General features: G+C 45.1%; 51 protein-coding genes, 1 tRNA gene and 3 rRNA genes (1 of these 55 running past the window's edge). 21 read left to right on the top strand and 34 right to left on the bottom strand.

Annotated features, from left to right (window positions below; genetic code table 11):
- The 3 genes in view from L1D15_RS13705 to L1D15_RS13695 are tightly spaced (each overlapping or abutting the next) and all read left to right on the top strand, a layout consistent with a single transcriptional unit that may run on beyond the window.
- Nucleotides 1-2,230: the 3' portion of an ATP-binding protein gene (locus L1D15_RS13705; RefSeq protein ID WP_239876133.1), read on the top strand. The gene continues 197 nt to the left of window position 1, outside the view; the window shows 2,230 of its 2,427 coding nt (coding positions 198-2,427); its start codon lies off the left edge, out of view; its stop codon occupies nucleotides 2,228-2,230.
- A complete protein-coding gene (locus tag L1D15_RS13700; RefSeq protein WP_239876132.1) occupies nucleotides 2,227-2,910 on the top strand; it encodes a hypothetical protein in 684 nt (227 codons plus the stop codon). Before L1D15_RS13705 ends, L1D15_RS13700 begins: the two co-directional genes overlap by 4 nt.
- Entirely contained in the window at nucleotides 2,907-3,554 is a 648-nt protein-coding gene (locus L1D15_RS13695) for a hypothetical protein (RefSeq protein WP_239876131.1), read from the top strand. Before L1D15_RS13700 ends, L1D15_RS13695 begins: the two co-directional genes overlap by 4 nt.
- Nucleotides 3,555-3,590: 36 nt before the next feature.
- On the opposite strand, the gene mobF is transcribed toward L1D15_RS13695, so the two are convergent.
- The 5 genes from mobF to L1D15_RS22060 all read right to left on the bottom strand — a co-directional run bounded on the left by mobF (nucleotide 3,591) and on the right by L1D15_RS22060 (nucleotide 8,875).
- Complete coding sequence (gene mobF, locus L1D15_RS13690) at nucleotides 3,591-6,179, bottom strand: MobF family relaxase (protein WP_239876130.1); 2,589 nt, start codon at nucleotides 6,177-6,179, stop codon at nucleotides 3,591-3,593.
- On the bottom strand, nucleotides 6,166-7,902 hold the full coding sequence (locus L1D15_RS13685; RefSeq protein WP_239876129.1) for a type IV secretion system DNA-binding domain-containing protein: 1,737 nt from the start codon (nucleotides 7,900-7,902) through the stop codon (nucleotides 6,166-6,168). Before L1D15_RS13685 ends, mobF begins: the two co-directional genes overlap by 14 nt.
- Nucleotides 7,902-8,204 carry a hypothetical protein gene (locus L1D15_RS13680; protein WP_193846792.1) on the bottom strand — a complete coding sequence of 101 codons (303 nt, stop codon included), beginning with the start codon at nucleotides 8,202-8,204 and terminating at the stop codon, nucleotides 7,902-7,904. The genes L1D15_RS13685 and L1D15_RS13680 overlap by 1 nt, the downstream gene beginning before the upstream one ends.
- Before the next feature lie 176 nt (nucleotides 8,205-8,380).
- A complete protein-coding gene (locus tag L1D15_RS13675; RefSeq protein ID WP_239876128.1) occupies nucleotides 8,381-8,674 on the bottom strand; it encodes a hypothetical protein in 294 nt (97 codons plus the stop codon).
- Nucleotides 8,675-8,683: 9 nt separating this feature from the next.
- Nucleotides 8,684-8,875, bottom strand: a complete 192-nt coding sequence (locus L1D15_RS22060; RefSeq protein ID WP_216601023.1) for an AlpA family phage regulatory protein — start codon at nucleotides 8,873-8,875, stop codon at nucleotides 8,684-8,686.
- Nucleotides 8,876-9,439: 564 nt separating this feature from the next.
- Between L1D15_RS22060 and L1D15_RS13665 the strand changes: the two genes are divergently transcribed.
- A complete protein-coding gene (locus tag L1D15_RS13665; protein WP_239876127.1) occupies nucleotides 9,440-10,180 on the top strand; it encodes a sigma-70 family RNA polymerase sigma factor in 741 nt (246 codons plus the stop codon).
- A gap of 32 nt (nucleotides 10,181-10,212) precedes the next feature.
- Here L1D15_RS13665 and L1D15_RS13660 read toward each other — a convergent pair whose 3' ends face one another.
- Both L1D15_RS13660 and L1D15_RS13655 read right to left on the bottom strand, forming a co-directional pair.
- Nucleotides 10,213-11,472, bottom strand: a complete 1,260-nt coding sequence (locus tag L1D15_RS13660; protein ID WP_239876126.1) for a site-specific integrase — start codon at nucleotides 11,470-11,472, stop codon at nucleotides 10,213-10,215.
- Between the two features lie 179 nt (nucleotides 11,473-11,651).
- On the bottom strand, nucleotides 11,652-12,518 hold the full coding sequence (locus tag L1D15_RS13655) for a YicC/YloC family endoribonuclease (protein WP_239876125.1): 867 nt from the start codon (nucleotides 12,516-12,518) through the stop codon (nucleotides 11,652-11,654).
- Between the two features lie 170 nt (nucleotides 12,519-12,688).
- On the opposite strand from L1D15_RS13655, the gene rph reads away from it, so the two are divergent.
- The gene (gene rph, locus L1D15_RS13650; RefSeq protein ID WP_239837900.1) at nucleotides 12,689-13,405 is read left to right on the top strand and encodes a ribonuclease PH; all 717 of its coding nucleotides are present in this window, start codon (nucleotides 12,689-12,691) and stop codon (nucleotides 13,403-13,405) included.
- A gap of 118 nt (nucleotides 13,406-13,523) precedes the next feature.
- On the top strand, nucleotides 13,524-14,165 hold the full coding sequence (gene pyrE / locus L1D15_RS13645; protein ID WP_239837899.1) for an orotate phosphoribosyltransferase: 642 nt from the start codon (nucleotides 13,524-13,526) through the stop codon (nucleotides 14,163-14,165).
- Nucleotides 14,166-14,313: 148 nt separating this feature from the next.
- On the opposite strand, the gene cysQ is transcribed toward pyrE, so the two are convergent.
- The 4 genes from cysQ to L1D15_RS13625 all read right to left on the bottom strand — a co-directional run bounded on the left by cysQ (nucleotide 14,314) and on the right by L1D15_RS13625 (nucleotide 17,234).
- Nucleotides 14,314-15,141 (bottom strand): 3'(2'),5'-bisphosphate nucleotidase CysQ, encoded by an 828-nt coding sequence (gene cysQ, locus L1D15_RS13640; RefSeq protein ID WP_239867152.1) that lies wholly within the window; start codon nucleotides 15,139-15,141, stop codon nucleotides 14,314-14,316.
- Between the two features lie 26 nt (nucleotides 15,142-15,167).
- Nucleotides 15,168-15,716 carry an ADP compounds hydrolase NudE gene (gene nudE / locus L1D15_RS13635; RefSeq protein ID WP_239837897.1) on the bottom strand — a complete coding sequence of 183 codons (549 nt, stop codon included), beginning with the start codon at nucleotides 15,714-15,716 and terminating at the stop codon, nucleotides 15,168-15,170.
- 132 nt (nucleotides 15,717-15,848) lie between these two features.
- Nucleotides 15,849-16,436 carry a Fe-S biogenesis protein NfuA gene (gene nfuA, locus L1D15_RS13630; RefSeq protein WP_239837896.1) on the bottom strand — a complete coding sequence of 196 codons (588 nt, stop codon included), beginning with the start codon at nucleotides 16,434-16,436 and terminating at the stop codon, nucleotides 15,849-15,851.
- A 93-nt stretch (nucleotides 16,437-16,529) separates the two neighbouring features.
- The gene (locus L1D15_RS13625) at nucleotides 16,530-17,234 is read right to left on the bottom strand and encodes a phosphoribosyltransferase family protein (protein ID WP_239876124.1); all 705 of its coding nucleotides are present in this window, start codon (nucleotides 17,232-17,234) and stop codon (nucleotides 16,530-16,532) included.
- A gap of 59 nt (nucleotides 17,235-17,293) precedes the next feature.
- Here L1D15_RS13625 and bioH point away from each other — a divergent pair, with 59 nt between their 5' ends.
- Together bioH and L1D15_RS13615 are read left to right on the top strand one after the other, a co-directional pair.
- Nucleotides 17,294-18,091, top strand: a complete 798-nt coding sequence (gene bioH / locus L1D15_RS13620; protein WP_239876123.1) for a pimeloyl-ACP methyl ester esterase BioH — start codon at nucleotides 17,294-17,296, stop codon at nucleotides 18,089-18,091.
- Between the two features lie 109 nt (nucleotides 18,092-18,200).
- Nucleotides 18,201-18,671, top strand: a complete 471-nt coding sequence (locus L1D15_RS13615; protein ID WP_239867158.1) for an ATP-dependent Lon protease — start codon at nucleotides 18,201-18,203, stop codon at nucleotides 18,669-18,671.
- A 70-nt stretch (nucleotides 18,672-18,741) separates the two neighbouring features.
- Here the strand turns inward: L1D15_RS13615 and L1D15_RS13610 are convergent, their stop codons facing one another.
- Nucleotides 18,742-21,069: a Tex family protein gene (locus tag L1D15_RS13610; RefSeq protein ID WP_239876122.1), complete on the bottom strand. Its 2,328-nt coding sequence runs from the start codon at nucleotides 21,067-21,069 to the stop codon at nucleotides 18,742-18,744.
- Nucleotides 21,070-21,312: 243 nt separating this feature from the next.
- On the opposite strand from L1D15_RS13610, the gene L1D15_RS13605 reads away from it, so the two are divergent.
- Nucleotides 21,313-23,193: a RimK/LysX family protein gene (locus L1D15_RS13605; protein ID WP_239876121.1), complete on the top strand. Its 1,881-nt coding sequence runs from the start codon at nucleotides 21,313-21,315 to the stop codon at nucleotides 23,191-23,193.
- Between the two features lie 36 nt (nucleotides 23,194-23,229).
- Here the strand turns inward: L1D15_RS13605 and greB are convergent, their stop codons facing one another.
- The gene (gene greB / locus L1D15_RS13600) at nucleotides 23,230-23,706 is read right to left on the bottom strand and encodes a transcription elongation factor GreB (RefSeq protein ID WP_239876120.1); all 477 of its coding nucleotides are present in this window, start codon (nucleotides 23,704-23,706) and stop codon (nucleotides 23,230-23,232) included.
- A 185-nt stretch (nucleotides 23,707-23,891) separates the two neighbouring features.
- Here greB and ompR point away from each other — a divergent pair, with 185 nt between their 5' ends.
- Together ompR and envZ are read left to right on the top strand one after the other, a co-directional pair.
- On the top strand, nucleotides 23,892-24,611 hold the full coding sequence (gene ompR / locus L1D15_RS13595; RefSeq protein WP_239837889.1) for a two-component system response regulator OmpR: 720 nt from the start codon (nucleotides 23,892-23,894) through the stop codon (nucleotides 24,609-24,611).
- A gap of 70 nt (nucleotides 24,612-24,681) precedes the next feature.
- Nucleotides 24,682-25,992 (top strand): two-component system sensor histidine kinase EnvZ, encoded by a 1,311-nt coding sequence (gene envZ / locus L1D15_RS13590; protein WP_239837888.1) that lies wholly within the window; start codon nucleotides 24,682-24,684, stop codon nucleotides 25,990-25,992.
- 50 nt (nucleotides 25,993-26,042) lie between these two features.
- On the opposite strand, the gene L1D15_RS13585 is transcribed toward envZ, so the two are convergent.
- The 12 genes from L1D15_RS13585 to gspC are packed head-to-tail and all read right to left on the bottom strand — an operon-like array spanning nucleotide 26,043 to nucleotide 37,267.
- Complete coding sequence (locus L1D15_RS13585) at nucleotides 26,043-26,804, bottom strand: type II secretion system protein N (RefSeq protein ID WP_239876119.1); 762 nt, start codon at nucleotides 26,802-26,804, stop codon at nucleotides 26,043-26,045.
- 6 nt (nucleotides 26,805-26,810) lie between these two features.
- The gene (locus tag L1D15_RS13580; protein WP_239871765.1) at nucleotides 26,811-27,302 is read right to left on the bottom strand and encodes a type II secretion system protein M; all 492 of its coding nucleotides are present in this window, start codon (nucleotides 27,300-27,302) and stop codon (nucleotides 26,811-26,813) included.
- 10 nt (nucleotides 27,303-27,312) lie between these two features.
- The gene (gene gspL / locus L1D15_RS13575; RefSeq protein ID WP_239876118.1) at nucleotides 27,313-28,527 is read right to left on the bottom strand and encodes a type II secretion system protein GspL; all 1,215 of its coding nucleotides are present in this window, start codon (nucleotides 28,525-28,527) and stop codon (nucleotides 27,313-27,315) included.
- Nucleotides 28,490-29,515 (bottom strand): type II secretion system minor pseudopilin GspK, encoded by a 1,026-nt coding sequence (gspK, locus tag L1D15_RS13570; protein WP_239876117.1) that lies wholly within the window; start codon nucleotides 29,513-29,515, stop codon nucleotides 28,490-28,492. The genes gspL and gspK overlap by 38 nt, the downstream gene beginning before the upstream one ends.
- Nucleotides 29,505-30,158, bottom strand: coding sequence for a type II secretion system minor pseudopilin GspJ (gene gspJ / locus L1D15_RS13565; protein ID WP_239876116.1), 654 nt, complete (start codon nucleotides 30,156-30,158; stop codon nucleotides 29,505-29,507). Before gspJ ends, gspK begins: the two co-directional genes overlap by 11 nt.
- Nucleotides 30,145-30,498, bottom strand: a complete 354-nt coding sequence (gene gspI / locus L1D15_RS13560) for a type II secretion system minor pseudopilin GspI (RefSeq protein WP_239837882.1) — start codon at nucleotides 30,496-30,498, stop codon at nucleotides 30,145-30,147. The genes gspJ and gspI overlap by 14 nt, the downstream gene beginning before the upstream one ends.
- A complete protein-coding gene (gene gspH, locus L1D15_RS13555; RefSeq protein ID WP_239876115.1) occupies nucleotides 30,488-31,090 on the bottom strand; it encodes a type II secretion system minor pseudopilin GspH in 603 nt (200 codons plus the stop codon). The genes gspI and gspH overlap by 11 nt, the downstream gene beginning before the upstream one ends.
- A gap of 33 nt (nucleotides 31,091-31,123) precedes the next feature.
- Complete coding sequence (gene gspG, locus L1D15_RS13550) at nucleotides 31,124-31,567, bottom strand: type II secretion system major pseudopilin GspG (RefSeq protein ID WP_239837880.1); 444 nt, start codon at nucleotides 31,565-31,567, stop codon at nucleotides 31,124-31,126.
- Between the two features lie 53 nt (nucleotides 31,568-31,620).
- Nucleotides 31,621-32,844 carry a type II secretion system inner membrane protein GspF gene (gene gspF / locus L1D15_RS13545; protein ID WP_239871754.1) on the bottom strand — a complete coding sequence of 408 codons (1,224 nt, stop codon included), beginning with the start codon at nucleotides 32,842-32,844 and terminating at the stop codon, nucleotides 31,621-31,623.
- Entirely contained in the window at nucleotides 32,844-34,328 is a 1,485-nt protein-coding gene (gspE, locus tag L1D15_RS13540) for a type II secretion system ATPase GspE (protein ID WP_239876114.1), read from the bottom strand. Before gspE ends, gspF begins: the two co-directional genes overlap by 1 nt.
- Nucleotides 34,328-36,358 carry a type II secretion system secretin GspD gene (gene gspD, locus L1D15_RS13535; protein WP_239871745.1) on the bottom strand — a complete coding sequence of 677 codons (2,031 nt, stop codon included), beginning with the start codon at nucleotides 36,356-36,358 and terminating at the stop codon, nucleotides 34,328-34,330. Before gspD ends, gspE begins: the two co-directional genes overlap by 1 nt.
- Before the next feature lie 39 nt (nucleotides 36,359-36,397).
- The gene (gspC, locus tag L1D15_RS13530) at nucleotides 36,398-37,267 is read right to left on the bottom strand and encodes a type II secretion system protein GspC (protein ID WP_239871742.1); all 870 of its coding nucleotides are present in this window, start codon (nucleotides 37,265-37,267) and stop codon (nucleotides 36,398-36,400) included.
- A gap of 254 nt (nucleotides 37,268-37,521) precedes the next feature.
- Here gspC and hslR point away from each other — a divergent pair, with 254 nt between their 5' ends.
- From hslR to L1D15_RS13510, 4 genes are all read left to right on the top strand, one after another.
- The gene (gene hslR / locus L1D15_RS13525) at nucleotides 37,522-37,908 is read left to right on the top strand and encodes a ribosome-associated heat shock protein Hsp15 (protein WP_239871739.1); all 387 of its coding nucleotides are present in this window, start codon (nucleotides 37,522-37,524) and stop codon (nucleotides 37,906-37,908) included.
- Between the two features lie 54 nt (nucleotides 37,909-37,962).
- Nucleotides 37,963-38,838, top strand: coding sequence for an Hsp33 family molecular chaperone HslO (hslO, locus tag L1D15_RS13520; RefSeq protein WP_239871737.1), 876 nt, complete (start codon nucleotides 37,963-37,965; stop codon nucleotides 38,836-38,838).
- A gap of 339 nt (nucleotides 38,839-39,177) precedes the next feature.
- Complete coding sequence (gene pckA / locus L1D15_RS13515) at nucleotides 39,178-40,809, top strand: phosphoenolpyruvate carboxykinase (ATP) (protein ID WP_239837873.1); 1,632 nt, start codon at nucleotides 39,178-39,180, stop codon at nucleotides 40,807-40,809.
- A 111-nt stretch (nucleotides 40,810-40,920) separates the two neighbouring features.
- A complete protein-coding gene (locus L1D15_RS13510; RefSeq protein ID WP_239876113.1) occupies nucleotides 40,921-42,879 on the top strand; it encodes an AsmA family protein in 1,959 nt (652 codons plus the stop codon).
- On the opposite strand, the gene L1D15_RS13505 is transcribed toward L1D15_RS13510, so the two are convergent.
- The 3 genes from L1D15_RS13505 to L1D15_RS13495 are packed head-to-tail and all read right to left on the bottom strand — an operon-like array spanning nucleotide 42,831 to nucleotide 45,150.
- The gene (locus tag L1D15_RS13505) at nucleotides 42,831-43,772 is read right to left on the bottom strand and encodes a bifunctional GNAT family N-acetyltransferase/hotdog fold thioesterase (protein ID WP_239876112.1); all 942 of its coding nucleotides are present in this window, start codon (nucleotides 43,770-43,772) and stop codon (nucleotides 42,831-42,833) included. The two genes, L1D15_RS13510 and L1D15_RS13505, sit on opposite strands and share 49 nt — an antisense overlap.
- Nucleotides 43,773-43,829: 57 nt before the next feature.
- On the bottom strand, nucleotides 43,830-44,264 hold the full coding sequence (gene dtd, locus L1D15_RS13500; RefSeq protein WP_239876111.1) for a D-aminoacyl-tRNA deacylase: 435 nt from the start codon (nucleotides 44,262-44,264) through the stop codon (nucleotides 43,830-43,832).
- Nucleotides 44,236-45,150 (bottom strand): virulence factor BrkB family protein, encoded by a 915-nt coding sequence (locus tag L1D15_RS13495; protein WP_239876110.1) that lies wholly within the window; start codon nucleotides 45,148-45,150, stop codon nucleotides 44,236-44,238. The genes dtd and L1D15_RS13495 overlap by 29 nt, the downstream gene beginning before the upstream one ends.
- Nucleotides 45,151-45,212: 62 nt before the next feature.
- Here L1D15_RS13495 and L1D15_RS13490 point away from each other — a divergent pair, with 62 nt between their 5' ends.
- A complete protein-coding gene (locus L1D15_RS13490) occupies nucleotides 45,213-45,854 on the top strand; it encodes a DUF2959 domain-containing protein (protein WP_239837869.1) in 642 nt (213 codons plus the stop codon).
- Nucleotides 45,855-45,885: 31 nt separating this feature from the next.
- Here the strand turns inward: L1D15_RS13490 and L1D15_RS13485 are convergent, their stop codons facing one another.
- Both L1D15_RS13485 and typA read right to left on the bottom strand, forming a co-directional pair.
- A complete protein-coding gene (locus L1D15_RS13485) occupies nucleotides 45,886-46,428 on the bottom strand; it encodes an AAA family ATPase (RefSeq protein ID WP_239876109.1) in 543 nt (180 codons plus the stop codon).
- A gap of 79 nt (nucleotides 46,429-46,507) precedes the next feature.
- Nucleotides 46,508-48,337, bottom strand: a complete 1,830-nt coding sequence (gene typA / locus L1D15_RS13480) for a translational GTPase TypA (protein WP_006957230.1) — start codon at nucleotides 48,335-48,337, stop codon at nucleotides 46,508-46,510.
- 489 nt (nucleotides 48,338-48,826) lie between these two features.
- Here typA and glnA point away from each other — a divergent pair, with 489 nt between their 5' ends.
- The 5 genes from glnA (at nucleotide 48,827) to add (ending at nucleotide 56,803) form a co-directional block, all read left to right on the top strand.
- Complete coding sequence (gene glnA / locus L1D15_RS13475; RefSeq protein WP_206375592.1) at nucleotides 48,827-50,236, top strand: glutamate--ammonia ligase; 1,410 nt, start codon at nucleotides 48,827-48,829, stop codon at nucleotides 50,234-50,236.
- 279 nt (nucleotides 50,237-50,515) lie between these two features.
- Nucleotides 50,516-51,562, top strand: coding sequence for a nitrogen regulation protein NR(II) (glnL, locus tag L1D15_RS13470; RefSeq protein ID WP_239876108.1), 1,047 nt, complete (start codon nucleotides 50,516-50,518; stop codon nucleotides 51,560-51,562).
- Between the two features lie 38 nt (nucleotides 51,563-51,600).
- Nucleotides 51,601-53,004: a nitrogen regulation protein NR(I) gene (gene glnG / locus L1D15_RS13465; protein WP_239871717.1), complete on the top strand. Its 1,404-nt coding sequence runs from the start codon at nucleotides 51,601-51,603 to the stop codon at nucleotides 53,002-53,004.
- 155 nt (nucleotides 53,005-53,159) lie between these two features.
- Nucleotides 53,160-55,700 (top strand): EAL domain-containing protein, encoded by a 2,541-nt coding sequence (locus L1D15_RS13460; RefSeq protein WP_239876107.1) that lies wholly within the window; start codon nucleotides 53,160-53,162, stop codon nucleotides 55,698-55,700.
- A gap of 98 nt (nucleotides 55,701-55,798) precedes the next feature.
- The gene (gene add / locus L1D15_RS13455) at nucleotides 55,799-56,803 is read left to right on the top strand and encodes an adenosine deaminase (protein WP_239876106.1); all 1,005 of its coding nucleotides are present in this window, start codon (nucleotides 55,799-55,801) and stop codon (nucleotides 56,801-56,803) included.
- A 200-nt stretch (nucleotides 56,804-57,003) separates the two neighbouring features.
- Here the strand turns inward: add and L1D15_RS13450 are convergent.
- From L1D15_RS13450 to L1D15_RS13435, 4 genes are all read right to left on the bottom strand, one after another.
- Nucleotides 57,004-57,094, bottom strand: a tRNA-Ser gene (locus tag L1D15_RS13450).
- A 69-nt stretch (nucleotides 57,095-57,163) separates the two neighbouring features.
- A 5S ribosomal RNA gene (rrf, locus tag L1D15_RS13445) occupies nucleotides 57,164-57,279 on the bottom strand.
- An 18-nt stretch (nucleotides 57,280-57,297) separates the two neighbouring features.
- Nucleotides 57,298-57,392 (bottom strand): 5S ribosomal RNA (gene rrf, locus L1D15_RS13440).
- A 159-nt stretch (nucleotides 57,393-57,551) separates the two neighbouring features.
- Nucleotides 57,552-57,671, bottom strand: a 23S ribosomal RNA gene (locus L1D15_RS13435); the annotation flags it as partial.

Below are 57,671 nucleotides of genomic sequence, written 5' to 3'. Positions count from 1 at the left end.
AAGAGATATCATAAAACCTAGAGATATGCTCGATGAAATAACGCCTGAACCAACCATAGTCATAAAAGACTACGGAATTGGTATGTCTAAAAAAGGCATAAAGGAAAAGTGGCTTAACATAGCTTACTCTGAAAAAAAGGAAAATAAAAATAAGCAGTATGCTGGTAATAAAGGGGTAGGTAGGTTTAGTTGTGATAGGCTTGGTAAAGTATTAGAGTTATTTACAAAATCTAAAGATGATGACTATTTAAAACTAACTATTGATTGGACAGAATTTGAGAATAAAGGACAGCATGATGAGATTTCTAGTGTTCCTTTGAGAATTGATGTTTTACGTGAAGAAGATTTTTTAAATGAAATAGATGAGGTTTCATTTGAACAGGGCACTGTTTTAGTAATTAAAGATCTAAGAAGTTCTTGGAATGAACAAAAACTAAAGAAATTGCTTTCTGAAATAGAGAAATTTTCACCAGTACTTGATGATTCATTTTCGGTTTATCTTAAAACTAATGTGGATTTTAAAGATAGTTATCTAAAAAGTAAGTCCAATAAGAATATTAATAATAACATTCTGGATAAGTTATCGTTTAGAACTACATATATTAAATCAAAGATCGGAAATGATGGAAAAGAGATAAAAACAACTTTATATTTTCAAGGTGAAGTTATTTATGAATATACAGCTATAAATCCATATACTGAATTGAAAGGTATATCTATAGAAATACATTATTTAGATTCACTTTCTAAATCTTACTTTACGAAGAGCTTTGGTGTAAAACCAAATAGTTATGGTTCTATATTTTTATTCTATAACTCGTTTAGGATATCGCCATATGGGAATGAGAAAAACGATTGGCTCGGACTAGATCAGAGAAAATCTCAAGGTACAACAAGAAACCTCGGTACTCGAGAAGTTATCGGTAAAATTGACATTCTTGATCAAGACGAAGCTTTTTCAGTAATTACAAGTCGAGAAGGTCTTGCTCATAACCAAGCTTATTATGAGTTGGTAGCATATGATTCAGATGAGAAAGTTACATTAAAGAATGGAAAAGAAGAGTATGGCTATGTTACTACGATAATAAGACAACTAGAAAACTTCGTAGTAAAAGGAACGGATTGGAACCGACTGATAGATAAGTTAGGGGAGCAAAAATCTGTATCCGCTGACGACATAATAAGAGATCCAGATAGATTTACAGTCAAAAAGTTATCCTCCGATTCTGTAAAAAAAGCTACAGATAACATTAAGAACTCTCATTTTGAAATTATAGATGTCAACATAAAGGAAGATGTTATATCTCGAGTTCAGAGTATTAATGACGAAAAGCATAAAGGTTTTTTAAATGACTTTATCGAGAATACAAAAGATAAAACTCTTGAAGAACTTTCGCCTAAAGAAAAAGGTGTTGTAAAGAAAATACTTGAAGCCAGTCAAAATAGAGTAGTAGAAGCCAACAAGAGAGTCGAAAAAGCTGAAGTTACTGTCAAAAAAGCCGAGAAAGACCTTAAAATAGAGAAGAAGAAACAGGCTTATCTATTAGCAACAAGAAGAACTTTAAGTAAAGATGCTGATGGTCTAATTCATACAATTAAGATAAATAATATAGAGATAAAAGAAGGTATAGACTCTATTATTGATGGTTTAGAGTATGATGAGATTAGTAAGGAAGATCTGATAAAAAGACTTGGAGATATTAACTTATATGCGGTTAAAAGCCTCAAAATGGCTGAGATTGCAACTAGATCTGGATTTGATAAAGAGATAGATATAAGAAATGTAGATATAGTTCAATATGTAAAGGAGTATTTGAATATATATTCTAGTTCATTTGGTAGTCATGGACTTACTGTTGAATTGATTGGTGGTGAAATAGAGTTTGTCAGAAGTGTCAGTGTTTTAAGTTTGTCAATTATTTTAGATAATCTGTTATCTAATTCATCAAAGTGGTCGGCTAGCAATGTGTTGGTGAACTTTTCTGTTGATGATGGGGCTTTAACTTTAACAGTTTCCGATGATGGAACCGGACTTTCAGAATTATTTCAGTCTAACCCAGATGAAATGTTTAGTTTGGGTGCTCGAGATGAGCCACCAGAAGGTGTATCTGGATCTGGAATCGGTCTGCATTACTCTCGAGAGTTATTAGAAGAAATGAATGCATCAATAGAGTTTGCAGGCAATGGTACTTATTTATCTGGTGCGTGTTTTAAGGTGTTTTTTAGATGAATATAAAAAAAGTACTCTTTCTTGACGATGGAAATATAAATCAAACAATCACAAGAATTAGGGATAAGGTTAAAAGGCTTGGTTTTGATATTTGTGCGGATGTTATTAACCCTCAAGACCAAAAGTATAAGAGTAATTTTGATGGTGTCATTGAAATTGACTTCAGTAAGATCAAAAAAGATGTTACAGATAACTATAAAGAAAATAGGTATGAAATTGTTGCATGTGATTTCAGTTTTGCAAGTGAAAAATTAAATGGATATGAGTTGATTCGATGGGTGATTAATGAGTCAAAATCAAGTAATTTTGCATTTAAGAAAGCGAAGTTTGTTTGTTATTCTAGTGAAGAAAACAAATTTAAAGAACATATTCTTAGGAATGATGAGCTGACTAAATTAATTAAATTAAATATTCATGCCTTTTACAAAAGGGATAATCTCGTTAATGATATGTCAGCACTACTAAAGAAAATAAACTCAGAGTTTTCAATGAGTGAGCATCTAGCAACTATGCTAGAAGATGAGCCTCAACGAGTTTTCAATAATGTGTATCCACCATTGAAGGGCAAGTCATTTAATGAGATTGCTTCGGAAATTCAAAAAGATAGTCATCATGGACAAAGGTTTCAAAAGCATCTTTCTGAATTAGTTTACGCCCATATAATAGACCTAAATCAATGAATTATTTAATCTTTCCAGATGACCCTTCGACTAGTTTTATGAACGTAGCTCTTGAAGGAGTTATGTCTGCTGGTTTAGGTGATAAGCTTGAGCTGATAACTTGTTCAGCAAGTAATGCCGCATATGAAGAAGCTTTTGCCAAAATATCTAAGATACCAACTGGAAGTAGAGTCATTTTTATAGGCCATAGTACTCCGACCGTTATATATGGTGGTGAAGATAACGCATTCACTCGAAAACCGCTAATACAACTTGATAGCATCTCTACTTTTAAAGATAAAGAGTTAGTTCTGATATCTTGTTTTTCTAGCAAGTTAATTGAAAGTTCTCGAAGACATCGAAATTACGCTAAATGTATCGGTTTTGGGCTTCTCCCATCAGAGCTAAGTGAGGTTGATAGTCATGCTGGTATGAGAAAAATAGAGCTAGAGCAAGACGACATTGACAACTTTAAAGTTATGCTTGCTGGAGTAATTTCTGATGCGCTTTGTCAAATGCTTGAGAAGGACTTGGATATCTTTGCACTATTTCGATATCTTAAGATCTTATTAAATAAGTCTGCTAATGACATGATCATTAAAGATAAAAATGAAAAGTTAGGAGAGTTGTTGTTCTATGTTTGCACAGAAGCTGTAGTCGAATAGTTATCGCTACAACTACAAACTTCTTCTAGTTAGTCGTTATTGTTGATGGATTGGTTCGATACAGCAATCTAAGGTTTCGGTTAATACTTTATCTAATTGATTCATATAGTAAGTCCCCTTTTTTATATGTTCTAAGGCTAAAGATGAGTAATTGTCTTGCCTCATTAGCTTGGACAACGTGATTTTTCTCAGTTCGGCACAGAGTACTGGATAGCTTGTATCGGATGTCAGGTGCTCACTTAATTCTGCTTCATTTATGTAGATGTGAGACTCATCTTTATGACGGCTAAGAGCGACATAAGTTTCTCGTTGCCCCATTCGACCAGAATACAAAGTGAATGTGTTGCCATCTATAGTTGTACCCTGAGAGCTGAAAACGGTTAAAGCGTAAGCATGACAGAGGTTTAAACCTATATGATCACTATATTCTGAAGCTCTGAATGACACGATACGTTTATCATCAAGTTCAATTGAGAGCTTTGTATCACTATCACTTAATTGCGAGATTTCCTTAATGGTGCCTAAAGTTCCGTTTGAAACTTGAAAGCGTCGATACTCATTACGGCAAAACTTAACCCTATCACCCTTGGAATATTCATACTTAAACTGCTTGTCAGCAACGCTGCAAGTTAGTTCGATGTTTTCAGTTCCCACTTTGCCTTCACGAATGTAGATCTCGCGAATTGCTTTACTTAGCTTTTTAACGTCTTTCCATTCGCGAGCTATCACCAAGGATTGCTTTTCAGGGTGAGTCATTTGATATTGTTTCCAATCGCTTATCAACTGTTGAGTAGCGTCTTCGTTAGTCTCCGCCCAATGTACGCAATTATGCACACTGAGCGCTTCTAGAGCTTGTTGTGAGCGTTTATCTCGAAGATTTACGACTACTTGTTTTGCCCAATCTTGGCGCTGGCGGCGGATTGTCTCAATCCTTTGGGTACCGAGAACTTCCGGTCGAGAAAGAAAGCGTAGGGCACCACCGCGATTGATGGCATCAAGCTGTTTGTCCTCTCCTGTGAGAATGACTTTGCAATTAGATACTTTTGCTTCGTGTAGCAGTTGCTGTAGGTCGATGCTTGGGATGAGTCCCGCTTCATCAACTACAAGTATATCAACGCCGCTAAGTGGATGTTTATCACCGTTGATCGATGAAACCAGTGAAGCAATGGTTTGCGATTGAATGCCTGTTTCATGCGTTAGGTTGTCAGCCGCCTTTTTGGCAATGCACGCCCCCCTGATTTTCATACTTCTCTTTTCATAGCAAATTTTTGCAGCAAGCATCAATGTTGTTTTGCCTGCCCCCGCACTACCTTGAGTGATAGAGATATCACCAGTGCATAAAGTATATTGAATTGCTTCTTTTTGTTCTTCATCGAAACAGAATCCAAGTTGATTCTCGGCTAGACGGATAGCAGCACTTACCTCTGTCATAGTAATTTTGTGTAAATCTCTCTTCGCTAATGTTTTAGCATCATCAACCATTAGCCGCTCACACGTTAGAACATCCAGAGTAGTGAACTGACGCGAAAATGCGTTTTTAGGCTGCAATGCTATTAGATCTTCACTCCGTTTTGCTAAGCGTGTTAGATTTTCTGCTTGTGCGGCATTGTGGCCGTTGTGGGATGCTACAACAGCAATAACTCTGTAAAGATCTTGCTCAGTGAAAACAGCTTTATTATTACTGATTGCTGACAAGATGGAATCGAGTTCTAGCGCAGAGGACGGTAACTCCTTTTCGCCGTTGGTTAAACGTTCAATGTAAGACTCTGATAGTCCATATTTTCCAAGTTCACCTTTCCAGCTATCCAAAAGCTGACCTCGCACGACATTTCTTTTCGCCTTTCTCGTGCGAGTTTTGAACGATGCGCCTTGCTTACTAGAACTACTTTGTATACCTGCTTTTTTAAGCTCATAGTTAATCTCCTGGGCACGGCTAGAAAAGGCATCACATGCTTTCTTTGACACGCCTTCGAGGTGAAAGGAGTCTCCATCAGGTTCAATGCCAAACCCAAGCTCTCGCATTTGGTAAGCGAGCTCAGCCCTATAAATTGCACCACACGCCATCTTCCAACGGTAAAGGCTTTCTGAGGCTATTGAACCCCAAGTATCATCCAAGCGAGGAGCGGCATTCAGAACTAGCAGATGAGTATGTAGCTGAGGTTCTTCGTTTCTGTTTGTGCAGTGATTAAAACAGGCAAAGATGAGGCCAGCAGTGGGTTCATATCGCGAAGGCATGTTTCCTCTGCGTGTCAAAGCAACTTGTTGTTCCATAAATCGAATTGTTTTTTGTACAGCTACATCTATGGCTTTCTCTATGTTTTGTCTTAGCTTGTGTGACGAACTAGCCCACGCAAGGCTGACACTTTTGGGGGCACTAAGTGTACAGTCCCATGCAGCCCGACGATTATCTTTCCCAGCGTTTTGAACCAAAGCTTCACCAGAGGGAGAAAACCCAGTCATTAGCATGTTGTAGTCGTTATCCCCAATCGTTTTATTCTGTAATCCAAATATCTTAGAACCAAGGCCATACCAGATGCCTTTAGGCTCGCCGTGGCCAGAGTAATAGTCTTCTTTTGCTAAATCGGCGTAATAGGCGATGTTGTTAACGGGACTAATTGACATCATGGCTTGAATTCCTTTTGTTCAGTCTATTTGTCTGGTGAGTTGTCAGAGGTTTCGAGTTGCTACTAGTTAACCACTTTGCTGGGATTTTTTTGGGAGCACTTTTTGTGTCTTTAAACAGTGGCCACCTAAGCTTGTAAACTGATCTCCACCCAGGTATTTGCATGTAACCTTCAACACCTTTCTGCGTCGGCTGATTCAAATGAATAAGATCTGATTTTCTAACAAGTGGCCGCTCAACCCTTGTTCCGATGCGCCTGCGGTGTTCGTAGTTAGGAATTTCTGCTTCGTATTGGCCGAATATGTTTGCTGTTTCTTCAGCATCTTGCCCCGCAGCTCCCATTCGAAAGGCGATAACATTAGACAGCAGGTTCAAAATAGTACTTGTTTCATCTTTTCCGTAAATGTCATGGAGCTGTGAAATAGATTGTGTACAAAGAACAGTTCGTGCTCCGTTAGCTCGCGCAAGCTCTAACCATTTTGAAATACTCGGATTTCGAGGAAGGTTGGCAAACTCGTCAATGAATAACCATGTTCTTCTTTTCGATGAGTAGCTTCCACTTAGGTAGTATTTGGTCATAAATGAAACAATGGCATTACATAAAGGTTCTCCAAGGCTTTGGTACTGACTATCTGCTTGAATGATGACGATATGCTTCGTGGTATCTGTCTTTACCCACTGACTAAGACTAAATTCTACTTTTACGTCTTTAGGCCACGCTTTTGCTAGATCTTCAATCCAGCTGAGTTTGCTCATTATGTGAACATAGAAACTTTGAGTCGTTTTCGAATGCGGCTCAAGTAAGCTGTTCGCCAAAGGGTAATGCTCTACAAATATGGAACGTGCTACTTCTGGGGTGAAGGTAAGTTGCTTGTACAGATCACTCCACCCCCATGTGTGACTTTGTTTATTGATTAATTTCATCAACATACTAACGAGGATGATTCTTGCTCCCTGATCCCATAATGGTTCTACGTTCGCAGAGTTGGGAATAAGACATTGTGCGAATAGCTCTGCATCTTGCTTGCTTTTGATATCGTGAGAGATATTCCACTTTGACCCCCGCTTATCCCATGGAGCTATCAAGACGCTTGTTTCCTTGCAATAAAAGCTTTCGGTATATTCACCTTTTTCATCGTAGATAACTGCATTGTCGCCGCGTTCAATTGCTTGCTTAACTAGAGGTTTGAATACGGTTGATTTGCCAGACCCAGTCGTTCCAAGTATGAGGAAGTTGTTTTGCTCTCTTGCTAGCGTGATTTTAATTTTTGGGTGAACATTGACGCCAGGAGACGTAATGCTGCTTAGCCTGAGATCTTTCTTATGCATGGTTCGAGCATGTTTGATGGCTTTTTTCCCCAAGTAAAACTTGGGGCCACTCACATGAGTCAACTGTTTTGTGGCTTCTCGACTTTTGATGCAAAACAGTACAAACAGTAGCGACACTGAAAACGATAATACGAATGGAGTTAACACGTACTGAATGATGACCTCTGTGTTTTCTAACTGAAAAATGCTTTGCCATAAATCAAGTGATGCTATGGGTGCTGCGTAGCTGTTTAAGCTAGATAGCCAATCCAATGACAAAGAAACTAACGTCACAAAACTTTGATTGGTTGATACAGCCCAGTAGGTACTTATCGAAATACAAGCAACAGGAATCGAAAGAATTATGCTCGAGACGAAGGCAATTAGAGCGGTATTTGTGCGAGTTACTGAGTGCATTACTTTCCCTTTGGAGCAAGGTTTGAAAGGTACTTCTTTTTAGCCTGTAAGCGTTGGTTTTCATCTAACCCGGCTATTGCAGAAACCATTTCGAAAATTCGTTTTTCTAATCGCAGCTCTAGTAAGTCGATTTTCTCGTTTGTGTCTTGTTGGTTAAGTTTGTCGTCGACAATTGATCGAATGAAAGCGGAGTTATTCATATTTTTATCTTCCGCTGCTTGGGAAACTCGGTTATATTGATGTCTCGTAACACGTAAAGTTATTGTCTTTTCTGTGTTCGGTTTTTTCTTCGAATGCGTCATTTCTCTTCCTTATGGTGTATTCAATGTAAACACTCTGAATTTGTTAGGTTTTTTTGCGGAAAACCTAGACAATGTATTCAGAGTGTCACACATGCCAAGTCTTTGTTTATATTGGCATTAACTCTAATTGGGTTGTATTGCAAAAGCAGAGCTAGCGGCGTTCAGGTCTGAGTCCTTTATAGGTCAGGGTAAAGTGGCTTCTTGATTGCTTTTATCAACGCTTGTCTGCATTGCTTGGGGGTTGGGTCTTCTATTCCACTTTGCATTAAGTACTGTACAGCTTCATTTTCAACATCCTCCCAATCCCTTTTGATTTTTCTCTGAGATTGTAATTTTTTTCTTTCTTCTTGCATTGGACTCGTATAACTGAGCGGCATTAATAAAACTCTACAGTTATCCAATTCTTTTTGTGTTGGTCTTGTTTTCTTTTTTGAAAACAAGTTTTTGAGTGCTTTTATCGATATGTTCATAAAACTTCCTTATTGGTTGTTTAACCAGTTCTGAATGTCGCTTGTTCGCCATCCAACAATTCTTGGGCCTAAAGCTATTGGAGCGGGAATCACGCCAGACTTCCTATAGCGCCACAATGTGGAAAGGCTTATACCTAAGGCTTCGGAAAGCTCATTTGCTCTGATGAAAAGGCGTGTTTTGTTTTGAGTATTAATGTCCAATATTCATAGTCCTCTAATTTGTGTAGGGTCTTAGCCTTCTCCAGTTGAGAGGGATTAACTAATCCGCCCTCACTTACCTATACCGACGGTGTCCTCAAAAAGTGGGATATGGTTAAGAATTATTTATCCCGCTTGCTAGTGAAGATTTGGGCTGTTTAACCCCTCCTCACTTACCTATACCGATGGTGTCCTCAAAAAATGGGATATGGTTAAGAATTATTTATCCCGTTTGCTGGCGAAAATTTGGGCTGTTTAACCTCTCCCCACTTATCTATACCGACGGCATCTTTAAAAAGTGGGATGGGTTTAAAAATCTTTACCTTTATTACTTCTAATGATTCAGAAGCCTTAATCCCTCCAATGTATCTATACCGATGGGGTCGTCAAAAAATGGGACAGGGTTGAAAATTTCTTTAGCTGATGATTTATCGTGAGCTTTGAAGTGTTGTTCACCTATTCATTTGTGATGAAGTTGGTGAATTTAGAGGACAAAGTCTGGTGCAATGGTTAGCTAAATGATATTTGTATCACCAATGTAGATTTTTAATTTTATGTGGTGTAACTATGAATGCTGTCTCTCATTCAGCAACAGATAAAGAACTATTCGAGCTTAGCGTAGGTGGGAATTCTGAAGCGTTTAGCATATTGGGGAAACGCTATGACCCAAAGCTGAAAGCTATTTTTAATAGAAGCTTCAAATCAATTGAAAATAGGTTGTCTTATTCAGTTGATGCTTTGTTTGAAGACTTTAAGTCGATGGTCCTAGCTGACTTACTTATTAAGCCAATAGCAAACCTGAGTTTTGATGAGAATGGTTCGATTGGCGGTTTGATTGATACAATCGCAAGAGATAGGGCGCATAGTATGTATACACGTACTGAAAACCACCGCTCAAAAGACAGCACTGCCACTAGAAAGAAAAAAGCTCTAAGTGAGAAGCAGTCGAATGTTGAACATTGTACTCAATCTGAACAATCCACAGTGACTGAAAGAAAAAGCTTGAAAGGTAGCTTTGATTTCGGCTTTTCGGAGTTCGACGAGAACGAAATTGATGGCTTGAGCACTGAAAACCCAGAGATAGAGTTTCTTGTAGAGGATCTTAGAACAAAGATATTTGATGCTTTTACTATGGAACAAAAGAAAATTATGGAGCTTCGTTCTCAAGGCTATACTCAAAAAGAAATAGCTCAAACTACGGGTTTAACACATGACCAAGTAAGGACGCAGCTTAAGAAGATAGACTCAATATTGGCTGAAGTTAAAAGAGATAACCCTTATAACTTGTGTTTATCTGAGCCTAAATAGATGCTCTATCGTAGTGCGGGCTAATATTTGAATTATGGCTGGAAGATTGAGCCATAATCGCTGACTTTAAGAAATGGAATGATTTTCTCTGCAATCATTTCTAAAGCACCTCTACGTTCTTCTAGATAATCATATCGGTCATAGATGCCTTCAATCCCTTTGATTTTGTGGTTAAGGCATCTTTCGGCGACATGGCTAGGGACACCATTTTCAGCTAGAAGGCTGCGGCAAGTTCTCCTCAAGTCGTGAACAACAAAGTGTTCGATACCATGCTCTCCCATAATATTTGGAAGAGGCTGTTTCTTGGAGTCGACTTTTTTTCCAAACAACTTAGCTAAGGCATGATTTAGCGTGTCATCACTGATGTATTGCCGCCTTTTACTGGCTCGGCGAGAGGGGAATATGTAGTCTGAACCATTGGCTCTCACATGCAGCTCTTTGAACAAAGGTAGTGTTATTTTAGGTATTGGTATAACGATTTTTACCCCAGTTTTTGTTCGTTCTGCTGGCAGTTCCCAATGCATGTTTTCAAAGTCAAACTCATCCCATTGAGCGGCAATTAATTCCCCCTTACGAATACCAAAGATGATAAGCAGAGCTATAGCTAGATAATTCTCGCGAGTCATGATGTCTGAGTGTTTGCCAAAAACTAGAAAAATAGTTTCAATCTCACGAAGAGACAAGGCTCTATCTCGGGGCTTTTCAGTTCCTCCTGCATCTTTCTCCGTAAACGGGGCTGCTGGGTTATTTCGTGCCAGATCCAGTTTCAAGGCGTGATTAAATAGTTGTTTACAATAGTTCAAAGCGTCATTTGCTATTGAAGGTCGACCACTTTGATTAATCAGTCGGATGATGTTCAGAATGTCCCTAGAACTTACTTTATCGATGGCTAATTCACCAATATAAGGAGATATATCTTTCCGATATACACGAGCAGGGATCTGGGGATTTTTTAAATGGCGTTCACACTCTTTAAGCCAGTCTTTTGCTACATCATCAACAGTACGAAACTGGGGTAATTGGTTTCGTTTTTTTTCAGCAATAGGGTCAATACCCTTTCTAATACCAGCTCTTAGTTGTAAGGCTTGTAGTTTTGCATCGCTAAGAGGTAGCCCTTCAGGCACTCTTCCATATCTGCCAAGTGTTAGCTCTCTTCTCTTTCCATTAATGGTATAGCGAAGAACCCAGAAAGCGCTACCTTGTTCGGTGATTCGAAAGTAAAGACCAGTATCTACTTTATACTTCCCAACATTTCCTTCTCTCAGCTTGGCTTTTAATTGTGCATCATTCATAGGCGTAAAAAATGGTGACAGATAACAAGTAACGTATCATTACTTTGTTCACCTGTCACCATTTTTGCCACCATTTAGATGATGTCTTGTCACCGTTTTTGAAATCTTATGAAATTAAATGTCTAGTAAAATTCCTTTGTAAACAGTGGTTTTGACTTCTTTTGGTGTCTTGTGAAATGTTATTCAATATTCTGGATCTGTTCACGCATTTGCTCGATGAGCACTTTCAGCTCAACACCGGACGCAGTGATGTCCGTACTAATAGACTTAGAGGCTAAGGTATTGGACTCACGGTTGAATTCTTGCATCATAAAGTCAAGACGACGACCTACTGCGCCGCCTTTCTTCATGATGTTAGTGGTTTCTTTAACGTGAGAGTCTAGGCGGTCAAGCTCTTCGGCTACGTCTGATTTTTGCGCCAGCAGGATAAGCTCTTGCTCTACTCGTGATGGGTCAAGTTCTACCTTTGCATCTTCAAACTTCGAAAACAGGCGCTCACGTTGCCATTCTAGAATTTCCGGCATACGCGCGCGTACTTTCACGACTTCTTCAGAAATAGCCGTTAAGCGCTGCTCAATAAGCGCCTTCATGTTGTCGCCTTCACGACCACGGGCTTCGATAAAGTCGCTCAATGCGGCATCGAAAGCCGCAAGCAGGTCTTTATTGACGGCGTCCATATCTTGCTCTGGTGTTTCCATCACCCCAGGCCAGTTCATGATCTGGAAAGGATTTAAACGGCTCTCATCGCCAGATAAAGCCATCACTTGGTTAGCGGCACTGATCACTTGCTTCGCCAGATCTTCGTTGATGGTCAACTCACCTTTTGCTGCAGGGTTGGCTTCAAATCGAAGTGCACACTCGACTTTACCGCGTGCAAGGCGCTTACGAAAACGCTCGCGCAATACAGGTTCCAAGCCGCGGAACTGCTCGGGCAGACGGAAGTAGGTCTCAAGGTAACGCTGGTTTACCGAGCGAATCTCCCATACTGCTGTACCCCAATCACCTTTCGCCTCTTTACGCGCATAGGCTGTCATACTGTAGATCATCGAATTTTCCTGTTTATTATCTGTGAAAATAACGCGAGCCAATAGTAGCACATGCACTGGTGCTTAGCTGAAGGAATCCACATAGCTTTGTCTACTAAACTTCGCTATAATCCTGCTCCAACCAAATTCGTCTCCCCCTATCAGCAGATAGATAACTAAGGTAGATGCCCATGCGTCCAAACGATCGCAAGGCGGATCAAGTTCGCCCAATCAAAATTACTCGTAACTACACTGCTTATGCAGAAGGCTCTGTGCTGGTTGAATTCGGCAATACTAAAGTGCTGTGTAATGCGACCGTTGAAGAAAACGTCCCTCGCTGGCTAAAAGGTCAAGGTAAAGGCTGGGTGACCGCTGAATACGGCATGCTACCTCGTTCAACGCATTCACGTATGCGCCGTGAAGCCGCAAGCGGTAAACAAGGCGGCCGTACGATGGAAATCCAACGCCTGATTGCTCGCAGTCTTCGTGCTGTCGTAGACCTAGAAGCGATGGGTGAAATCATGGTGACGGTTGACTGTGACGTGATTCAGGCTGATGGCGGTACACGTACTGCGTCTATCTCTGGCGCGAGTGTCGCAATGGCGGATGCTTTCCAACACCTAGTTGAGAAAGGCAAATTAAAAGCTAATCCGATGAAGGGCCATGTGGCTGCTGTATCTGTGGGCATCTTAGGTGAAGACATTCTGTGTGACCTTGAGTACACCGAAGACTCCGCAGCCGATACTGATATGAATGTGGTGATGACGGAAGATGGTCGTATGATCGAAGTTCAAGGCACAGCAGAAGGCGAACCCTTTACTCATGCTGAGCTGATGACGCTGCTGGAGTCGGCGACCAAAGGCATTAGCGAAATTGTAGCGGCGCAGAAAGCGGCGTTAGAAAATTGATTGTTATTAAATAGCTTCCATTTGGAAGCTATTTTTTTATCTCCATTTCTTTAGGAGATAGTTCATTAGTGTTTATAAACCGTCTAGACAACTAGACCTTTTATTTAGAGAGAAAGTGATGAAAGCATACCAGCGTGAATTTATTGAGTTTGCATTAGAGAAAGAAGTCCTAAAATTTGGCGAATTTACTTTAAAATCTGGCCGTAAGAGCCCGTACTTCTTTAACGCTGGTCTTTTCAATACTGGTCGTGACCTAGCGCGTCTCGGTCGTTTTTACGCAGCGGCACTGGCGGATTCTGCAATTGAGTTCGATGTGCTATTTGGCCCAGCGTACAAAGGCATCCCAATTGCGACGACAACAGCCGTAGCCTTGGCCGATCATCATGATATCGACACGCCATACTGCTTCAACCGTAAAGAAGCGAAAGACCATGGCGAAGGCGGTAACTTAGTCGGTAGTGCACTTGAGGGGCGCATCATGCTGGTAGATGATGTGATCACTGCTGGCACGGCAATCCGCGAATCAATGGAAATCATTAAAGCCAATGGTGCTGACCTAGCGGGTGTTTTAGTGGCAATCGACCGCCAAGAGAAGGGCAAGGGTGAGCTGTCTGCGATTCAAGAAGTCGAGCGTGACTTTGGTTGTGCTGTGATTTCGATTGTTAGCCTAGGTGACTTGGTGACTTACCTTGAAGAAAAAGGTAATGCGACGGAACACCTTGAAGCTGTTAAAGCTTATCGCGCTGAATATGGTATCTAAAATATCGCTAGAGAGCTGGTTGTGCCGCAGTGACCCGAGTCGCTAACTGCCACCAAACTGGCTCTTTTTCTGCACGTACAAAGAAGGGCTGATGTATTCACACCAGCCCTTCTTTCATCAAGCACGGACGTTAAGCGCCCTTGTGACGCTAGTCTTTAACTTGAAGAATTTCATCCCAAGGTAACACTTCATCACCGAGCACGATGAAATTAGGGTTTTCCAATGTTTCGCGCTCATTGTAAGACAAAGGTTCAAGCTGCGTACTCAAAATACGGCCACCCGCTTCTTCAACGATACATTGCGTTGCCGCAGTGTCCCACTCACCAGTCGGGCCAAGGCGAAGGTAACAATCCACCGCACCTTCTGCCACTAAGCAAGCTTTCAGTGCTGCTGAGCCGAGTGGTACTAAATCATAGTTCCAACCACTGCTCATGCGGCTGGTAATACGGTTGATATCTTGACGGCGGCTAATGGCAATCGCAATCGGATGCGCTCGGCCATCATGGTTGTGGGATGAGATCCGAACGCTTTCATCCATATCGGGTATTTTCCACGCGCCTTTGTTCTTGTATGCGTAGTAAGTCACACCAGACACTGGACCGTACACCACTCCCATAATAGGCTGGTTATTCTCGACCAAGGCGATAATCGTCGCAAAGTCACCGCTACGAGCGATAAATTCTTGTGTCCCATCTAACGGGTCAACCAACCAATAACGGTCCCATTGAGAGCGTTTATCAAGGCTTATCTCCGCGTCTTCTTCGGACAGGATGGGAATATCAGGGGTAAGCTCAGAAAGCTTTTCCATGATCAGTTTATGTGCAGCTATATCTGCACTGGTTACTGGTGTTTCGTCACTTTTGGTATAGGCTTGATATTCTTTTTTCTCGTAGATATCGAGAATTAACTGACCTGCCGAGCGAGCAATGGCAATCACGGCAGGCAAATGGTGAGAAAGGTCGTCTGTCATTGGCATAGTCAATCCTTCACGCTCTACATTGATTATGGTTTTAAGATACGTAGAGCCAGCATCAGCGCGGTAATACTGCGCGCCTCACAAAAATCGAGGTGAGTCAGAAGCTCTTCAGCTTGAGCAAGTGGCCAGCGAATCACTTCTAGAGGTTCTGGTTCATCCCCTTCTAATTGTTCTGAGTATAGTTCTTCTGCGATAAACAGAGTCATTTTGCTTGAGAAATAAGAAGGGGCAAGCACAACCTCTTTCAAGGGTGTCAGCTTATGAGTACCTAAACCAATTTCTTCCTTCAACTCACGATCTGCCGCTTCAACTGGCGACTCTCCAGCATCAATCAAACCTTTAGGAAAACCCAGCTCATAACGCTCTGTGCCCGCCGCATACTCACGAACCAGTAATATGTCTCCTTCAGCTGTCACAGGTACCATCATTACTGCATTGCGCCCACTCGGCTTCATGCGTTCATAAGTACGTTCGACGCCATTGCTAAAGCGTAAGTCGAGTGCCTCAACAGCAAATAACTTGGATCGAGCTACTGTTTGTTTTGCCAGAATTTCTGGTGGATTCCGTTTAGCCACTTGCTGACTCCTTAGCCATGGGGGAAGCCATTAATATATGAGAAAATTACTATGTTTGAAAACAAAAAAAGGGCTGACTCTCTCGTCAACCCCTTGTATTGCATATGGTTAAATCAAAGACTTAAGTCATGATCAGTAATAAGAGTGCTCACCACGGTCGTGCTCTGTTGCATCACGAACCGCAGACAATTCACCTTCAAACTGTTGTAGCAGCTCTTTTTCAATGCCTTCTTTTAGCGTCACATCCACCATTGAGCAACCATTACAACCACCACCAAAGGCAACAATCGCAACGCCGTCATCGGTAATTTCTACCAGATTGACATGACCACCGTGACCCGCTAACTGAGGATTTACCTGTGTTTGAATCGCATATTCAACACGCTCGACTAAAGGCGCATCGTCAGACACTTTACGCATTTTTGCATTAGGCGCTTTCAGCGTCAGTTGAGAGCCCATTTTATCCGTCACGAAGTCGATTTCAGCATCTTCTAGAAATGGCAAACTTAGCTCATCAACATAAGCCGAAAATCCCTCGTACTGAAACTCCGTATCTGTAGCTTCAATAGCTTCAGGAGGACAGTAAGAAACGCCACACTCTGCATTTTGCGTTCCTGGGTTCACAACGAATACGCGGATGTTTGTCTCTTCTGGCTGCTGGCTCAAAAGGTTAGCAAAGTGTTTTTGAGCATTTTCTGTAATAGTAATAGGATTTGACACGACGAATACCTGAGTAAATTTGTAGGCTATTTAAGCACCATTTTACTCCTGATTTCCTCAAGATCTAGCCTTTTAGATCAAATCACCGTCACTTTAACGGTTCGACGGTTCAGGAGTGCGGCAAATACAATAAATATCAACGGTTTTTACCCCGTTACCAAGCAATAATTTACATAATTGATGTACGGTGCTCCCTGTGGTTAACACATCATCGACAATAGCAATATGCTCTACCTCGATTGCCTTAGTTAGGCAAAAAGCCTGACGCACATTGTTCCTACGTTGCTTCTTATCCATCCCTTGCTGTCTTGGTGTTGAACGCACTTTTTTAAACACCGCATCACAAGGAATAGCTAACTCTCGGCTGATCTGCCACGCCAAATGCTCACTTTGGTTATAGCCTCGATAGCAATAACGGCGCCAATGCACAGGCACAAAAGTGATCAAGTCTGGTCGGGTGTCGATTCGCGGAGCCAAGAGCCCAGACAAAGTTTTTGCCTGCCAATACTGCCCTTCATATTTAAGGCGATGAACATAACTCGACAAAGGGGGCTGATAGTCTCCAACACAATACAAGCGCATCCATAATGGCGGTGAAACTAAACACTCTCCGCACATCTCAGTCGCATCTGGCGTCACTAAGCCGCAACGACGACAACGTGTTGTTGGCGCAAACCTCAGCTGACAAGTGACACAAAATTGAGGATGAAAGGCCTCAGGCTCTATCACCATATGGCACAGTTCACAATGACTCGGAAACAGGTAGGTTGTGTGTTTCTTAATCCAATCAGTTAACATAGGGGCCAAGTATCAACGAATTTAGCAATCAGCTTATCGCTTTAGCTCGGGTGTAAAGGATGAAAAACGTGGCACACAATGAGATCAAACCAGAAACGCCTTACTGGCACTCCACCGGTCAGGGTGAGGATTTGGTCTTGGTTCATGGCTGGGGTATGAATGGTGCGGTCTGGCATCAAGCCGTTGAGCAATTAAGCCAGCATTTTCGTGTGCACGTCGTTGACCTACCGGGCTTTGGCCATAGCCATCAATTACACTTCGACACGATGGAAGAGCTCGCGCAGCAAGTGTTGCAAAACGCACCGGACAAGGCGATTTGGCTAGGCTGGTCTTTGGGTGGCTTGGTGGCAACGCATATCGCGATTCACCACCCAGAACGGATCGCCAAACTGATCACCGTGGCCAGTTCACCAAAGTTTTCCGCTGAAAGACGCTGGCGCGGCATACAGCCTCAAGTCCTGAGTGCATTCACCGAGCAATTGGTCGAAGACTTTCGCGTGACGGTTGAACGCTTTATGGCCTTGCAAGCTATGGGGAGCCCCTCTGCGCGTCAGGATGTCAAAAGTCTCAAGCAAGCGGTATTATCTCGCCCTGAACCGAACCCTCAATCTTTGCTGTCAGGTCTGCAATTACTAGCCGATATCGATTACCGCCAAGCACTCACGGAGATTTCTACACCGACTCTGCGCCTCTACGGACGCCTTGATGGCTTAGTTCCAGCTAAAGTCGCCGCTGAAGTCGATAACCTCATGCCCGGCAGTGAAAGCTATATGTTTGACGCCTCTTCTCACGCCCCTTTCATGACCGAATTTAGCGAGTTTTGTCAGCAAGTTATTCGCTTTTCAGTCAGCAAATAGAAATTATTTTGCCTAATACGCTAAAATTTTGACTATCAAGGCCGATAAATAATCGAGCTAAGAAAACGCTGTTTTATTGCATTTTCTGGCTGGGCGTGAGGAGGTTTAAATGATCGTATCACCTACCAATGTAAGTGTACCGCTGATCGCCCCATCGGTTAATGTGCAAACGGAGCAGGCAGCTCGAGACAATAAAGTTCGCGAACCCGTCACTCCAACAGTGGCATTAACCAAAAGTAACGCTGAACGTAAAGTTAAAGCCGATGATAAAAGGCGAAGGCAATCCTCTTGGGATCCGGCAGAGCATCCAAGCTATGAAACCGGTGAACAAGAAGAAGTCAAAGCTACTTATCAGGAAGATCCTAAAGATACACTCGAACGGATTTTCCAGCTGATTGCTCTGGATAGCTACAGCGAAGATCAGGGCAAAGGCTACGCAATGCGCTTTCGGTTACCTAGGCACATAATCGATGCGGCGATAACTGAAGGCAAAATGGCCAAACGCAGAACTGTGATTAAGTTTCACTATGGTGATGCGGTTGCACCCAATACACCTTCAGATGTCATTGCGGTGTTGTAGTTCCTAAGCCAAATGATTAGGAAATGCCGAAAAAAATCCCCGCGATGGCGGGGATTTGTCTTTCTAGGGGTTATTTTTTCGCTTTGGCAAAGGCAGCAGCAAATGCCCCGCCCATCGCCCCATTAGCAGGTTCATCACGACGTCGTTGAGCACCTTTGCTACCATGGCTTTGACGCTGCTGAGCGCGAGTATCTGAAGAGCGTTGCGAGCGATTATCCTGACCTGGCTCATCGGTAAGGCGCATCGACAAACCGATACGTTTACGCTGGATATCCACTTCCATCACTTTCACTTTCACGATATCACCGGCTTTCACTACTTCGCGAGGATCCGATACAAAGCGATCCGTCAATGCTGAAATATGCACTAAGCCATCCTGATGCACACCAATGTCAACGAAAGCGCCAAAGTTGGCCACGTTAGAAACCACTCCTTCCAATACCATACCTGGCTCAAGATCTGACACTTGATTCACCCCATCGGCAAATGTCGCGGTTTTGAATTCTGGACGAGGATCCCGCCCCGGTTTATCTAGCTCTTTAATAATGTCACTGACCGTCGGAACACCGAAGTTATCATCAGTATAATCGACCGCATGAAGCCCGCGTAAGAACTGAGTATCACCAATCAAAGCACGAACGTCTTTGCTGTTTTTCTCCGCTATCGCTTTTACCACTGGGTAAGCTTCTGGATGAACGGATGACGCATCTAGCGGGTTTTTACCATCCATGATACGTAGGAATCCGGCACATTGTTCGAATGCCTTAGGCCCAAGGCGTGCCACCTTCTTCAATGTGGTTCGCGCTTCAAAGCGGCCATGTTCATCGCGGTAATCAACGATATTTTGAGCAAGGGTACTCGATAAGCCAGCAACACGAGTCAGCAAAGCAGGGGATGCCGTGTTCACATCCACACCCACGGCGTTTACACAATCCTCAACCACGGCATCCAAGCGCTTAGCCAACATTGACTGGCTGACATCATGTTGATATTGGCCAACACCAATCGATTTAGGGTCAATTTTCACTAGCTCCGCGAGAGGATCTTGCAGACGACGAGCAATGGAGACTGCGCCGCGCAATGACACGTCAAGATGTGGAAACTCTTTCGCGGCCAATTCAGAAGCGGAATAAACCGATGCCCCCGCTTCACTCACCATGATCTTCTGCACTTTTAGGTTGTTACGCTTTATCAGATCGGCGACGAAGCTGTCGGTTTCACGTGAGGCGGTACCATTACCAATAGCAATAAGGTCCACATTGAACTGTTGCACCAGTTTCGCCACCACTTGTGCCGACTTATCGTACTGGTTCTGTGGTGGGTGAGGATAAATTGTCTCGGTTGCCAGTACCTTACCTGTTGAGTCTACAACCGCGATCTTTGAGCCTGTTCTCAGACCAGGATCGAGCCCCAATGTGGCACGAGGGCCAGCCGGTGCCGCCATCAACAAATCTTTCAAGTTCGTGGCAAACACCTCAATCGCTTCAATTTCAGCCCGCTCTTTCATCGCGCCCATCAACTCGGTTTCCATGTGCATCGAAACTTTGATGCGCCACACCCAACTGATCACTTGCTTACGCCAACCATCAGCAGGCGCCTGACTCAGCGAGATACCGTAATGGTCCGCGATCAGGATTTCGCAATACGATTGACGCGCCCCCTCTTCTTGATCAGGGTCAGCATTCATCGCCAATGTCAGAAAGCCTTCATTTCGCCCACGCAACATTGCAAGTGCGCGGTGTGAAGGCACCTTGCTCAGTGCTTCATTATGCTCAAAATAGTCTTTGAACTTTTCACCCTCTCGCTCCTTACCTTCCACAACACGAGACATAATCTCTGCATTACGGTTCAGATGAAGACGAATTTTCTCTAGCAAGTTAGCGTCTTCAGCAATCCGCTCCATAACAATGGCACGCGCACCATCAAGAGCCGCTTTTACATCAGCAACCCCTTTTTCAGCATCAATGTAATGCGTTGCTTCCTGTTCGGGATCCGTTTGCGGTTCGTTCCACAGTTTGTCCGCCAGCGGCTCCAAGCCAGCTTCAATCGCAATCTGGCCTTTGGTGCGACGCTTAGGTTTGTATGGCAGATACAAGTCTTCAAGGCGAGTTTTGCTATCCGCTTGATTGATTTCCGTTTCAAGCTCAGCCGTCAGTTTGCCTTGTTCCTGAATGGATTTCAGAATCGTCTGACGACGATCATCTAGTTCACGCAGATACGCTAAACGGCTGTCGAGATTACGTAATTGGGTATCGTCCAGACCACCTGTCACTTCTTTACGGTAACGGGCAATGAATGGCACCGTATTACCATCATCGATCAGATTAACAGCAGCGGTAACTTGCTCAGTTCGAACATTCAGTTCTTGAGCAATCATTTGACAGATAGCTTGGCTCATCCGTGGATTCTCTTAATTCTATAATGTGAAGGAGTATTTCAGCCCTAGACATTGGGGCAATTCATCGATTTTGCAATGTTTTTAATCTTACCCTGAAAAAATCACCGTTCCTTGATAGACACGGTGCACATTTGTGTCAAAACTGCAGTCGCATTGTGCATTTATTCATTATATTTAAGTCAGTTATATTTACGTGAAATCGTTTACTTATATCGATACCTTGATTTGTTTGGAAACTATTGCATGAAAAAGCTCTCTTTATTTTTGACGTTAACCAGCGTTCTGTTGACCACTCCACACGCTTGGTCAGAGTCCCTTTCAGCCACCACACAGCAACCAGCTTATCAGGTGGATAACGATCTGATTCTAGGCCGCATAGAAAACGTCTACTACAACGATATTCCAGAGCTAAAAGATGTTCCTTTTATGGGTAAGATCGATACTGGTGCCGATACCACCTCGATTCACGCCGAAAACATTCATCTATCCAGCACACACCCTGACTTTAAACACCTGACCGACAACGATCTGCTGTGGGCGGTAGTTAACGACCGACGTAAGAAGAAACTCAAACGTACAACGGAAACCTATTTGTCTTATCAGGTCACCATTGCCTTCACCATCCGTCACCCATACACAGGTGAAAATATTAATATTAAAGATGATCTAGAACGCATCAGCATTATTCGCAGTCGAACCAGCAAAAAGCCAATTCTCCGTCCGGCGGTCAAGATGCCTTTGACCATCGGCGGACGAACAGTCGAGGCCATGATCAATCTCACCAAACGCAGTCAATTTTCCGCACCGATTCTGATTGGTAAAACCTTCCTAGAAGACAATGCCTGGGTCATGGCTGGGTATGACTATCTGCAAGAACAACCTCACGCTCAGGTAATCGGCAAGAAAGAAACGGTGCAAGTCGATGGCCTACCTTATAAGGTCAGCGTAGCAACCACCAGCCGCTACTCCAATGCTCATGCACTGGATGTCAACATCGATAAGAAGAACAACTTAGTTTCATTCAAACTGGAGGGAGAGAACGGTGAGAGAAAAGCCATGACATTGCCTCTGATTCGCACTTTGAAAACAAGCGAAGCTGAGCGCCCTCTGGTGTACTTACCCGTCAAACTTAATCAAGACCAAACTCAACACTGGCTGGTTTATCTTCGTGATCGCGGCCATTTAGACAGCCAGATTAGCCTCGGGCGCGATGTGGCCAGCGAACACTTTGTGATCAACACCGAGAAAGAAAACCTTCTCCAAGACGCTGACACCAGCTTTAAAAGCGCTCTTAAATCAGACCCTTTGGTGATCTCACCAAAGGAAACCATCACCATAGATCAAGATTACCAGCTCCCTGCTCATCCGAGCTTTGTCGTCAAAACACCGCTTCTGAGAGTTACAGAGTTCAAGCTAAGTAATAAAAATAGCAAAGAGCAGGTCAGTTTCACTCTTGAAAACAGCCAAGGTGAAATGAAAACGGTGACTAAGCGTGTCCTGCGTAAACTCAAAGTTGGTAAATCCGTTCGTCCGGTTGTCGAAGGCGTATTCGAGTTAGGGGACAAAAAACGCGAACTGGAGTTCGCTATCGACAAACTAGGGAAAGGCGATGCTCAACCCTTCTTCGTCATGGGGCATAGCATGGCTAAAAATGGTGTGCTGTTAAATACCAGAACTGAAAACCTACTCACACCGCACCCGTTGTTCAAAGCAGGGTACATCGAAGTTGCCCAAGTGGAAGAGTTGTCGTTTCCCGTCAAACTCGATACTGGCGCTGATGTCAGCTCGATAAACGCACAAAACATCAAACAATTTCAGAAAAACGGCAAAGATATGGTCACTTTCACTTACGAAAATGATGTCGGCATGAAACAGGAGTTCACACGGGAAGTGGTCGATGTGATGAGAATTAAAGCCAAGAAAGGCGAGAAAGACAACGTTCGCCCTGTGGTCGAGATGCGAGTCAGACTAGGAGAGATAGACCAAACGATTCGCGTCAATTTGCAAGATAGAGGCCGTTTCCATTACAGCATGATTTTAGGAGAGAACTTTCTCAAATACGGAGCGATCGTCAGCAGTGACCAAGCCTATATCGTGACGGATAAACCTGACTACGAAAAATAGTAACTCAGTGCCGCGCTCACCAGCGCGGCACTGGTGTCATTCTGAGTAGCGGATACTGTTCACAAACCACTCTTTCTCGCCTTCTGGCGTCCTGACACTGAATTCATCATCAACTTCTTTTTTTAATAACGCTCGAGCCATCGGGGAATCAATCGAAATGTAATCCTTGGCATCACCGTAAATCTCATCCGGACCAACAATACGAAATTTCTTTACATCTCCCGCTTCATTTTCTACTTCAACCCACGCCCCAAAAAACACTTTACCTTCCTGCTGCGGCGCATAATCCACCACTTTTACCTGCTCTAAGCGTTTGCGTAGATAGCGCACACGACGGTCAATTTCACGTAGACGCTTCTTGTTATATTGATAATCCGCATTCTCAGATCGATCACCTAAGCTCGCCGCCCACGTCACTTTTTTAGTCACCTCTGGGCGTTCTTCTTTCCATAAAAAATCGAGTTCTTCTTTAAGTCGATCAAAGCCTTCGCGTGTGATTAGGTTTGTTTTCATATTTCTGACGCTAGTGAATTGAATATGGCGTATACATTAGCTAAAAAGGAGTGAAAAAGGTAATAATCGTTAACAATTCTTTGCGCCACTTTCCTCAGAACAATGTTACATTCTGACTTGTGAAAAAAGGGCTGAACAGCGGCTCTGTCAAAGCGCTAAGCTTATTTAATAGGTGGAATCATTACATGCAAGAAAATCACAAGATCTTAGTCGTTGATGACGATGCACGCCTGCGTGCATTGCTAGAGCGTTACTTGTCTGAACAAGGATTCCAAGTACGCAGTGTTGCTAACAGTGAACAGATGGACCGCCTGTTAACCCGTGAAAACTTCCACTTGATGGTGCTTGATTTAATGCTGCCAGGTGAAGATGGCCTATCCATTTGCCGTCGACTGAGAAATGCAAATAGCTCATTACCCATCCTAATGCTCACCGCCAAAGGGGATGAAATTGATCGTATCGTCGGCTTAGAAGTCGGTGCCGATGACTATTTGCCAAAGCCGTTCAACCCTCGTGAGCTACTTGCTCGCATCAAAGCTGTTTTACGTCGCCAAACCACAGAGCTGCCTGGGGCACCGAGTGCGGAGGAGTCGATTGTCGAATTTGGTGAATTCAGCCTTAATCTAGGCACACGTGAGATGTTCCGTGGAGATGAAGCCATGCCTCTCACTTCCGGTGAGTTTGCTGTGTTGAAAGCGCTGGTCACTAACGCCCGTGAGCCGATGTCACGCGATAAGTTGATGAATATGGCTCGTGGTCGTGAATATTCTGCCATGGAGCGTTCGATTGACGTTCAAATCTCCCGTCTGCGCCGTATGCTTGAAGTGGACCCTAGCAAACCCCGCTATATCCAGACCGTGTGGGGGCTAGGCTACGTATTTGTGCCAGATGGCAAAGAAGCTTAATAGCTAATTCAATAAGAGTGCGAGACAATGTCTCGCACTCTTTGCTTTCACCGTTCACAAGGTCGAATATATGCGTATTCGCAGCTCGTTTACCCAGTCTATTTTCATTTTTCTCACCCTACTAATTGCCAGTCAGGTTTACTCTTATTACGCCGTGTTTAACTATGCACTGATGCCAAGCCTGCAGCAGTTCAACAAGATCCTCGGTCATGAAATCAACCTGATGCTTGATGACTCGGCCGCATTTAAAGATGGCCTACCTATGGATGCCCCTCTACGTCGACGTGTGCTGGAACAATTAGGTGTAACCATTCATGCTGATGACAGCCCAATAGCAGATGAGTACTACCATGCGGTGAGTATCGACTTGATGAGCGAGGAAATGAGTAAAGAGCTCGGCTCAGCCACCGATGTGCGCATGATGCTCGGTTCCGACAGCTACATTCTATGGATGAAAATTGACTCTCTACCCGGCTCGCTGCTGCGCATTCCACTGTCTGAATTACAGGAAGAAGATTTCGCTCCCTTATTTCATAACAGCTTGGTGATGGCATTATTGATCGTTGCAGGAGGCTGGTTATTCATTCGTTTACAAAACCGGCCTTTGATCGCCTTGGAAAAGGCGGCTAAAGGCGTTGGCCGTGGCGAAATCCCTCCCCCCTTACCAGAAAAAGGCACATCAGAAATCCGCTCCGTCACCCGAGCCTTTAACCAAATGTCGAAAGGTATTCAAGCATTGGAAGAAGACCGTGCACTACTGATGGCGGGTATCAGTCATGATTTAAGGACACCACTGACACGCATCCGCCTCGCGACTGAGATGATGTCACCAGAGGATAGTTATTTAGCGGAAGGCATAATCAGCGACACAGAAGAGTGTAATGAAATCATCAGCCAGTTTATGGACTACCTCAAACCGGTCAATAAAGAATCGTTTATCGACGTTGATCTGAATGAAATCGCCAATGATATCGCCACTTCTGAGGGCGGCTATGAAATCCAAATAGAAACCGAGCTTCAGCATCCGATAAAATTGACCAGCGGCAGCCCGATCGCCATCAAGCGTGCAGTGAGTAATCTGGTTGTTAATGCCATCCGTTATGGAAATGGCTGGGTCAAAGTCAGCACTGGTGTCACCGCTGATAACAAGCTGGTCTGGGTTTGTGTCGAAGATAACGGCCCAGGTATTAAACAAAGCCAGATAGCGAAGCTGTTTGAACCTTTCACCCGTGGCGATGCCGCGCGAGGTAGTGAAGGCACAGGGCTTGGGCTAGCGATTGTCAAGCGTATTGCCAGTCAGCACAACGGCAGCGTGATCATTAATAATCGCAGTGGTGGCGGTTTACGCGCCCAAATCAGTTTCCCCACTCAAGGAAAGTAAGCCAAGTAAAAAGAGCGACATGACGCCGCTCTTTTATTATGTATCTGTGTTTACAGGCGCCCCTGATAGGTAAATTGGTAGCGCCCTTCTCCATCTGGCGATGGTAACCATTTTAACTGCTCAGCCAGTGAGCTGGGAAATTTCCCTTCCGGCTTAAACCAAGCTGATGCCTGATAGTTACGGTTTGCCTCAAGCACTACTTCTGCAGCGCTGCTGACTTGCTCACTGTTCTGGGCACCCTTCAATGTGATCAAACTGTCCTGACAGCTAAAGTCCACAACCACAGATCCAACATACAGCTCATCAAGCGGAGTCACCACTTTGTCGGTATTCCACACCAGCGAGCCTTCTCCCATTTGGCAGTAAGGCAACGCATAAACCATAGATTTAATACTCAGTTCGACCTGTCCCGTCAGCTCAACGGGAATCGGCATCGGAGGCGTGAACTCAAGAATTTTTTCAACCGGCAAAGACGCAATCAAGTTTTCCGCATAAGGCCCAGAAGTGCTGTATCCCACGATACCACGGCCTGTGATCTGCATATCACTACCACGACCAAAACGAACTTGCGCTTCAGCTTTGCCCGTTAACAGTTTCAACGGTGCCAGTTGCCAATGCAATGCACCTAGCTTCTGTTTTTGCCAAATTACACTGGCGGCTCTTCCTTCCCAGACCGTCCCCGAGACACCATTGATCACCAACTGTTGTGGTAATGGTGCATAGCTCAACACCACCTGAGCAGGAATATGGACTATCGCACTGGTGATAAACACCATAATCAAAGCCAGACTGAGTAAAATAACTTTTCTCACTTAATCTTACCCTTTCACAAACTGTAAGCGCTTGATTTCAACCATACCTTCTTGCTCAGCTTTATCAATGTCAATAAAGGTCGCAGAAACAGCATGCTTTTCTTTGAGGAAAGTCATCCATTCCACCAAACGATTAAACGGCATCGGTTGAATCCATACCTGAAGCTCTTCCCCTCTTGGTTGCACTCGCACCAATTCAGCACCAAAACGAGCTGCCGTAGAAGAAATCGACTGGTTAAGCGGCAAATCCGAGGAAGCGACACCCCCCTTAGCACGCAGTTGGCTAATATTATCGGCTTTGTCTTTCACCCAACTCAGTAGCTGTCTTTCGCTTTGAATTCGGTTCGTCGCCATTTCTGCTCGTTGGCTGACAGGTTGCAGCACGCCCCAGTAAATCACGCCAAGGAGAAGTAAAATAGCACACGCAATGAGCAAGCGTTGTTCACGCTGGCTCGTTCCCATCCACCACGTTTGCAGTGAAGTCATTAACTGTTTCATCACGGCTCCCCTATAAACGCTTAAGCACAAAGGTGCCATTAACGAGAGCGCCCGATTTGCTCAGTTGCCCTTGCTCAACCGTAAACTGACTCGACATCAGCTCACGCGCTTTTTCAAATGTCTGAAAGTCGTTGCTTTGCGCTTGAAGCCTTACTTCGCCACGAGTACTGTCATATTTGAAGCTGGTCAGCTTAAGGCCTGGGACCTGCTTCATCACTTGTGGCATCTTCACCATCCACTCAAGTACCGAGTCACCACTACCGCCCCCGGACAGCCTGCTTTCCTCTCGCTCCATTTCGCGCTTGAGATAGGTGACAGTCGGAATTTTATTCTTATTCGTCATTTGGCGGAAAATACGCTCACTTTCCTGACGATAAGCATTGGCTTGTGTTTCTGCACTCTGAATCTGCAGCCAGTTATCCACGCTTAAGACCGCAATCAATACACCTGCAGCAATCGCGGCTTTACGCCACACTTTCAAGTGACGACCCAAGGAAGATTTAGGCTTGAACTCACCAGACAGCAGATTAGTTTTGCTCTTTACCGCTTGCTCAGCAAGCAACTGCATCACTAGTTGCGGCTCTTCATTACGCCATTCTTGTCCATCGGCATAAGGCAGTTCTGGTAATGGTGAAAATGCTTGCAGTGGTAGGTAGTCTTCCCCCTGCTTTACCCAATCAGATTGAACGAGAAGAGGCAGCCAAGCAGGTTCAACACTCACTCCACTAAATCGACCTTTCTTGACCAGCCATTGACCATCAAGCTCCACCGCACTCAAACCGCAGTTGTCATCAAGTGGCAATGCCAACGCATCTGGCATGACTTTACGCACCACAAGACCCAACTGCTGCATATCTGCCAAGATGGATTCCAACCAGTGATAGTCAATCCCACAGACATAGGCCTGACCAGCTTCTTTGGCTAATACAGTAAAGTGCAGCTCATCAACATCCTGAGCCACATCATCTTCCAACATAAATGGCAGCATAGAGTCAAATTGACGATTGGCACCTGCAGGAACGTCTAGTTGAGTCAGAACCAAATTAGCGGCTGACACCAACACAACGACCTGACGCCCTTCAGCGTAATTGGCAAGCTCAGCTAAATCCTGATGATCTTGCAGTTCGCCGCTCGCTATCACTTCCTTTTGGCTTTCTGACCAAACCAGCCATTGAATCGCTGCTGTTTTACTTTTGCTCAGCCGAACGACTAGAAACTCGTTCACCGATCCCTCCAAAGCGACGGCGTATTACCGTTGCAGTTTCTCGATTATTACTAAACAACAGGCTGCGAATTCGCACCCTGGATTTATCCACTAGCACCTCAGCGTCCAGCTCGAAATAGACGCTATCGACGCTCAAGTAACCTTTGACTTGCTTTTTAACATCCTCACTCAAACCACTTAGGTCGGATTCAGCGAAAAAGTCATCCGTTGATGCCCAGCCATCGGGGCCACGGTTTTCCAAAATCTGTTTGGCCTGAGATGTACTCAGGTTCGGATAGAACATCGCCGCCAACAAAGCGGCATGTTCCGGCATAATGGTGTTCACATTGAGGCGAAAGTCCGAGGTCGGCAACGCACAGATCATTGGGCTGACTTTTTCCATCACTTCACCACTCACCTGATTCACCGCTCGCAGCTCGCTGCTGTCAGCCAGCAAGGTATTGGCACTCAAATAAGCGGGAGACAGCCCCTCGTAATGGCTGTCTTCGACACCAGACGATGAATTAACGGAATCATTACTGTCTACAAATTCCCACAGCGATTGAGCAACGGTTTCTGCTTCATAATTATCCACTTGCAGCTCTTCTAGTAGGTTCTGAAACTTCTCCACGAGAAAAGGTAACTGCGCAGACCCTGCGGTTTGCTCCAACTCAGACAACGCATTGATATTAAAACATGCCTGAGCATCATATAACTTACCGCTTACCGTGCCATAGTCCAGCGGCATACTGTCCAGCTCTTGAGCCCAAGGCTGCGATAAATTAATACTGTCGTCGTTGTCTTTATAGCTTTGCTCAATTCCATATTTTGCTAGTGCTTCAACCCCCAAGCTATACCAGTACGCTTGTTGATAATTGATTTGGCTGCCAGCGCGCTTAAACTGGCTGAACAAACGGTCGGCCATACTGGCGGCAATACTGACCATAACGGCAAGGAGAAGTAAAATTACAATCAGAGCAACACCGCGCTGAGGACGCTTAGCTGTCATTGCTTTTCTCCTCAGCACCACCTATGCCACCACCCGCTGTCATATAAATGCGTTCAATTTTTCCGTAATCTTCCAGCTCAAGTTCAACGGCCACAGCCTGAGGCAGCATGGCTTTCTGATCCCACTCTTTCTTCCAATCTGAGCCGTCAAAGAACTTCACATTAAACTTTTCCACTTTATCGATCAGTGGCATCGTTATTCCCGCTTGCCCTGCGGGCGTATCCGCATAGCGCCACCAGACACGCTCGAGCACATCATCCTTGATTCGGTAACCTACCTTGCTGATTTCGCCACGGGGAAATTGCTGCTGAGGATTGTGCCAACCTAAGCGAGTAAACATGATCCCTTTCGCATCGGAATCAAGTAGATACTCTTTCCAGTGCAGCAATAGGCCATTCGATTCTTCACCATTGGTGCGAGTTTGACGTAATGCCATCTGGCGAAAATCACCGTCCATAAATACCAGAGCCCGTTGCAGTGTTTTCAATCGTTCACTTCGCTCAAGCGACAATGCATTGCTGCGCTGAACTTGATTGAGTACCTGATAAGCACCGACGCTCAAGCTGGCAAAGATAGCAATGGCGACCAAGACTTCAATCAAAGTAAAACCGCTTTGGAAAGCTGACTGCTTATTTCGGCACATAACTTCTCACCGTGACTACTGGCGAACTTTTCTCGCTGGTGGCAACCTTGACATCAAACGCCTGCAATATATCTCCTGCAGTCTCCACCGGCTCTACTGACCAAAACCATTCTCGCCCTGCCAATTCTTCTTTGCCTTTTTTCTTACTCGGTTTACTGCCTGCTAGCATGACTTTCGCCATCTGGTTATCAGCAACCAGCGCCGCGAATGTTTTTTCTTCCAAGTAATTCAGCGTGTTAATGTGCTGGCTAACAGAACGAATGGTTGCAATCGCTGCCGTTGCGAATATCGCAAGCGCCACCAACACTTCCAACAGTGTCATGCCCCGCTTAGCTTTCATCTTCGCTTTCTCCCGGAGCCAATAGCACCACTTCGCCATTTTCTTTTGCCACGACTTTCCAAGCATCCTGCTCTTCATCACCTTGCTGGGGATAAATGGCAATAGAAAATGGCGTCACTTCACCACTAGAGACAATAGACACCTGTGGTGGGCGCAGCTTTTTTTCTTCTTTATGTTCAGCAAACATCTCTTCATCAAACAGACTGCCCGGCTTAAACAAGCGATCATCATCTGCCCACGCCCCTCCACCTAATGTGAGAGTGATCGCCACTGATTCGTTCAGCTCTGTCTCATAAGGAATTTGGTCGATATTGAGTTTCTGCCAACCTTTACTTTCCAAAGACATTAGGTAGTAGGCCGACTTTTTTTCATCAACACGTAAACCGAAATCACGACCACTGAGCATCGCTTCTTCATTCAGCAACAAAACGCGCTGAAAAAGGGATTTTGCCTGCTTTTCTGCCACATCTTTTGAACTGGTCGGTAAGGTGGAAATCACTGCAACCGAAGCGAGTGAAACCAATACCAGAACCAGTAAGATTTCTAGCAGGGTAAAGCCGGTTCGAGAAAGAGTCGGATAACTTTGACGCATGGGAAAAAGAGGGCGGCTTATGCCGCCTCTGCCTTATTGAAAGTCCTGAATATTCCAGTTACCGATGTCAGCATTGACACCTTCACCGCCTTCTTGGCCATCGGCACCAAGAGTGAAAATATCGATATTGCCGTTGTCACCTGGGCTCAGGTATTGGTAATCATTGCCCCAAGGGTCAGTAGGCAGACGTTTAATGTAACCACCATCGCGGTAGTTGCGTGGTTCTGGGCTGGACGGCTTATTAACTAACGCTTCCAAACCTTGGTCAGTGCTTGGGTAAACGCTGTTGTCTAGCTTGTACATATCCAGTGCATTTTCTAGGGCAACAATGTCAGTGATGGCTTTCTGTTGGTCCGCTTTTTCTTTATTACCTAAAAGGTTAGGAACAACAAAGCTCGCTAAAATACCTAAGATGACGACAACAACCATCACCTCTAAAAGCGTAAAGCCAGACTGCTTGTTCATTTTTCTTTTCATTATATTCTCCAAATAAAAATTCATAGCGAGAGATTAAACTGCTCTCAGTATGACTATCCACTCATTAAGTTGTTCATTTCTAAAATTGGCATCAGGGTCGCCATTACGATAAACAGTACTAAGCCAGCCATCAGTGCTATTAATGCTGGAGTGAAAATACCTAAGGCGATATTGACCGTTGATTCAAAGTTAGCATCTTGGTTATCAGCCGCGCGAGTCAGCATGCTTTCCAATTCACCACTTTGCTCACCACTGGCGATCATATGCAGCATCATCGGCGGGAAGAGTTTGGTTTGCTCAAGTGACTTACGCAGGCTTGCCCCTTCACGAACATTATCTGTCGCACTCAGCACCTGCTGTTTAACATAATGATTAGACATCACATCCACCGCCACTTTCATGCCATCTAAAATCGGAATCGCACTGGAAGTACAGATCGACAACGTACGCGCAAAACGCGATGTATTGAGGCCGCGGGAGATTTTGCCAATCATAGGCATATGAACGATTTTTCGATCCCAGCTCAGACGCAAATTCGGTTTGCTAAGGGCAAACTTAAACAGATATACAACGGCAGTCAAAGCCACCAGAATCTGAATCCCCCAATTCTGAATGAATTCACTAGACGCGAGTAGAAATTGTGTCGATTGAGGCAATTCCTGCCCCATCTGCACAAACTGACCTACAATTTTCGGTACTACTGCCGCGAGCAAAAAGGCGACAATACCAATCGCAAACACCACCAACACAACAGGGTAAATCATTGCCTGCTGCAACTTGGAACGCATTTTCTGGCGATTTTCAGCGTAATCAGCTAGTCGCTCTAGCACCGCATCTAAGTGGCCCGATTTCTCACCAGCAGACACCATAGAACGGAACAAATCATCAAAGATGTGCGGAAAATCCGCCAGACTGTCCGACAAGGTGTAACCTTCGGTAACTTTAGAACGTACCGCCAATAACATAGTGCGAATACGCGGTTTCTCCGACTGCTCCGATACGGCTTTAAGGCACTCTTCCAAAGGCATGCCAGATTGCACCAAAGTCGCCAGCTGACGAGTGATCAATGCTAAATCAGGCGTACTGATACCACGTTTAAACGTCAACCCTGCCTGTTCCGTTTGCTTTTTCGCTTTCTGGCGTGTTTCACTCACTTCAACGGGCATCAGCCCTTGTTCTTTGAGCCTAGCTCGGACCTGACGAGCGTTATCACCTTCAATTACCCCTTTCTGGGTTTTGCCTTTCTTATTGAGGGCTTTATATTCAAACGCTGCCATTAGCCTTCCTTAGTCACCCGAATCACTTCTTCGAGAGACGTAATACCCAGACGCACTTTGCTCAAACCATCTTCACGAATGCTTGGTGTGTACTCACGGATGGCTTTTTCTATCGCTTGCTCTCCCGCTTCGCTGTGAATTTTTTCCTGCACCTGCTCATCCACGACTAGGAGTTCATGAATACCGGTACGCCCACGGTAGCCTTTGTGGTTACAGTGCTCACAGCCGTTAGCTTTGTATAGTGTCAGCTCATCATCGCTCGACAGTTCAAACAACTTTTTGGTTTCATTATCTGCCTCGTAAGGCACTTTACAGTCTGGACACAGTGTTCGAACTAAGCGCTGGGCAAGCACGCCAAGCAATGAAGAAGAAATCAGGAATGGTTCAATCCCCATATCACGCAAGCGAGTAATCGCCCCCACTGCCGTATTAGTGTGCAAGGTCGACATTACTAGGTGGCCGGTCAAAGAAGCTTGAACAGCAATCTGCGCTGTTTCTAGGTCACGGATCTCACCGACCATCACAACATCTGGATCCTGACGTAATATAGCGCGCAGACCACGAGCAAAGGTCATGTCTACTTTGGGATTGACCTGTGTCTGACCGATACCATCAATATCGAATTCAATCGGGTCTTCAACGGTCAGGATATTACGTTCATTGCTGTTAAGCTCCTGAAGGCCAGCATACAAGGTGGTCGATTTACCTGAGCCCGTAGGACCAGTGACCAAGATGATGCCGTGAGGACGCTCAATCATGCTGCGGAAGTTTTCATGGTTAGCCGGCGTCATGCCTAGACTGTGTAAGTCCAGTCGAGTGGCGTTCTTGTCAAGCAAACGCATAACCACACGTTCACCATGAGAAGACGGCATGGTTGACACACGCACATCAACAGCTCGCCCGCCAATACGCAGTGAAATACGGCCATCTTGAGGCACACGTTTTTCCGCAATATCCAGCTTGGCCATGACCTTAACACGAGAAACTAATAACGGTGCAAGCTTGCGACTTGGTGATAGTACATCGCGCAACACACCATCCACTCGGAAGCGAATGGAAAGCGCTTTTTCGAAGGTCTCGATGTGAATATCCGACGCCCCTTCTTTGATCGCTTCACCGAGCATGGCATTGATAAGTTTGATGATTGGTGCATCGTCATCCGACTCGAGCAAGTCTTCATCCTGTGGGAGATCTTCCGCTAACGAGAAAAAGTCATCATTATCTGCACCAAGATCTTCCATTAGCTGACGGGCTTCTGAGGAGTCACGCTGATAGGCTTCCGTCAGTTTGGAGTCAAACTCATCTTTCGACACTTCACGCAACTCAAACTGTTCACCCACCACGCGCTTCACTTCAATCAAGGCTTCAAATGCCAATGGCGCAACATAGTAGAGAGTGAGTCCCTGTTCTGTTGGCTCAAGAACCAATTTGAAGCGATTGGCAAAGCTGAATGGTAAGCGACGAAATGTGGCTATTTCATCCATCACTGAGTTTCCATTTGGTCAAGGAAGGCTTGAATCTCTGCTGGGTGACTGATCTCTTCACCAAACTTAGGCAGTACCGGTGTTCGAGCATCTTCCATCAGCTTCAGGCCTTGATCCGCTTTGTAAAGCTGCTCAGCACGAATAAAGTTGTACTTACGCTGAGTAATACCGTCTGCCGTCATACCATCACGAATGATGGTTGGCTTGATGAAGACCATCAGATTAGATTTTTGCATTTGTGAACTGGTCGACTTAAACAAGCGGCCAAGATACGGGATATCACCAAGCAGCGGTACTTTAGACTCACTTTCTTGCGCACGCTCATCAATCAGGCCACCCAGAACAATCATTTGGCCATCTTCTACCATAACCGAGGTATTAAGCTGACGTTTAGCAAAACTGACATCCACCGCAGCATTACTGGTTGCCGGTAGCACGTTAGACACTTCTTGCTCAATGGTGAGCTGGACTGAGTTGCCTTCATTGATTTGAGGTACAACTTTCAACTTGATACCGACTTCTTTACGATCCACCGTCTGGAATGGGTTGTCGTTGTTTGACCCTGCAGCAGACCCCGTAATGACAGGCACTTCTTCACCGACAATGAAGGACGCTTCACCGTTGTCCATCACAGTAATGCTCGGAGAAGACAGAATGTTAGAGTTGGTGTCGCTTGATACTGCGCTGATCAGTGCAGTCCAATCTCCCATTACTACACTGAGGGCCGCACCGTTAACGCCAGAAAGCGCGGAAGCTAGCGTGGAATAATCACCAGGTTCAGTCACATCATACGGTACTCGATTACCGTTATTATCAGTGTAATACTCTGTACTTGTCTGATCTTCGGCTTCTTCGAGGCCAACCATCACTTGGCCAATGGGTGTGCCGGTATTACCGTACTGAATCATCGCACCAGTTTCGAGCGAGCCCCACTGGACACCTAAGTTAATACCGTCACCTTCTGTCATTTCGACAATCAGGGCTTCAATCAGCACCTGTGCACGGCGAATATCCAATTGAGAAATGACATCTTGCAGCGCATTCATAATATCTGGCGGCGCGGTTAGAACAAGCGCATTGGTGCCAGGGTGAGCTGAAATCATCACTTCGCCGCGCTGGGCACTGGAGGATTGCTTAGTGCCTGAGGACTTTTCGGCTTGAAGGTTATCCGACACCCCTTTGAGTACATCAACAAGGTCTTCTGCTTTAGCGTACTTGAGGTACACCACACGGTTGTTGCCTTTGGTCGCCATCTCGACATCCAGCTGCTTAATCAACTTACGCAACCGCTGGCGAACTTGAGGATCACCGGAGATAAGGATGGAGTTAGTACGGTCATCGGCCACCAGCTTTGGCTGAAGAAAGGCTGGTGTGCTTTTCGCGTCATTAGTCTTGTTCAACGCTTCAACAATTCGCACCATTTCGGCCGCTGAAGCATTGTCTAACTCAACCACTTCGATTTCTTTGTCACCGGCTTGGTCAACACGTTTGATGATGTCGGCTAATCGGTTAACGACCGCTGCACGGCCGGTAATCAAGATGATATTGGCAGGATCGTAGTGAACCACATTACCCGCCCCTGCATTATCATTCAATTGACGCAGCAAAGGGGACAATTCACGCACCGAAACATTACGAACCGCTACGACACGAGTGACCACTTCGTCACCTTGAACGGAACCATCACCGACAACAGGTATCGCTGATGTTTTGGCGTCTTTCGACTTGATGACTTTGATAACACCGTTATCCATTTCAACAACAGCGTAGCCATAGACTTCGAGCACATTTAAGAAAAAGCTGTAGTACTGCTCTTCTGATAACATATCGTAACTACGAACATCAATCTTGCCACGTACTGACGGGTCAACGATGATGGTTTTTTCCAGATTCCGACCAACAATGTTGATGAACTCTTGAATATCTGTGCCTTTAAAGCTCGCACTGTATTCATTCGCGAATACAACGGCAGGTGACGTCAACAAGCTTCCTGCTAAAAGCCAAGCGCTTTTTTTAAGCCAATGGTTCACTCTCTACTCCTCGGAATGATTCACGCATCTGCATCATTCTTATAATTCAATATAAATTTCATAAGGCTGGCCATCTCTCTCTACCGTTAAATTAAGTTCGGTAAGTTGAGACATATTTTTGAAGATCTCCCCCATCGCTGCAGGGTTACTGAGATCTTGGCCATTGATTTGTGTTGCTATATCCCCTGACTGTAAGCCAACCGATTCGAATAGTTCTTTCTCTTTACCTGGGGTTAAGCGATAACCAATAACTTCACCGTCTCTTTTTATTTGAGACATGCGAACATATTGGAAAATTTGTTTGGCATCTTTGCGAATAACAGAACGAATTTCTTCCAGCTTATCTGCGGAAACGTCTGCTTTTATTGATTTGGTCTTTGGTTGTGGCTGCGGATCTTTGGTGTATTTTAGCCCTTCTAACATGACTGTTTCATTGCGACCTGAGTTATCGACGATAATTCGGTCATACAACACCTGTACAACCGTCGCTCGAGTTCCTTCCAGTGCTTCACCAATACCATAAGTGGCCTGTTGACCTCGACTGGCAACTACTGCAAGGTTTTTATCCGGCTCGGTACTCGTCACAACACCAACCAAAATTACATTCAAGCGACTTTTTGGGGCTTCTGTCACCACTGGCTTTTTCACAACAGGGGCTTGTTGTGCTTGGTAACGGCCAAACAGGTGACTATTTTGCAGATCAGCAATGTTCAAACCTGAACCTTTACTCACGCTGCCCGAAACCAATGTCGGCTGCCATGGCGTCACAGATTGCGATTCCATCGGTTTCCAGATCATCGCACCAGCCACCCAAGCACTCAGCCCTAACAATAACACTGTTGCCATTGAGCTCAGGCGGTCCTGATTTTTTATGAAACTGTCCTGTCGAATTACACCACGTATGTTCACTCACAATCCTTTTGATCACCAGCTGACGAAGCCATGCAAGGTACTGTTTACCAAGCAAAGTACTCTATAATTAGAGTTTTTATTTGAACCAAGCATTCTACCAAAATATGAAATAGGCTAAATAGCTAACGGCCTGATTAACATGTAAAGCGGCGGAATTTTACCACATACCTTGAAAAATGCGCGCTTCATCACCATTGTTACACCAATAATTTGGCACAAGATTCACCACCAGTTAGAGGCGAGTATCCACAATGGGTTCCCAAACTGAAGCAGTTAGACTTGATAAATGGCTATGGGCAGCACGTTTTTACAAAACTCGCTCCATTGCTCGAAATATGGTCGACGGCGGCAAAGTTCACTATAATGGCCAGCGCAGCAAGCCGAGTAAAGCTGTAGAGCTTGGCGCAATGATTACGCTTCGTCAGGGGCATGAGGAAAAAACCGTCATCATTGAAAAGATTTCCGATCAGCGTCGTGGCGCACCGGAAGCTCAGACTCTTTATACAGAGACGGTAGACAGCCTTGCTAAACGTGAAGAAAATGCCTCCCGTCGCAAACTTCACGCCCATAACCCAAGCCCAGATCGTCGCCCTGACAAAAAGCAGCGTCGCGACATCATCAAATTCAAACATCAATAAGTATCAGCCCAAACTGGCCTGATATCAGTACCATACGTACGAGGAAATGCTTACATGGCAAACAATGTTTTAAATCGCTACCTTTTTGAAGACCTGTCTGTACGTGGCGAGTTGGTACAATTGGACGACGCTTACCAACGTATTATCTCCAGCAAGGAATACCCAGCCCCACTTCAGAAGCTACTGGGTGAGCTATTAGTATCTACAACCCTGCTGACTGCAACCTTAAAGTTCGAAGGCTCTATTACTATGCAGCTGCAAGGCGATGGCCCAGTTTCTCTGGCTGTCATTAATGGTGATAATGACCAGAAAGTTCGCGGTGTCGCGCGCTGGGAAGGTGATATTGCTGACGACGCTAGCATTCATGACATGATGGGCAAAGGTCACTTAGTCATCACTATCGATCCTAAGAAAGGTGAACGTTACCAAGGTATTGTTGGCCTAGATGGTGACAACTTATCTGAAATTCTTGAAAGCTACTTCGCCAACTCAGAGCAGTTAAAGACTCGTATTTGGTTGCGCCTCGGTGAACACCAAGGTCAACAGCATGCTGCTGGCATGCTGATCCAAGTTATGCCAGATGGTACTGGAACGCCTGAAGATTTTGAACATCTAGAGCAACTGACAGATACCGTTAAAGACGAAGAGCTATTCACACTTGAAGCCAACGATCTGCTTTACCGTCTATACAACCAAGAGAAAGTTCGTCTGTTTGAACCACAGCCAGTGACATTCCACTGCGGCTGTTCACGCGAGCGCAGCGGTGCCGCGATCGTCACTATCGAGCGCTCAGAAATCAATGACATTTTGGCAGAGGTTGGCTCAATTTCTTTACATTGTGATTACTGCGGCACGAATTACACGTTTGATGAAGCTCAAGTTGCAGAGCTGTTCGATCAGACTGATTCGGGCAACAAAACGTTGCATTAATTTTTATAATTTAAGAAGCACGTAATTTACCAGTCAAAAGGCCAGCATATCGCTGGCCTTTTTGTGATCAAAGCCCCGTTAACATTAGACTTTAACGTAATAAAACAACCACTTAATTTTAGTCAATTAATAATCCTTCTTGCTCTAGCGCAATCCTTTGCGTGCACGATACACTATCTCGGCCAATATGTGATGAGTCGCTTAAAACCCCATAGAAATCATGGATAAATTTTGAGCTATATCCCTGTTTTCACAGAGACCCGTTGCTAGCATGGTGAGCAGATAACCATCAAAACATTATTACAAAATCCCTACAAAATATTCCTACAAGGAGCACCTATGACCGTTATGGAACATGCAAAGGCTGCAACAATTGATCTTACCAAACACGGGCTTCACAACGTAAAAGAGGTTGTCCGCAATCCAAGTTACGAAATGCTGTTCGAAGAAGAAACGCGCGCAGATCTGGAAGGCTACGAGAAAGGGGTAGTCACAGAGCTCGGTGCAGTCGCCGTGGACACGGGTATCTTTACTGGACGCTCACCAAAAGATAAGTACATCGTTAAAGACGCAACAACAGAAGAACACATGTGGTGGACTTCTGATAAAGTCAAAAACGACAATAAACCCATCACTCAAGAAATCTGGAATGATCTCAAAGAACAAGTAACTAACCAACTCTCAGGTAAACGTGTCTTTGTGATTGACGGTTACTGCGGTGCCAACCCAGATACACGCCTCAGCATCCGAGTTATTACTGAAGTCGCTTGGCAAGCACACTTCGTTAAGAACATGTTCATTCGCCCAAGTGAGGAAGAGTTAGCAACATTCGAGCCTGACTTCGTCGTCATGAATGGCGCGAAGTGCACCAACCAGAAATGGCAAGAACACGGCCTGAACTCTGAAAACTTCACAGTTTTCAACCTGACTGAGCGCATGCAATTGATCGGTGGCACTTGGTACGGCGGTGAGATGAAGAAAGGTATGTTCGCTATGATGAACTACTTCCTCCCGCTCAAAGGCATTGCTTCTATGCACTGCAGCGCCAATAAGTGTAAAGAGAATGGTGATGTTGCAGTCTTCTTTGGCCTATCAGGGACAGGTAAAACCACACTCTCTACTGATCCTAAGCGCGAGCTGATCGGTGATGATGAGCACGGCTGGGATGACGATGGTATCTTCAACTTCGAAGGAGGGTGTTACGCCAAGACCATCAAGCTATCGAAAGAAGCCGAACCGGACATCTACAATGCAATTCGTCGTGATGCTTTGCTTGAAAACGTAACAGTTCGCAGTGATGGCTCCATTGACTTCGATGACGGCTCAAAAACAGAAAACACGCGTGTGTCTTACCCCATCGAACATATTGAAAACATTGTTAAACCAGTATCGAAAGCCGGCCATGCAAATAAGGTGATTTTCTTATCTGCAGATGCGTTCGGCGTGCTACCTCCGGTATCAAAATTGACGCCAGAACAAACCAAGTATCATTTCCTATCGGGCTTTACCGCAAAACTAGCTGGTACAGAGCGTGGCATTACCGAACCCACTCCAACCTTCTCAGCGTGTTTTGGCGCGGCATTCTTGACCCTGCATCCAACCAAATACGCTGAGGTACTGGTGAAACGTATGGAAGCGGCAGGAGCAGAAGCTTACCTCGTCAATACTGGCTGGAACGGCAGTGGTAAGCGTATCTCTATTCAAGATACCCGTGGCATCATTGATGCGATCTTAGATGGCTCGATTGAGAAAGCGGAAACGAAGCATATTCCTATCTTCAACTTGGAAGTTCCAACTGCGTTACATGACGTTGACCCAACAATCCTAGATCCTCGCGATACCTACACTGACCCGCTGCAGTGGGAAAGCAAAGCCAAGGATTTGGCACAGCGCTTTATCAACAACTTCGATAAGTACACCGATAACGCTGAAGGTAAGTCACTGGTTGCCGCTGGACCTCAGCTAGATTAGTGATATCGCCACCAATTGCTTAGCTAAGCCCCTCTTGGGAGGGGCTTTTTGTTGCCTGAAAAGAAAAAATGTTCCAAGCTAGCAACATTACTTAGAGGAAAGGTCGAGATTTTGAAGAAAGCATTGCTGCTAACTGCCATTGCAATTGTCAGCCTGATCAGCTTACCGCTACTGGCCCTGTTCGTTCTGCTCAACACTAGCTATGCGAGCCAAGTAGTCAACGGGATGCTACAAAATCTAACCCCCTATACCATCACTACTCAACGCGCATCCTACACACCTCCGTATCAACTGACATTAGAAGATGTTGAAATCGGTGCTGAATCAAACGCACTGCACATTCCTAAACTGACACTTTGGCTAAGCCCATCACTGTGGAAAAACAATAAAGCCAGCTTGGATTCAGTTTTGATTGAGGGGGCCACTGTCGACCTGACTGATTTCAATTCGCCCTTGCTACAATCGGTTAACTTAGAACAGCTGGCTCTACAACACGTCGATATCACCGCTCCCGGCTGGTCTGCCCGCGATGTCAACCTTCAAGTCACACAACCTCAATGGAGCAGTGCACAGCAGTACTTACCCTATGGGGATGTTCAGCTTTCCGCCCAACAGCTTTATATTAAAGGAGAAGCTCTAGATAACCTGCTGATCGACGCTCAATATCAAGCCCAAGACAGCACCATCTATGGCGCCTCTTTCCAATGGCACGGCGCTGACATCTCAGGTCAAGCTGAACAATTTTCTCAAGGCTGGTCATTGATCAATGTCACCGTCAATAAGCTTGAAATGCCGTCAAGCACCTCAGCAGAAAAATTGCTCTCGCGCTTGAAATCTCTCAATCTACCGGTGTACCACATAAATAGCCTCGATCTTCTCAGCAGCAACATCCACTATGCTGGGTGGCAATTTAATCAGCTCGATGCATCCCTCGAAAATCTCTATCTCGACCGTCCGCTTTGGTTACAGGAGAATGGCTACATCTCCTTTGATGCTGAAAGTGCCGATTTCGAACAAATTCGCCTCATTTCGCCAACTGCAAGGTTAGGCTTGAGTGCTAACCAAATCGCCGTAGATGAGTTTGATGCCGATTTCAAACAAGGAAGAATCCAGTTCAACGGCAAGATCACACCAAACAAAGTAGCCTTGAATCAACTCAAGGTTTCCGGAGTAAAATGGCTAGAACAAACAGACCAGCTTCTCCGCACACTCTCCGATGTGTCGAAGCCACTTCACTCATTGAGTATCGCTGATCTCGACATCGAAAATGCACAACTGATACAAGTAGAACGCTCACCCTATTGGCAAGTGTCCGGTTTGAATATCGAAGGAGAGAATCTCACCTTGATTCATCAAAATCAGGTAGGATTGCACAACGGTCATCTAGAAGTCAGTGTTAACAACGCCAGCATTGAGCAACTGATGACGACACAAGCAGTACTCACCGCCACTGCACAGCAGGGTGACATTACTTTACAACGCGCGTTCGTGCCGTTGGATCAGGGCTATATTGAAGCAAGCGGACAATGGCAAAGGCAATCAGCCAGTGCACCTTGGCAGCTTTCATTGCATACCGATGGGTTTCAGGTCAATCAACCACTTCTTCAAGCACAGCTGCCATTTAAACTAGCGGGCCTGGCAGAAGTCGAATTGGAACTGAGTGGACTCTCAGGTGACTACGCCATGCTGGCGCACAGCTTAACAGGTTCAATCAATGCTTATCTGCATGATGGTGCCTTGGAAGCGAAAACCGTAGATGGAGCAACCAATCACCTCCAGCTTTGGCCCCTTGATAAAGTGGCAGTAGACGTTGATCGTGGTCGAATTAAAGTCTCTTCAGACGGGGAAAGCGCAGAGCTTGCCGGACAAATTGATCTGACTAAACCTCAATTTGGCACACTCATTTTTACCAGTAAGCATCACTGCCAAAGATTGTGGTCCGATATATTCACTCGTACCAATATAATTGAGGATGTGTGTGGCGAGCAGGTCGAATCTACCTTACCCGCCAGCGAAGAAAATCATTCTTCTGAAGATGAAGACGCAGGCAAATCCAACATCAATTTATAATTCGGTAGCAGCATATAAGTGCCGATAAACTCTACTGCTTCCGTATCACCACTGTGAATAGTGACATGAATGACAATACGTGCCTTTCGGCCTGAGGCAAGGCGGTCTAAGTCGCCACTGATCCCATCCAAAGACGTTGAAGCAACCGGGTTTTGAGTCACTGGGTGACGATAACGGATCTGGCTATCAGCCAACACAATATCACCACTCAAACCTCGCTCTTTCATCAGCAGCCATGTCATCCCCCACCCTGTCAGGGTCGCAAGGGTAAACGCTGAGCCCGCAAACATCGTATTATGTGGGTTTAAGTTCGGATTGAGTTGAGAACAACACTCAAATTGATAGCCGGTATACTGATTGATCTTGATGCCCATCTTGTCGCTAATAGGGATTTGATGCTCCCAGCGCTCTTGCAGCTCAGTACACCACTCAGGCTTACGTAGTACGTTAGCCATCGGGTCGAGCTTTTTGACCATCTGCTGGTGACGCACAGGGCCACGCTCATCCGTTAATTCACCGCGGCGCTCAAAACCGTTCTTTTCGTAGAAAGAAATGGCATCCTCACGCGCATTACACACCAGACGCTTAGCCCCTTCTTGCCTCGCCAGCGACTCCAGAGCCACCAGCACCAGCGAGCCCATGCCTTTACTACGACGGTTACCTTTGACCGCCATATAACGAATCTGCGCTTCGTTATCTGGCGTGATATAAAGTCGACCAATCGCCATAGGGCGTCCTCGGCCATCCACTATCATACGATGATGGCTCATAGGATCGTATTCATCACGCTCGGAACCTAACGGCATCCGCCAAGGTTCGCGCAGCATCTGCCAGCGAAAATGATAATATTTGTTGAGTTGGTTTTCCGTTTTTGGCGTGATCAGCTTAAACATAAAAATCCTTTTTTAACGGTAACAATTGTACGTTACCCTTCTAGCCTATCTTTCTCATTATACCTGCAACCAGAAGGTCACCGGGCCATCATTGATCAAAGATACTTTCATATCCGCCGCAAAACGCCCCCGTTCAGTTGGTAGAACCTGTGCGCATTGGTCAGCAAAATAGTGGTATAAACGCTCAGCGTCTTCGGGATGTGCACCGCGAGAAAAGCCCGCACGGGTACCTTTCTTCGTATCCGCAGGTAAAGTGAACTGAGACACCACCAGCACTTTACCATCAACCTGTTTCACGTTGAGGTTCATCTTCCCATCATCGTCACCAAATACTCGGTAAGTCGTTACACGCTCCATCAGACGCTTGGCTTTGGCTTCATCATCGTCCTTTTCTACACCAAGCAGGACAAGTAGACCTTGGTCGATTTCGCCAACCACTTCACCATCAACACGTACCGCGGCTTCACTCACTCTTTGTATCAGCGCTATCACTATCCACTCCTTGTTGCTGAGGTTGCATCGTTTGCGCAGAGTGTACCATTTCTTGGTCCTCACTCCACTGCTCTCGCTCACCTAACGCTGCCGTTACCTCAGCGCCAACCAATACAATCAGCCAGCACAAATACACCCACACAAACAAGATTGGAATGGCCGCTAGCGCGCCATAAATCAATTGATAAGAAGGAAATTGAGTGATGTACGCGGCAAAGCCTTTCTTACTCGCTTCAAACAATAGTGCTGCGACAATCGCCCCAACTACTGCATGAGACACATAGACCTTCTTGTTTGGCACTAAGAGATATAAGCCCATAAAAGCAAAAAAGGACAATAAGAAAGGCAGCCAACGCAGTAGCAAATCATAAGCGCCAGAAATGGCTTCGCTGTCAAGAATTTTAAGGGACGTCACATAAGACGTTGCAGCGATACTCGCACCGACCAAAATGGGACCAAGTGTTAGTACCATCCAATACATAGAAAAGGAGAACACCGCTCGGCGCTTACGTTGTACTCGCCAGATATAATTAAGATTTTTATCGATGTTAGAAATCAACATTAACGCTGCAATAAACAAAAACAAACCACCTACAGCGGTCATCTTTCCAGTGTTGGCAACAAACTCAAACAAAGCCAATTTAACTGCGTCCCCTGCTGCGGGAACAAAATGAGTAATAACAAAATCTTGAATCACGTCACCAGCATTGGCAAAGACAGAAAAAGAAGACAGTACTGACAGCAACACCGTCAACATAGGGACGATCGATAATAAGGTAATGTAAGCCAAATACCCCGCATTAACGTTTACTCTGTCATGTCCCATGCGAATGAACAGATAGCGCCCGAAATTTAGGCTCTGCTTACTCAGTTGTTCGATATTCAACTTGTATCTCCTTATCAACTACGCCATCCTAACATCATCATTTTAAAGGAAAGGACACGATCATGCCGTACTTACTGGTGCTGATGCTCTCCATTTTTGCCCTTTCGGGCTGCCAATCTGCCTATTACTCAGCTATGGAACAAGTAGGCTATCACAAACGCGATATCATGGTAGATCGTGTTGAAGATGCCAAGCAGTCACAACAAGAAGCCCAGCAAGAATTCACCAGCGCACTAGAAGCACTGTCGACACTGACCAACTTCAACGGTGGTGAACTAGAAGCCGTCTACAATAAAATCAACGCTAAATACCAAGACAGCGAGCAAGCCGCGCAAGAAGTGAGTGATCGCATTGCCGCAATTGAAGATGTGTCGGACGCACTCTTTACAGAATGGCAAAGCGAACTGGATCTCTATACCAGCGACAAACTTCGTCGCACCAGTGAGCAGAAACTGAAAGAAACACAGCGTTCATACAAGGCGATGTTAAGTGCAATGAAGCGTGCAGAAGATAAAATGACGCCAGTGCTCAATACATTGCGTGACAATACGCTTTACTTGAAGCACAACCTTAATGCAAGTGCGATTGGGTCTTTGCAAGGCGAATTCGCAAGTTTAGAACAAGATATCCAGTACGCGATCAACGACATGAATGCAGCGATCGCAGAATCAGACAAGTTCCTGAAAAAGCTCAATCAAAAGTAGCCCTTTCACACCTCCTCCAAGTGAGGAGGTGTTAGTTTGTCACCTCAGTCACTAAACCAGTGACCTGACGAATAAAGGCTACCCGTTCTTTTACGGTTCCCCATGGCACTTCTATCACTTGATAACCCAGCTCAGAATAGGTTCTAACTAGCATGTCGTGAATGTCGATGGCCTCTTCAAAGCTATGAGGACGCACATCATCTTGAACGTAAATCGAGGCTTCAGGTCGACAACTCAACACCTGACTATGGTACCCAGCACTTTGAGCTAGAAACTCTTGCTCCACTTTACAGCCACCCACTTTAAGATAGGCAACAATATCAGCAATAGCCCGATCCATAAAAGCGACTTGCGATTGCTGAGCGGTGAGTTTTTGCTCCACCATCAGCTCTAAGCATAAACGGGCAAACTCAGGCAGATCAGTCCAAGGCAATACCCCTTCTGGTTGTTGGCTCTGCTGCTCAATCAACGTACGTGATCCTTCAGAAAAAGTGGCATAACCATATTCAGCTAACGCTTCAATTAAGGTCGTTTTACCCGCCCCCGGACCACCAGTAACGATAATGGGTTTCATTTTTACTGCTCTGTAATAACAAAAAGCCCTAAGTTGTATCAACTCAGGGCTTTATAGCTTAAAGAACGACTAAGTGAAATTACTTAGCGTTACGCGCTTCTCGCTTACGATCACTTTCCGTTAGGAACTTCTTACGGATACGGATACTTTCAGGAGTTACTTCTACTAGCTCGTCATCATCGATGAACTCAAGTGCTTGCTCAAGCGTCATGATGATTGGCGGAGTAAGGACCTGCGCATCATCAGTACCAGAAGCACGAACGTTGGTTAGCTGCTTACCTTTAAGTACGTTAACCGTCAAGTCGTTATCACGGCTGTGAATACCAACAACCATGCCTTCGTATACTTCTACACCGTGACCGATGAACATACGGCCACGCTCTTGTAGGTTGAATAATGCGTTGGTTAGCGCTTTACCCATACCGTTAGAGATTAATACGCCGTTGATACGTTGACCGATCTCGCCGCCTTTGTGTGGACCGTAGTGATCGAATGTGTGGTAAAGAAGACCAGAACCCGATGTTAGCGTCATGAATTCAGTTTGGAAACCAATCAGACCACGAGAAGGCATGATGAAGTCCATACGTACACGACCTTTGCCATCTGGAGACATGTCAGTCAGCTCACCTTTACGTAGGCCGATGTTCTCCATGATGCCGCCTTGGTGCTCTTCCATCACATCGATAGTTACCGTTTCGTACGGTTCCATTAGCTGACCATCTTCTTCTTTGATGATAACTTCAGGACGAGAAACCGCTAGCTCGAAGCCTTCACGACGCATGTTTTCGATCAGGATAGATAGGTGAAGTTCACCACGGCCTGATACGCGGAATTTGTCTGGATCATCGAGTTGCTCAACGCGCAGTGCTACGTTGTGTACTAGCTCTTTTTCTAGACGCTCAAGGATGTTACGTGACGTTACGAATTTACCTTCTTTACCAGCAAACGGAGACGTGTTTACTTGGAACGTCATGGTTACCGTTGGCTCATCAACAGAAAGTGCTGGCAACGCTTCAACTTGGTTTTGTGCACAGATTGTATCGGAGATTTTTAGCTCACCAAGACCAGTGATTGCAACGATGTCACCTGCGTTAGCTTGATCGACTTCGTGACGTTCAAGACCTAGGTAGCCCATTACAGTGCCCACTTTACCGTTGCGAGTCTTACCGTCCGCACCGATAACAGTAACCTGTTGGTTAGGCTTAACGCTACCACGAGTGACACGAGCAACACCGATAACACCAACGTAAGAGCTGTAATCTAGCTGAGAAACTTGCATCTGTAGTGGACCGTCTAGGTCAACTTGCGGTGCTGTCACTTCTTCAACGATGGTTTCGAATAGCGGTTCCATATCTTCGCCAGTTTCGCCTTCTTCTAGAGAAGCCCAACCGTTAAGCGCTGATGCGTAAACCACTTTGAAGTCTAGCTGTTCGTCAGTGGCACCTAGGTTGTCGAATAGGTCGAATACTTGGTCCATAACCCAATCAGGACGAGCGCCAGGACGGTCAATCTTGTTGATAACAACAATTGGCTTAAGACCGTGAGCAAATGCTTTCTGTGTTACGAAGCGAGTCTGAGGCATAGGGCCATCAACAGCGTCAACAATCAGCAGCACTGAGTCTACCATTGACATAATACGCTCAACTTCACCACCGAAGTCCGCGTGTCCCGGAGTATCTACGATGTTGATGCGGTAGTCATTCCAGTTAATTGCTGTGTTTTTAGCAAGAATGGTAATGCCGCGCTCTTTTTCGATGTCGTTCGAGTCCATGACTCGCTCTTCAGCTTCACCGCGAGACTCTAAAGTGCCTGATTGCTGTAGCAGTTTATCAACCAGTGTTGTTTTACCGTGGTCAACGTGCGCGATGATCGCGATATTTCTCAATTTATCAATCTGTGGAGTAGCCATGGATTTGATTCACTCGATAGTAGAAGCTCGCTTCAAACATAGTCGATGAATGAAGCGAGCTTACTTGATTAAAAAAACGGCCATAATGTACCAGATTTTAGCGAAAAACCCAGAAATATGTGATCTGATACGCTGGTTTTCTGATGAATGTGCTTTGATCGAACTCAATATCGCTCTGAATATACGAAATTATGCGTTGACATAGATGACGAATAGCGGCTGAATGGAATACGCTTTTGTTACATATTGGTGCAACACATGCACGTTGCACCACAAAGGTGCATTCTTAGTTCATTTTGGTGCAGAACTTTGCACCAATCTGACACTTAAACAATTAATTGCTTGAAATTAATGGAATAATTTTTTTGGCACGGTTTTGGCTTTATTTAAATCAGCATCGATTAATACGATTGAAATGAAATTAATCAATGCTGGATTTGTTAAACCAATCGAGCTAACCCGCTTTAATAACACTGGAGGTTATCCAAGATGTCAGTTGAAAACGTTCTATCGCTGATCCAAGAAAACGAAGTTAAGTTTGTTGACCTACGCTTTACCGACACAAAAGGTAAAGAGCAACATATCTCTATCCCTGCTCACCAAATCGATGCAGACTTCTTCGAAGAAGGTAAGATGTTCGATGGTTCTTCAGTTGCTGGCTGGAAAGGCATCAACGAGTCAGACATGGTTATGATGCCAGATGCATCCTCTGCTGTACTTGACCCATTTACTGAAGATGCAACTCTAAACATCCGCTGTGACATCCTTGAGCCTGCAACGATGCAAGGTTACGATCGTGACCCACGCTCTATCGCTAAACGCGCTGAAGATTACATGCGCTCTACAGGCGTGGCTGATACCGTACTTATCGGTCCTGAGCCAGAGTTCTTCCTATTCGACGACGTGAAATTCGCGACTGATATGTCAGGTTCTTTCTTTAAGATCGACGACGTGGAAGCAGCATGGAACACAGGTTCTGATTACGAAGAAGGCAACAAAGGCCACCGTCCTGGCGTGAAAGGTGGTTACTTCCCAGTAGCTCCTGTCGATTCATCTCAAGACATCCGTTCTGCTATGTGTCTAATCATGGAAGAAATGGGTCTAGTTGTAGAAGCGCACCACCACGAAGTAGCGACTGCAGGTCAGAACGAAATCGCGACTCGTTTCAACACACTGACTTCAAAAGCAGACGAAATCCAAATCTACAAGTACGTGGTTCATAACGTTGCTCACGCATTTGGTAAGACAGCGACCTTCATGCCGAAACCACTAGTTGGTGACAACGGCTCTGGTATGCACGTGCACCAATCTCTAGCGAAAGACGGTGTTAACCTGTTCGCGGGTGACAAGTACGGCGGTCTATCTGAAACGGCACTTTACTACATTGGCGGTATCATCAAACACGCTCGTGCAATCAACGCATTCGCAAACGCGTCGACTAACTCATACAAGCGTCTTGTTCCTGGTTTCGAAGCGCCTGTAATGCTAGCTTACTCCGCTCGTAACCGTAGTGCTTCTATTCGTATCCCTGTAGTACCAAGCCCGAAAGCACGTCGCATCGAAGTTCGCTTCGGTGATCCATCTGCTAACCCATACCTATGTTTTGCAGCAATGCTAATGGCTGGTCTTGACGGTATTAAGAACAAAATCCACCCAGGTGAAGCAATGGATAAAGACTTATACGATCTACCGGCAGAAGAAGCAGCAGAAATCCCAACAGTGGCTTACTCACTGAAAGATGCACTAGATTCACTAGATGCAGACCGTGAGTTCCTAACAGCTGGCGGCGTATTCTCTGACGACTTTATCGATTCTTACATCGGCCTTAAGTCTCAGGACGTAGAGCAAGTAAACATGACAACTCACCCACTTGAGTTTGAACTTTACTACTCTGTGTAATCGCTCCGTCGATTAACTCCTTCCTTAGAAAGGCTCACCGATAACGTGAGCCTTTTTTATATCTAACCCACTAACAAAAATCTTTTTATTCAATATCTTATGCTCGGCAAGCTTATTGCATTATTCAGTTCATGACGGTGCAATCAGCAATGATGGTGCTTAAAAGCGATGATATATGGACTTTTTACTTCTTCTGCATGAGTTATTGCGCCATACTTGGAATGTAACCGCACCAAAATGGTGCATTGCACATTTTAAGGTCAAGGATGAGGGACGACAGTGAGCAGCGAACTCGATAACATCATACTCAATCATCAGGTCACGTCTGTACTGATCATGAATGAATCACTGCAAGTCCGTTATGCTAATCCAGCTGCGGAGCAGTTGTTTTCACAAAGTGCCAAACGCATCGTTGACCAGCCGTTGTCCAAGCTCATCCAGCACGCTTCTATGGACTTAGCACTACTGTCTCAGCCGCTACAAAGCGGCCAAAGCATTACCGACAGTGACGTCACCTTTGTGGTAGATGGTAAGCCGCTTATGCTCGAAGTCACGGTCAGCCCGATCTCTTGGCAAAAAGAACTCATGCTGTTGGTCGAAATGCGCAAGATTGGTCAACAACGGCGTTTATCGCAAGAATTGAATCAACACGCACAACAGCAAGCAGCCAAACTACTGGTGCGTGGGCTCGCTCATGAAATAAAAAACCCGCTAGGTGGCTTGCGCGGCGCGGCGCAGTTACTCGAACGCATGCTGCCAGATCAATCCCTGACGGAATACACCCAAATCATCATCGAACAGGCGGACCGATTACGTTCCTTAGTCGATCGCCTGCTTGGTCCACAAAAGCCGGGCAAAAAACAACAAGAAAATCTCCACCTGATATTGGAGAAAGTACGTCAACTAGTCGAGTTAGAAGTCGATCGGTCCGTCACCATCGAGCGTGACTACGACCCTAGTTTGCCGGAATTCTTAATGGATTCGGATCAGATTGAGCAAGCGCTTTTAAATATTGTCAGTAATGCTGGGCAAATTCTGCAGAAGCATAACAATGGCAATATCATCATTCGCACCAGAACAGTGCATCAAACCAATATTCATGGTCAGCGCTGCAAGCTGGCTGCGCGGGTAGAGATCATCGACAACGGGCCGGGCATCCCCGCAGAATTACAAGACACCCTTTTCTATCCAATGGTCAGTGGAAGAGAAGGCGGTACAGGACTGGGCTTATCAATCGCTCAGAACCTAATAGACCAGCATCAAGGCAAAATTGATGTCGAAAGCTGGCCAGGCAGAACCACATTCACCATATATCTGCCCATTTAAATTTACGTAAGTTGCATTGCTGAAAGGATAAGTTCGTTATGAGTAAAGGATACGTTTGGGTGGTCGATGATGATAGCTCCATCCGTTGGGTCATGGAGAAAACCCTTTCGTCAGCAAATATTAAGTGCGATACATTTTCCGACGCTGAAAGTGTCTTACTGGCACTGGAACGTGAAACGCCCGATGTGCTGGTCTCCGACATTCGTATGCCGGGTATCGATGGCATCGAACTACTAAGACAAGTACATGACCGTTCACCCGAATTACCGGTGATCATCATGACTGCACACTCCGATTTAGATGCCGCCGTCAATGCCTATCAAAAAGGCGCATTTGAATACCTGCCAAAGCCCTTTGATGTCGATGAAACGCTCACACTAGTAGAACGTGCTATTGCGCACAGTCAGGAGCAAAAGCGCGACCAAGCGAGTTCAGATTCCAATGATTACAATACACCAGAGATCATTGGTGAAGCTCCTGCGATGCAGGAAGTCTTTCGTGCGATAGGTCGGTTATCTCGTTCATCCATTTCAGTCCTGATTAACGGTGAATCAGGAACGGGTAAAGAATTGGTCGCTCATGCACTACACCGACACAGCCCGAGGGCCAGCAAACCATTTATTGCGCTTAACATGGCGGCAATACCCAAGGACCTGATTGAGTCTGAATTGTTTGGGCATGAAAAAGGGGCATTTACGGGAGCCAATAGCATCCGACAAGGGCGCTTTGAACAAGCGAACGGGGGCACATTGTTCCTTGATGAAATTGGTGACATGCCACTCGACATTCAAACTCGATTACTACGGGTACTTGCTGATGGCCAGTTTTATCGCGTTGGTGGTCACTCTCCGATCAAAGTGGATGTCCGAATTGTCGCTGCGACTCACCAAAACCTAGAGAGATTAGTGCATCAAGGCGATTTCCGTGAAGATCTATTTCATCGCCTAAACGTTATACGTATTCAAATTCCAGCATTGCGTGAGCGCAAACAAGACATTGAAAAACTCACTCTACATTTTCTTGCCTTGGCCGCAGAGGAGCTAGGGGTGGATGTCAAAACGCTTCACCCTTCTGCAATTGAAGCGCTCAATAGGCTTAACTGGCCAGGCAATGTCAGGCAATTGGAGAACATCTGTCGCTGGCTCACTGTGATGGCAAGCGGGAGTGAAATCCTCCCAGCTGATCTCCCAGCTGAATTATTGGAAGAGAAATCCAACGCTCACTTCGATACAGATGTGAGCTGGCAGCAGCAGCTTTCTAGCTGGGCAAGACAGTCTCTCTCTCAAGGGGATACCGAATTGCTGACCTACGCACTTCCTGAATTTGAACGTATACTTTTGGAAGCAGCCTTAGAGCATACCAACGGCCACAAGCAAGATGCAGCCAAAGTTCTCGGTTGGGGAAGAAACACGTTAACCCGAAAACTAAAAGAGCTTTATTAACACCTAGCTCAATTAATGTATTCCATAAAGCCTGTCGCATTGTACAATTGGTAAGCATTTTAGGGCTTTATGGGTCAGCACCAGTGCACTATGGCTGTTTGCTTGCAGACTCAAACCTGCTATACGGATTTTAGTTTCAAGTATTTAAGGACAGCATGTCGTCAACTACGCAAATCACATTAAGAACCGCAGTCGTTCTCCCTTTTGTAATGATTTTTCTCTTTACAATTGGCGTTATCGTAACTGTGCAAAAGCGCAGTTATGAAGAAATGGTCTTGGACATCAGTGACAAGCAACTGACTGCGCTCACCGATAACGTTACTCTAGAGCTAGATAACTTTTTGAGTCGACCATTTCAGGCCAGTTTATCCCTCAGTCACAACATAGGCTTCAACCAATTGTACGAGAAAGGGAACACCTCTGTAATTGAGAAATTTCTTCTCACTAGCTTCCATGACTTGTATCGTTCAATCCCTCAACTTGATGTGATTGGCTTCGGTGGCGAAGGCGCCGAATACATTGGTTTTCGCAAAGAAGCCAACCAAAATTACACCTTGATGATTCAAGATGATCGCACAGAACAAAAATTGGTTATATACCGAGGACAAGTTGTCAGTGACGATATTCGTTCAGCCTTTGAAGGCTATGATCCTCGCATTCGCCCTTGGTATGCGCCAGTTGCAAAAAACCGCGTCCCTATGTGGTCGTCAATTTATGCTAATGCCGATGAACGTCAAGAGATTACCCTGTCAGCCTTAACTCCGGTATTTCAGCAACAACGTTTTCAGGGGGTCGTGGTTGCCGATATCAAAATTGGCACTTTCAACACGTTCCTAAAGAAGCAACAAGAAAAAACCAGCGCAGCAATTTATCTATTTGATCAAGAACGCAGGCTCGTTGCTCACTCAACTGGGGGAAATGTGGTCTCTTGGGGAACGCCATTAAGTGATAAAGGCCAACGTCTACTCGCAACAGAAAGCTCAAATCCCATCGTCAAAAAAAGTGCAGAATATGCATTTAATCACCAATTCCATTCCTCGCCAAAAACCAATCGCTTCAGCTTGGATGTTAATGGAAAACGCTATTTCAATCACATCACGCCCTATACCGATGAATTCGGCCTCAAGTGGTACATCGGCGTCGCTATATCTGAATCCGATCTACTTGGTCAATTGCCCGAAAGTCAAAGAGACAGTTGGATCATTGGTGTCATTGCCAGCTTTATCGGCATCGTGATTGGCCTAGTCGCTTTTAATCGCATAGTGACCCCAATTACTTCTACAGCCGCTGCGGCCAAGCATTTGGCTAAAGGTGACTGGGATAGCACCATGCCAAAACCGGGGTATATCTATGAAACCAACATGTTAGTGTTCGCCTTTAACGAAATGGCCAACAACCTCAAAGCGTCTTTTCGTGCCCTTCGCTCTCAATTGTTATTTGATTCACTGACTAAACTCTATAGCCGAGAAGGCTTTATCGATACCTGTGATGGATTGCCAAAAATGAATGGCTGCTTACTGCTTATTGGGATCAACAAATTTCGTGATATTAACGATAGCTTAGGTCATTACAAGGGAGATCAGCTACTCGTTATTATCGCAGAAAGACTTAAAGCCCTGTTTGATGAAGACTGCTACATGGCCAGAATTGGTGGGGATGAGTTTGCAATCTACTTCACTGACCATCTCAATAGTGAGCAAATCACATTTGCTACACATAGAATTCAACAAATGTTTGCCGCACCTTTCGTCATGGAACAGGAAAGTGTGGTGGTCAGTGTAGCGATCGGTGTTGTAACCGAGAGCGAACACAACAGTATGACGCTATGGCTGCGCAACGGTAGTATAGCCTTAAGTACCGCCAAGCAAGACCTCAATCAGGTCAGTCACTACAAGCCTGAAATGGCCGATATTTCGCGCAAACGCACGCTGATGCAAGCCAAAATTAAGGATGCTCTAGAACATAACGAGTTTGTGCCATTTTATCAGCCAATCGTCAATCTCAACACGGGCGAGGTAATTGGCGCGGAAGCACTGGCTCGCTGGCTATCTCCTACCTCTGGCTTGATATCCCCTCTGGATTTCATTCCTATTGCAGAAGAGAGTGGCTTAATTGGCTTAATTGGTGAGCAAATACTTACTCAGGCCTGTGAAGATACCGTGAAAGGTATGGAAGAAGGCAAATGGGATAAGAATTTTCACCTCCATGTCAACTTATCAGTGAAACAGCTCTCTAACCCCGATTTAGGGGAATCACTGCGTTCAATACTTACGTCATCAGGTTTAAATGCCGACAACTTGACGTTGGAAATCACAGAGTCGCGTATTGTGGATAATGATCCGGTGATTATTCATAACATGCAATCAATACGTGACCTTGGTATTCACATTGCTATCGACGACTTTGGTACCGGATACAGCTCATTGGCATATCTACACAAGCTGCCCTTTGATTGCCTCAAAATCGATCGCACTTTCGTCCAGAAAATGGAAAAAGAGCACCTCGACACTTCCATTGTCGCTGCCATCATCAACATGACTCAAGGAATGAAAGTTGATCTTGTCGCTGAAGGCATCGAAACCGCAGAGCAGGCACAAATGCTCGTCTCTCTTAACTGCCCACAAGGTCAAGGATTCTTATTTAGCCACCCAGTACCGTTCGAAGAGTGGCCAACAGATCTAGTGAACATGAAATAAATATCAGCACTATTAGTCGGTTTTACGCGCAATGCTTACTGACACTTCTGGCATTGATTCTTATACTTAGTGCAATTCAGACAACTGGAATTACAATAATGATAACCAAGAACTTACCACTTACAGACTTGCACCGTCACCTTGACGGAAATATCCGCACCAAGACAATCTTAGAGCTTGGTCAACAGTTTGGCGTCGCACTTCCAGCGTATGATGTCGAATCACTCACTCCGCATGTACAGATAGTTGAAGCAGAACCATCTTTGGTAGCCTTCCTTTCAAAGCTCGATTGGGGAGTGGCAGTTCTTGGTGACCTGGATGCCTGTCGTCGCGTTGCTTACGAAAACGTTGAAGACGCACTGAATGCACAGATCGATTATGCGGAGCTACGCTTCTCTCCATATTACATGGCAATGAAACACAAACTGCCTGTTGCAGGCGTGGTCGAAGCGGTTGTTGATGGCGTGGAAGCTGGTATACGTGATTTTGGTATCAAAGCGAACCTGATTGGTATCATGAGCCGTACCTTTGGCACTGACGCTTGTCAGCAAGAATTAGATGCAATTCTGACTCAAAGAGATAAAATCGTTGCTGTTGACTTAGCTGGAGATGAATTGGGTCAGCCTGGCGATCGCTTTGTTAAACACTTCACTCAAGTTAAAGATGCGGGTCTGAATGTGACAGTTCATGCTGGTGAAGCTGCTGGTGCCGAAAGCATGTGGCAAGCAATTCAAGAGCTGGGAGCCACTCGTATTGGTCATGGAGTCAAAGCTATTCACGACCCTAAGCTAATGGATTACCTAGCAGAAAACCGCATTGGTATTGAGTCATGCCTAACCTCTAACTTCCAGACAAGTACGGTAGAGTCACTAGCCAACCACCCTATTAAACAATTCCTGGATCACGGCGTGCTAGCCTGTCTAAATACTGATGATCCAGCGGTAGAAGGCATTGAGCTACCATACGAATACGAAGTAGCAGCGCCTCAAGCCGGTCTATCACAAGATGAAATTCGTCAGACACAGATCAACGGATTAGAGCTGGCATTCATCTCAGATGCGGAGAAGAAAGAACTTAAGGATAAAGTCGCCAACCGCGCTTAATCTTTTTACTCGCTTTTATTTAGCCGACATTCAATGTCGGCTTTTTTGTATCTTCAGAAGCAAGATATAGAGGGTGCAGTACTCAGTGCTTGCGCCTCCAGAGGCTACTCTTTATTGAGAAACAGTATGTATCAGGATAATGTATTTTTAATTCTTGGAATGCAAAAAGCCCGTTGCGCTAGCAACGGGCTTCTTAATAGTGGCGGAGAGATAGGGATTTGAACCCTAGATACGCTATTAACGTATGCCGGTTTTCAAGACCGGTGCTTTCAACCACTCAGCCATCTCTCCACAAATTGTCATCGTCAGATTAGTACACTGATGATGTTGTTACCCGTTTAAACGAATAACGAAATTAAAGCCTGGCGATGTCCTACTCTCACATGGGGAAACCCCACACTACCATCGGCGCTATTGCGTTTCACTTCTGAGTTCGGCATGGAATCAGGTGGGTCCACAACGCTATGGTCGCCAAGCAAATTCTTTATCAATTTGCTCGCAAATACCCCACACTACCATCGGCGCTATTGCGTTTCACTTCTGAGTTCGGCATGGARTCAGGTGGGTCCACAACGCTATGGTCGCCAAGCAAATTCTTTATCAATTTGCTCGCAAATTCAAACGCACTTTAGTGCGGCCCTTTAGGGTGAGATTTGCTTGCAAATCGAATAATTCGGAAAGCTGTTAATGCGTTCTCATACACATTCAATGTTCTWMTYTGAGTCCATCAAAACCCTTTGGGTGTTGTATGGTTAAGCCTCACGGGCAATTAGTACAGGTTAGCTCAACGCCTCACAACGCTTACACACCCTGCCTATCAACGTTCTAGTCTCGAACAACCCTTTAGGACCCTCAAGGGGTCAGGGAA

The organism is Vibrio sp. Isolate25, from assembly GCF_022398025.1.
GTDB classification, from domain to species: domain Bacteria; phylum Pseudomonadota; class Gammaproteobacteria; order Enterobacterales; family Vibrionaceae; genus Vibrio; species Vibrio coralliilyticus_A.
This window is presented reverse-complemented; position numbering and strand designations above follow the sequence as displayed.

What these genes read in the sequence shown, in the direction of transcription:
- L1D15_RS13700 (WP_239876132.1), top strand. Translation starts at nt 2,227, where the DNA reads ATGAATATAAAAAAAGTACTCTTTCTTGACGATGGAAATATAAATCAA.
- L1D15_RS13695 (WP_239876131.1), top strand. Translation starts at nt 2,907, where the DNA reads ATGAATTATTTAATCTTTCCAGATGACCCTTCGACTAGTTTTATGAAC.
- mobF (WP_239876130.1), bottom strand. Translation starts at nt 6,179, where the DNA reads ATGATGTCAATTAGTCCCGTTAACAACATCGCCTATTACGCCGATTTA.
- L1D15_RS13685 (WP_239876129.1), bottom strand. Translation starts at nt 7,902, where the DNA reads ATGCACTCAGTAACTCGCACAAATACCGCTCTAATTGCCTTCGTCTCG.
- L1D15_RS13680 (WP_193846792.1), bottom strand. Translation starts at nt 8,204, where the DNA reads ATGACGCATTCGAAGAAAAAACCGAACACAGAAAAGACAATAACTTTA.
- L1D15_RS13675 (WP_239876128.1), bottom strand. Translation starts at nt 8,674, where the DNA reads ATGAACATATCGATAAAAGCACTCAAAAACTTGTTTTCAAAAAAGAAA.
- L1D15_RS13665 (WP_239876127.1), top strand. Translation starts at nt 9,440, where the DNA reads ATGAATGCTGTCTCTCATTCAGCAACAGATAAAGAACTATTCGAGCTT.
- L1D15_RS13660 (WP_239876126.1), bottom strand. Translation starts at nt 11,472, where the DNA reads ATGAATGATGCACAATTAAAAGCCAAGCTGAGAGAAGGAAATGTTGGG.
- L1D15_RS13655 (WP_239876125.1), bottom strand. Translation starts at nt 12,518, where the DNA reads ATGATCTACAGTATGACAGCCTATGCGCGTAAAGAGGCGAAAGGTGAT.
- rph (WP_239837900.1), top strand. Translation starts at nt 12,689, where the DNA reads ATGCGTCCAAACGATCGCAAGGCGGATCAAGTTCGCCCAATCAAAATT.
- pyrE (WP_239837899.1), top strand. Translation starts at nt 13,524, where the DNA reads ATGAAAGCATACCAGCGTGAATTTATTGAGTTTGCATTAGAGAAAGAA.
- cysQ (WP_239867152.1), bottom strand. Translation starts at nt 15,141, where the DNA reads ATGCCAATGACAGACGACCTTTCTCACCATTTGCCTGCCGTGATTGCC.
- L1D15_RS13625 (WP_239876124.1), bottom strand. Translation starts at nt 17,234, where the DNA reads ATGTTAACTGATTGGATTAAGAAACACACAACCTACCTGTTTCCGAGT.
- bioH (WP_239876123.1), top strand. Translation starts at nt 17,294, where the DNA reads ATGAAAAACGTGGCACACAATGAGATCAAACCAGAAACGCCTTACTGG.
- L1D15_RS13615 (WP_239867158.1), top strand. Translation starts at nt 18,201, where the DNA reads ATGATCGTATCACCTACCAATGTAAGTGTACCGCTGATCGCCCCATCG.
- L1D15_RS13610 (WP_239876122.1), bottom strand. Translation starts at nt 21,069, where the DNA reads ATGAGCCAAGCTATCTGTCAAATGATTGCTCAAGAACTGAATGTTCGA.
- L1D15_RS13605 (WP_239876121.1), top strand. Translation starts at nt 21,313, where the DNA reads ATGAAAAAGCTCTCTTTATTTTTGACGTTAACCAGCGTTCTGTTGACC.
- greB (WP_239876120.1), bottom strand. Translation starts at nt 23,706, where the DNA reads ATGAAAACAAACCTAATCACACGCGAAGGCTTTGATCGACTTAAAGAA.
- ompR (WP_239837889.1), top strand. Translation starts at nt 23,892, where the DNA reads ATGCAAGAAAATCACAAGATCTTAGTCGTTGATGACGATGCACGCCTG.
- envZ (WP_239837888.1), top strand. Translation starts at nt 24,682, where the DNA reads ATGCGTATTCGCAGCTCGTTTACCCAGTCTATTTTCATTTTTCTCACC.
- L1D15_RS13580 (WP_239871765.1), bottom strand. Translation starts at nt 27,302, where the DNA reads ATGAAACAGTTAATGACTTCACTGCAAACGTGGTGGATGGGAACGAGC.
- gspK (WP_239876117.1), bottom strand. Translation starts at nt 29,515, where the DNA reads ATGACAGCTAAGCGTCCTCAGCGCGGTGTTGCTCTGATTGTAATTTTA.
- gspJ (WP_239876116.1), bottom strand. Translation starts at nt 30,158, where the DNA reads ATGTGCCGAAATAAGCAGTCAGCTTTCCAAAGCGGTTTTACTTTGATT.
- gspI (WP_239837882.1), bottom strand. Translation starts at nt 30,498, where the DNA reads ATGAAAGCTAAGCGGGGCATGACACTGTTGGAAGTGTTGGTGGCGCTT.
- gspH (WP_239876115.1), bottom strand. Translation starts at nt 31,090, where the DNA reads ATGCGTCAAAGTTATCCGACTCTTTCTCGAACCGGCTTTACCCTGCTA.
- gspG (WP_239837880.1), bottom strand. Translation starts at nt 31,567, where the DNA reads ATGAAAAGAAAAATGAACAAGCAGTCTGGCTTTACGCTTTTAGAGGTG.
- gspF (WP_239871754.1), bottom strand. Translation starts at nt 32,844, where the DNA reads ATGGCAGCGTTTGAATATAAAGCCCTCAATAAGAAAGGCAAAACCCAG.
- gspE (WP_239876114.1), bottom strand. Translation starts at nt 34,328, where the DNA reads ATGGATGAAATAGCCACATTTCGTCGCTTACCATTCAGCTTTGCCAAT.
- hslR (WP_239871739.1), top strand. Translation starts at nt 37,522, where the DNA reads ATGGGTTCCCAAACTGAAGCAGTTAGACTTGATAAATGGCTATGGGCA.
- hslO (WP_239871737.1), top strand. Translation starts at nt 37,963, where the DNA reads ATGGCAAACAATGTTTTAAATCGCTACCTTTTTGAAGACCTGTCTGTA.
- pckA (WP_239837873.1), top strand. Translation starts at nt 39,178, where the DNA reads ATGACCGTTATGGAACATGCAAAGGCTGCAACAATTGATCTTACCAAA.
- L1D15_RS13505 (WP_239876112.1), bottom strand. Translation starts at nt 43,772, where the DNA reads ATGTTTAAGCTGATCACGCCAAAAACGGAAAACCAACTCAACAAATAT.
- L1D15_RS13490 (WP_239837869.1), top strand. Translation starts at nt 45,213, where the DNA reads ATGCCGTACTTACTGGTGCTGATGCTCTCCATTTTTGCCCTTTCGGGC.
- L1D15_RS13485 (WP_239876109.1), bottom strand. Translation starts at nt 46,428, where the DNA reads ATGAAACCCATTATCGTTACTGGTGGTCCGGGGGCGGGTAAAACGACC.
- typA (WP_006957230.1), bottom strand. Translation starts at nt 48,337, where the DNA reads ATGGCTACTCCACAGATTGATAAATTGAGAAATATCGCGATCATCGCG.
- glnA (WP_206375592.1), top strand. Translation starts at nt 48,827, where the DNA reads ATGTCAGTTGAAAACGTTCTATCGCTGATCCAAGAAAACGAAGTTAAG.
- glnG (WP_239871717.1), top strand. Translation starts at nt 51,601, where the DNA reads ATGAGTAAAGGATACGTTTGGGTGGTCGATGATGATAGCTCCATCCGT.
- L1D15_RS13460 (WP_239876107.1), top strand. Translation starts at nt 53,160, where the DNA reads ATGTCGTCAACTACGCAAATCACATTAAGAACCGCAGTCGTTCTCCCT.
- add (WP_239876106.1), top strand. Translation starts at nt 55,799, where the DNA reads ATGATAACCAAGAACTTACCACTTACAGACTTGCACCGTCACCTTGAC.